Origin of the sequence: Pseudoalteromonas sp. SG43-5 (genome assembly GCF_014164345.1) — a bacterium.
Lineage (GTDB): Bacteria > Pseudomonadota > Gammaproteobacteria > Enterobacterales > Alteromonadaceae > Pseudoalteromonas > Pseudoalteromonas distincta.
In genome coordinates, this window is sequence record NZ_JACJFA010000001.1 from 1 (window position 1) to 57,671 (window position 57,671).

The 57,671-nt window shown below is 39.9% G+C and carries 49 protein-coding genes and 1 pseudogene; 16 read left to right on the plus strand and 34 right to left on the minus strand.

The genetic code is table 11. From position 1 onward, the window contains the following. Positions 1-754: 754 nt before the first annotated feature. On the minus strand, positions 755-1,612 hold the full coding sequence (locus H5161_RS00005; protein ID WP_182768467.1) for a tetratricopeptide repeat protein: 858 nt from the start codon (positions 1,610-1,612) through the stop codon (positions 755-757). 111 nt (positions 1,613-1,723) lie between these two features. Between H5161_RS00005 and H5161_RS00010 the strand changes: the two genes are divergently transcribed. Then, positions 1,724-3,034, plus strand: a complete 1,311-nt coding sequence (locus H5161_RS00010) for a M20 family metallopeptidase (protein WP_182768468.1) — start codon at positions 1,724-1,726, stop codon at positions 3,032-3,034. 76 nt (positions 3,035-3,110) lie between these two features. Here H5161_RS00010 and H5161_RS00015 read toward each other — a convergent pair whose 3' ends face one another. The 4 genes from H5161_RS00015 to pomA all read right to left on the minus strand — a co-directional run bounded on the left by H5161_RS00015 (position 3,111) and on the right by pomA (position 7,506). Continuing rightward, entirely contained in the window at positions 3,111-5,051 is a 1,941-nt protein-coding gene (locus H5161_RS00015; RefSeq protein WP_182711881.1) for a DNA topoisomerase III, read from the minus strand. Between the two features lie 45 nt (positions 5,052-5,096). Next, a complete protein-coding gene (locus tag H5161_RS00020; protein WP_182696310.1) occupies positions 5,097-5,603 on the minus strand; it encodes a hypothetical protein in 507 nt (168 codons plus the stop codon). 212 nt (positions 5,604-5,815) lie between these two features. Further along, positions 5,816-6,736, minus strand: coding sequence for a flagellar motor protein MotB (locus H5161_RS00025; RefSeq protein ID WP_024597196.1), 921 nt, complete (start codon positions 6,734-6,736; stop codon positions 5,816-5,818). A 2-nt stretch (positions 6,737-6,738) separates the two neighbouring features. Next, a complete protein-coding gene (pomA, locus tag H5161_RS00030) occupies positions 6,739-7,506 on the minus strand; it encodes a flagellar motor protein PomA (protein WP_024597197.1) in 768 nt (255 codons plus the stop codon). A 321-nt stretch (positions 7,507-7,827) separates the two neighbouring features. On the opposite strand from pomA, the gene H5161_RS00035 reads away from it, so the two are divergent. From H5161_RS00035 to H5161_RS00050, 4 genes are all read left to right on the plus strand, one after another. Next, a complete protein-coding gene (locus tag H5161_RS00035; protein ID WP_002961738.1) occupies positions 7,828-8,070 on the plus strand; it encodes an exodeoxyribonuclease VII small subunit in 243 nt (80 codons plus the stop codon). 2 nt (positions 8,071-8,072) lie between these two features. Further along, positions 8,073-8,960, plus strand: coding sequence for a (2E,6E)-farnesyl diphosphate synthase (ispA, locus tag H5161_RS00040; protein WP_182694442.1), 888 nt, complete (start codon positions 8,073-8,075; stop codon positions 8,958-8,960). A gap of 105 nt (positions 8,961-9,065) precedes the next feature. Beyond that, complete coding sequence (dxs, locus tag H5161_RS00045) at positions 9,066-10,928, plus strand: 1-deoxy-D-xylulose-5-phosphate synthase (protein WP_182768469.1); 1,863 nt, start codon at positions 9,066-9,068, stop codon at positions 10,926-10,928. Between the two features lie 200 nt (positions 10,929-11,128). After that, the gene (locus H5161_RS00050) at positions 11,129-13,240 is read left to right on the plus strand and encodes a hypothetical protein (protein WP_154903652.1); all 2,112 of its coding nucleotides are present in this window, start codon (positions 11,129-11,131) and stop codon (positions 13,238-13,240) included. A 41-nt stretch (positions 13,241-13,281) separates the two neighbouring features. On the opposite strand, the gene H5161_RS00055 is transcribed toward H5161_RS00050, so the two are convergent. The 14 genes from H5161_RS00055 to H5161_RS00120 form a co-directional block, all read right to left on the minus strand. Further along, on the minus strand, positions 13,282-16,368 hold the full coding sequence (locus tag H5161_RS00055) for a ligand-binding sensor domain-containing diguanylate cyclase (protein ID WP_002961745.1): 3,087 nt from the start codon (positions 16,366-16,368) through the stop codon (positions 13,282-13,284). 37 nt (positions 16,369-16,405) lie between these two features. Further along, positions 16,406-16,891, minus strand: coding sequence for a phosphatidylglycerophosphatase A (locus H5161_RS00060; RefSeq protein WP_182768470.1), 486 nt, complete (start codon positions 16,889-16,891; stop codon positions 16,406-16,408). Next, the gene (gene thiL / locus H5161_RS00065; protein ID WP_024596289.1) at positions 16,888-17,862 is read right to left on the minus strand and encodes a thiamine-phosphate kinase; all 975 of its coding nucleotides are present in this window, start codon (positions 17,860-17,862) and stop codon (positions 16,888-16,890) included. The genes H5161_RS00060 and thiL overlap by 4 nt, the downstream gene beginning before the upstream one ends. A 46-nt stretch (positions 17,863-17,908) precedes the next feature. Further along, complete coding sequence (gene nusB, locus H5161_RS00070) at positions 17,909-18,319, minus strand: transcription antitermination factor NusB (RefSeq protein ID WP_002961751.1); 411 nt, start codon at positions 18,317-18,319, stop codon at positions 17,909-17,911. A gap of 15 nt (positions 18,320-18,334) precedes the next feature. After that, positions 18,335-18,799 (minus strand): 6,7-dimethyl-8-ribityllumazine synthase, encoded by a 465-nt coding sequence (gene ribE / locus H5161_RS00075; protein ID WP_002961753.1) that lies wholly within the window; start codon positions 18,797-18,799, stop codon positions 18,335-18,337. A 100-nt stretch (positions 18,800-18,899) separates the two neighbouring features. Then, positions 18,900-20,012, minus strand: a complete 1,113-nt coding sequence (gene ribBA / locus H5161_RS00080) for a bifunctional 3,4-dihydroxy-2-butanone-4-phosphate synthase/GTP cyclohydrolase II (protein ID WP_024603846.1) — start codon at positions 20,010-20,012, stop codon at positions 18,900-18,902. 29 nt (positions 20,013-20,041) lie between these two features. After that, on the minus strand, positions 20,042-20,695 hold the full coding sequence (locus H5161_RS00085; protein WP_182768471.1) for a riboflavin synthase: 654 nt from the start codon (positions 20,693-20,695) through the stop codon (positions 20,042-20,044). 16 nt (positions 20,696-20,711) lie between these two features. Beyond that, entirely contained in the window at positions 20,712-21,845 is a 1,134-nt protein-coding gene (gene ribD / locus H5161_RS00090; RefSeq protein ID WP_024596292.1) for a bifunctional diaminohydroxyphosphoribosylaminopyrimidine deaminase/5-amino-6-(5-phosphoribosylamino)uracil reductase RibD, read from the minus strand. A gap of 2 nt (positions 21,846-21,847) precedes the next feature. Continuing rightward, positions 21,848-22,297, minus strand: coding sequence for a transcriptional regulator NrdR (gene nrdR, locus H5161_RS00095; RefSeq protein WP_002961761.1), 450 nt, complete (start codon positions 22,295-22,297; stop codon positions 21,848-21,850). 368 nt (positions 22,298-22,665) lie between these two features. Continuing rightward, the gene (gene glyA / locus H5161_RS00100) at positions 22,666-23,922 is read right to left on the minus strand and encodes a serine hydroxymethyltransferase (protein ID WP_002961763.1); all 1,257 of its coding nucleotides are present in this window, start codon (positions 23,920-23,922) and stop codon (positions 22,666-22,668) included. A gap of 269 nt (positions 23,923-24,191) precedes the next feature. Beyond that, positions 24,192-25,475: a threonine synthase gene (thrC, locus tag H5161_RS00105; RefSeq protein ID WP_182720671.1), complete on the minus strand. Its 1,284-nt coding sequence runs from the start codon at positions 25,473-25,475 to the stop codon at positions 24,192-24,194. 11 nt (positions 25,476-25,486) lie between these two features. Further along, positions 25,487-26,422 (minus strand): homoserine kinase, encoded by a 936-nt coding sequence (gene thrB, locus H5161_RS00110; protein WP_024596294.1) that lies wholly within the window; start codon positions 26,420-26,422, stop codon positions 25,487-25,489. Between the two features lie 9 nt (positions 26,423-26,431). Then, complete coding sequence (gene thrA, locus H5161_RS00115) at positions 26,432-28,849, minus strand: bifunctional aspartate kinase/homoserine dehydrogenase I (protein WP_138489567.1); 2,418 nt, start codon at positions 28,847-28,849, stop codon at positions 26,432-26,434. Between the two features lie 228 nt (positions 28,850-29,077). Next, positions 29,078-29,446: a response regulator gene (locus H5161_RS00120; RefSeq protein WP_024596295.1), complete on the minus strand. Its 369-nt coding sequence runs from the start codon at positions 29,444-29,446 to the stop codon at positions 29,078-29,080. 355 nt (positions 29,447-29,801) lie between these two features. On the opposite strand from H5161_RS00120, the gene H5161_RS00125 reads away from it, so the two are divergent. Together H5161_RS00125 and rdgC are read left to right on the plus strand one after the other, a co-directional pair. Beyond that, complete coding sequence (locus H5161_RS00125) at positions 29,802-31,571, plus strand: sensor histidine kinase (RefSeq protein WP_024596296.1); 1,770 nt, start codon at positions 29,802-29,804, stop codon at positions 31,569-31,571. Between the two features lie 461 nt (positions 31,572-32,032). Then, on the plus strand, positions 32,033-32,950 hold the full coding sequence (gene rdgC, locus H5161_RS00130; protein ID WP_002962662.1) for a recombination-associated protein RdgC: 918 nt from the start codon (positions 32,033-32,035) through the stop codon (positions 32,948-32,950). Between the two features lie 356 nt (positions 32,951-33,306). Here the strand turns inward: rdgC and H5161_RS00135 are convergent, their stop codons facing one another. Continuing rightward, a complete protein-coding gene (locus H5161_RS00135; protein WP_002962663.1) occupies positions 33,307-33,543 on the minus strand; it encodes a YgjV family protein in 237 nt (78 codons plus the stop codon). A 287-nt stretch (positions 33,544-33,830) separates the two neighbouring features. Between H5161_RS00135 and H5161_RS00140 the strand changes: the two genes are divergently transcribed. Next, positions 33,831-34,487 (plus strand): Crp/Fnr family transcriptional regulator, encoded by a 657-nt coding sequence (locus H5161_RS00140; protein WP_002962665.1) that lies wholly within the window; start codon positions 33,831-33,833, stop codon positions 34,485-34,487. Between the two features lie 65 nt (positions 34,488-34,552). On the opposite strand, the gene H5161_RS00145 is transcribed toward H5161_RS00140, so the two are convergent. Both H5161_RS00145 and pepB read right to left on the minus strand, forming a co-directional pair. Further along, positions 34,553-35,119, minus strand: coding sequence for a phosphoribosyltransferase (locus H5161_RS00145; RefSeq protein WP_182768472.1), 567 nt, complete (start codon positions 35,117-35,119; stop codon positions 34,553-34,555). A gap of 183 nt (positions 35,120-35,302) precedes the next feature. Next, on the minus strand, positions 35,303-36,598 hold the full coding sequence (gene pepB, locus H5161_RS00150; RefSeq protein ID WP_002962668.1) for an aminopeptidase PepB: 1,296 nt from the start codon (positions 36,596-36,598) through the stop codon (positions 35,303-35,305). Positions 36,599-36,721: 123 nt separating this feature from the next. On the opposite strand from pepB, the gene sfsA reads away from it, so the two are divergent. From sfsA to H5161_RS00190, 8 genes are all read left to right on the plus strand, one after another. Further along, positions 36,722-37,441 carry a DNA/RNA nuclease SfsA gene (gene sfsA / locus H5161_RS00155; RefSeq protein WP_182768473.1) on the plus strand — a complete coding sequence of 240 codons (720 nt, stop codon included), beginning with the start codon at positions 36,722-36,724 and terminating at the stop codon, positions 37,439-37,441. 308 nt (positions 37,442-37,749) lie between these two features. Beyond that, the gene (gene dksA, locus H5161_RS00160; protein WP_002962671.1) at positions 37,750-38,193 is read left to right on the plus strand and encodes an RNA polymerase-binding protein DksA; all 444 of its coding nucleotides are present in this window, start codon (positions 37,750-37,752) and stop codon (positions 38,191-38,193) included. 20 nt (positions 38,194-38,213) lie between these two features. Beyond that, entirely contained in the window at positions 38,214-39,158 is a 945-nt protein-coding gene (gene gluQRS, locus H5161_RS00165) for a tRNA glutamyl-Q(34) synthetase GluQRS (RefSeq protein WP_182768474.1), read from the plus strand. Positions 39,159-39,236: 78 nt separating this feature from the next. Beyond that, a complete protein-coding gene (pcnB, locus tag H5161_RS00170) occupies positions 39,237-40,718 on the plus strand; it encodes a polynucleotide adenylyltransferase PcnB (protein WP_220493452.1) in 1,482 nt (493 codons plus the stop codon). A gap of 4 nt (positions 40,719-40,722) precedes the next feature. Next, entirely contained in the window at positions 40,723-41,208 is a 486-nt protein-coding gene (gene folK / locus H5161_RS00175; protein ID WP_182768475.1) for a 2-amino-4-hydroxy-6-hydroxymethyldihydropteridine diphosphokinase, read from the plus strand. 30 nt (positions 41,209-41,238) lie between these two features. Next, positions 41,239-42,033 carry a 3-methyl-2-oxobutanoate hydroxymethyltransferase gene (panB, locus tag H5161_RS00180; protein WP_002962679.1) on the plus strand — a complete coding sequence of 265 codons (795 nt, stop codon included), beginning with the start codon at positions 41,239-41,241 and terminating at the stop codon, positions 42,031-42,033. Continuing rightward, positions 42,033-42,881, plus strand: a complete 849-nt coding sequence (panC, locus tag H5161_RS00185; protein ID WP_024597167.1) for a pantoate--beta-alanine ligase — start codon at positions 42,033-42,035, stop codon at positions 42,879-42,881. The genes panB and panC overlap by 1 nt, the downstream gene beginning before the upstream one ends. Positions 42,882-42,914: 33 nt before the next feature. Next, positions 42,915-43,151, plus strand: a complete 237-nt coding sequence (locus H5161_RS00190; RefSeq protein WP_002962684.1) for a hypothetical protein — start codon at positions 42,915-42,917, stop codon at positions 43,149-43,151. A gap of 70 nt (positions 43,152-43,221) precedes the next feature. Here H5161_RS00190 and H5161_RS00195 read toward each other — a convergent pair whose 3' ends face one another. The 12 genes and pseudogenes from H5161_RS00195 to H5161_RS00250 all read right to left on the minus strand — a co-directional run bounded on the left by H5161_RS00195 (position 43,222) and on the right by H5161_RS00250 (position 57,323). Continuing rightward, positions 43,222-44,190 carry a PstS family phosphate ABC transporter substrate-binding protein gene (locus tag H5161_RS00195; protein ID WP_002962686.1) on the minus strand — a complete coding sequence of 323 codons (969 nt, stop codon included), beginning with the start codon at positions 44,188-44,190 and terminating at the stop codon, positions 43,222-43,224. Positions 44,191-44,305: 115 nt separating this feature from the next. Next, positions 44,306-45,613 carry a phosphate regulon sensor histidine kinase PhoR gene (phoR, locus tag H5161_RS00200; RefSeq protein WP_002962688.1) on the minus strand — a complete coding sequence of 436 codons (1,308 nt, stop codon included), beginning with the start codon at positions 45,611-45,613 and terminating at the stop codon, positions 44,306-44,308. A gap of 65 nt (positions 45,614-45,678) precedes the next feature. Next, positions 45,679-46,368, minus strand: a complete 690-nt coding sequence (gene phoB, locus H5161_RS00205) for a phosphate regulon transcriptional regulator PhoB (protein WP_006791869.1) — start codon at positions 46,366-46,368, stop codon at positions 45,679-45,681. A 1,039-nt stretch (positions 46,369-47,407) separates the two neighbouring features. Then, complete coding sequence (gene fba / locus H5161_RS00210) at positions 47,408-48,472, minus strand: class II fructose-bisphosphate aldolase (RefSeq protein WP_002961523.1); 1,065 nt, start codon at positions 48,470-48,472, stop codon at positions 47,408-47,410. 201 nt (positions 48,473-48,673) lie between these two features. Next, positions 48,674-49,849, minus strand: a complete 1,176-nt coding sequence (locus H5161_RS00215; RefSeq protein WP_039490391.1) for a phosphoglycerate kinase — start codon at positions 49,847-49,849, stop codon at positions 48,674-48,676. Positions 49,850-49,913: 64 nt separating this feature from the next. Beyond that, positions 49,914-50,930: an erythrose-4-phosphate dehydrogenase gene (gene epd / locus H5161_RS00220; protein WP_002961528.1), complete on the minus strand. Its 1,017-nt coding sequence runs from the start codon at positions 50,928-50,930 to the stop codon at positions 49,914-49,916. 178 nt (positions 50,931-51,108) lie between these two features. Next, positions 51,109-51,771 (minus strand): annotated as a pseudogene (locus H5161_RS00225) (peroxiredoxin-like family protein). Positions 51,772-51,850: 79 nt separating this feature from the next. Then, positions 51,851-52,585: an SIMPL domain-containing protein gene (locus H5161_RS00230; RefSeq protein ID WP_182692796.1), complete on the minus strand. Its 735-nt coding sequence runs from the start codon at positions 52,583-52,585 to the stop codon at positions 51,851-51,853. Between the two features lie 138 nt (positions 52,586-52,723). Continuing rightward, positions 52,724-53,347, minus strand: a complete 624-nt coding sequence (locus tag H5161_RS00235; RefSeq protein ID WP_024597163.1) for a 3'-5' exonuclease — start codon at positions 53,345-53,347, stop codon at positions 52,724-52,726. A 15-nt stretch (positions 53,348-53,362) separates the two neighbouring features. Next, positions 53,363-55,201 carry a DUF294 nucleotidyltransferase-like domain-containing protein gene (locus H5161_RS00240; RefSeq protein ID WP_024597162.1) on the minus strand — a complete coding sequence of 613 codons (1,839 nt, stop codon included), beginning with the start codon at positions 55,199-55,201 and terminating at the stop codon, positions 53,363-53,365. 123 nt (positions 55,202-55,324) lie between these two features. Continuing rightward, the gene (locus H5161_RS00245) at positions 55,325-57,049 is read right to left on the minus strand and encodes a sodium:solute symporter family protein (protein ID WP_182738096.1); all 1,725 of its coding nucleotides are present in this window, start codon (positions 57,047-57,049) and stop codon (positions 55,325-55,327) included. A gap of 10 nt (positions 57,050-57,059) precedes the next feature. Beyond that, positions 57,060-57,323, minus strand: coding sequence for a DUF4212 domain-containing protein (locus H5161_RS00250; RefSeq protein WP_002961535.1), 264 nt, complete (start codon positions 57,321-57,323; stop codon positions 57,060-57,062). Positions 57,324-57,671 lie beyond the last annotated feature (348 nt).

The window sequence follows — 57,671 nt, forward strand, 5'->3', positions numbered from 1 at the left end:
TAATTTGTTTGCCTCGCTACCTAAGTAGGTTGGCTGTTAGAACTCAATCTGTACGAGTGCCCACACAGATGATTGCTTTATATTGTTAAAGAACGTTTTGAGTCGCTTTAGCGTCTCAAGGGATGAGAATAATACACCCTTTATTTTTCGAGTCAACACTTTGTTTTAAACTTTCTTTTGGGAGATTTAAAACCGAAGTTTTATTTAACTCTGTGAGTAGTTCGTGCCTTGCTATGCTTCAGCGTTTCCCGTCTCAGTGGGGTCGCATTATAGGGAGCGGCGGATTTTACGCAAGCGTTATTTGCATAAAATAGTAATTAAAATTAAGCCCCAAGCAAGCACACACGATAAGCACAAGTTATTCACAAAACCCTGTTGATAACTCTTGTTTTTACATAGCTAAACCATACTAAAGCTATTAATTAAAACCTTAAAAATGCAAAAAGCACCTTATGTAGGTGCTTCTCAAAAGTAATAGTTATTAGAATCTAGGGTCTGTTTATCTTTCAAGGTTAAATTTGCAGCAGCCTATTTGGTATTCAGGCAAGGCAGAGCCTATGTAGTGTGGTTACTCCCCATAAATAGGCGATAACGTAGCATTAATGCCAAACAGGCGCTGCCCAAAGGGTTCTTCCTAGGGGCTATTTACTCTTTGTTACTCGGTTTTTACTTAGCCCACTAGTTTACAAATCTCGCGCCGCGATTAAACACCCCCTAGTTTGAACAAATTTTAATCCGCAAAGAGCAACAGACCCTAGTATAAAATACTATATAACTTGCGGCGATACTTAGCTGCGAGTGCGTCGCCATCAGGTAAAGAGGCAATAATGGCTAAAAAGCTTGGTTTTGCTTCGTTGAAGTTCAGATCTTTTTGTAGAACTGTAAATAGTACATCCAATGCCTCTTCTTTTCTGCCTGCTTCATTAAGTAAAATACTGAGCTCTTCTTTTAATTCTAAGTCATTTGGATACTTTTCTACTTGTTGTTGCTTTTCTTTAATCTCTGGTGAATCTTTTGCTTCAAGCGCGGCTTCGCATTTTGCTTTTATATTATTAAAGTAAGCATCTTGCTCTTGTGCATCTATTGTATTTATAAGCGCTTGCGCTTCATCTACCTTGTGAATTTGAATACATATGTCTGCTAGCACTAACTTGATACGTGCATTACCGCTGTCTATTTCATAAGCTTGCTTTGCATAATTAAATGCAGCATTTAAATCTGCCTTTAATAACGCTTGCTTTGCTTGCTCTAACAGTAAGTCTTGTTGCGCAGGTAAATGCTTTGCTAGGGCTTCGCGTATTTGCGCTTCGCTTTGAACACCTGCAAGTAAATCTACTGGTGCGGAGTCTTTTAATAATACAAGCGTAGGCAGTGTTTGCAGACCAACTTGTTGCGCAAGTTGAGAAGCGAGTGCTTGTTCTGCATCGCAATCTAAGTTTGCTACTACTATATAGCTTGCATATTCTGCTGCTACTTTATCTAAAATTGCAGCCTGTCCGATGCAGTCAGGACTTTGAGGAGAGAAAAAGTTAAGCAACACCAATTTTTGTTGTGATGTTTCACCGAGTACTTGTTGAAGGTTTTGCGCATTAATACTAACTATGTTGCTCATTGAATTGATTGCCATATTCGTCTATTTAGGTTTTTATATGGTGGTGAACATAATAATTACAAGTCATATACCTAAATCACTCGGTATACATATTCAACAATAAGGGAAAATATGAAATTAACTTACCTAAGTGCAATACTTTTATTAGCAAGCCCATTAGTACAAGCAAATGGACTCGATTTGAATTTAAGCAAAGCCATGCCAGCTATTGAAAAGTTTTACCTCGACTTACACCAATCCCCAGAGCTTTCTTATCACGAACAAAAAACAGGTAAAAAGATAGCAGATAGATTAACTCAGCTGGGTTTTAAAGTAACAAGTAATGTAGGTGGCTTTGGTGTAGTTGGTATTTATAAAAATGGTGAGGGGCCGACAGTAATGATCCGCACTGATACTGATGGCTTACCTATTATTGAGCAAACAGGAAAATCCTATGCCTCAAAAGTCAAAGTAATAGATGAGCACGGTGCAAAAGTAGGTGTAATGCACGGCTGTGGCCACGATATCCACATGAGCTCTTTTATTGGAACTGCAGAGCAGTTAATTGCTCATAAAAAACAGTGGCAAGGTACATTAATGATGGTTGCACAGCCTGCAGAAGAAGTAGGTGGGGGTGCTAAAGCGATGTTAAGCGAAGGACTATTTAGTAAATATGCAAAACCTGATCATATAATTGCTTTACATGTAAGCGCTAGCGTCCCCTCTGGTAAGGTATCAATGAAAAATGAATACACGATGGCAAGTGTAGATTCTGTCGATATTACAATTAAAGGTAAAGGTGGTCATGGTGCTTACCCTCATACAACTATAGACCCAGTGGTTATAGCTGCACGCACTGTACTTGCTTTGCAAACAATCACAAGCCGAGAGCTTTCACCGCTTGAGCCTTCTGTGATTACAGTGGGGTCTATTCATGGTGGCTCAAAACATAATGTGATTTCGGATGAAGTAAAACTACAACTCACTCTTAGAAGCTATAACCCCGATGTAAGAAGCGCTCAAATAGCAGCAATAAAACGAATCACCGCAGGTATTGCACAAAGTGCTGGCTTAAATGAATCTAACTACCCTGTAATATATGTACATGAAGATGAATCTATTCCATCTACTTATAATAACCCTGCACAAACAGACATTGTTAGAAACTCTATTGCCAGCGCAATTGGCGATACTAATGTACTTGAAACACAAGCTGTAATGGCGGGTGAAGATTTTGGCCTATACGGGCGCACCGATGAAAATATCCCTATCACCCTCTTTTGGCTAGGAGGCGTAAACCAAGCACAATATGCAGATTCAATAAAAACAGGTGAGGTACTCCCTTCTCTACACTCTAGTAAATTTGCACCAGATTATAAAGTTGCTATTCCTACTGGAATAAAAGCAATGAGTAACGCTGCTGTTGCTTTATTTAATAAGTAACCTGAGTTCTGGATAATAAATCTATCTCAAACAGAGTTCAGGTTGAGTAATATCGTTTAATAAAAAAGCTCTGTTGCTAACTAGCAACAGAGCTTTTTTTATAACTCGACTTTTTAAAGGTCGCTTTTCCACCTCGTTTAGCAAAACGTTTTTTAGGTGAGGTTTTTGGTAACTTCGCAAATGCATTGCTATCGCAGTTTGCTGCTAATTGAACAAACCCATTTAGGTCAGCAAGTAAAGGCTGTAAAAATTGCTGATAACTCATTGCCTGCTGTGCAATATCACCTAAGCTCGACTCCCACTTTGCGGTTAAATCAGGACTCGCTAAACCTTGTGGTAATACGCTAATAAGAGCAAGTCCCGTTTCGGTCGCTCTAATTGACTTACCTTCACGTTTTAAAAAACGCCGCTTAAATAGCAACTCGATTATTCCCGCACGTGTTGCCTCCGTACCTAAACCATCAGTGTCTTTTAATACTTTTTTAATTTGTGGATCTTTAACATAACGGCTAATGCCCGTCATCGCAGCCAACAATGTGGCATCGGTAAAATAAGCAGGGGGTGATGTATGCTTTTCGACTACTTCGCCTTTATCGCAAAAAAGAGGCATACCTTTTGTTAAAGGAGGTAGCGAGGCTTCATCTTTTAATTCAGATTTACCCATTAACACCTTAAAACCCAAGCTTACATCTTGCTTTGCATTTGCCTTAAAAAGCCCACCAGCAATAATTACCTCAGCTTTAGTTTCGTTATATATATAGTCGGGATAAAACTGAATTAAGTAATGACGGCTTATTAATTGATATACCTTTGCTTCGTCACCGCTCAAACTCGCTGACTTTAACTGCTTAGCCGTAGGCACAATGGCATGATGGGCAGCTACTTTTGAATCGTTAAAACATTTACTACGCTTTTTTACATCAGCCCCGTTTACTAATTCACTGCTTTGCCCCCCATTTGCACTTATTGCCTTTAAAATAGCAGATGCTTCTTGATGGTGATCTTTAGGTAAATAACGATTATCTGAGCGTGGGTAAGTAATTAGTTTATGACGTTCGTAAAGTATTTGGCAAATATCCAATACTTTTTGAGCTGGCATACCAAATGCTTTAGCGGCATCTATTTGCAGAGCAGATAAATTATAAGGTAATGGAGCACTTTGCTTTTTTTGTTTTTGGTCGAGTAAAGTAAGCTCAGCACTTTGCTTTGTAATACGTGAAGCAACATTTTCTGCAAGAGCTTTGTTAAGTATTCGCCCTTCTTCATCTTGATGTGGCTCACATGCTTTGCTTGGAACCCACTTAGCTATGAATGGTTGATTATCAGGAGTAAGCAAATGCGCCAATACATCGTAAAAAGGCTTAGATACAAAGTTCGCTATTTCGTTATCTCTATTAACAACAAGACCTAAAATAGGGGTTTGTACTCGCCCTACCGAAAGTACATTACCAAACCCTGCTTTTTGCCCTGCTAACGTATATGCACGCGTTAAATTCATACCAAATAGCCAATCAGCACGAGAGCGCGCTAAAGCAGATACACTTAACGGAATAAAATCTCGATTAGAACGCATAGTACCCAGTGATTTTTTTACTGCGGACAAATTTAAATCACTAATGAGTAAACGTTGCGTACTTTGCTTTTTAGCCTGACTTATTTTGGCTTCTTCTATTACTTGATCGACTAGTAGCTGGCCTTCACGGTCTGGATCGCCAGCGTGAATAAGTTGCGAGGCCTGTTTAATTAATTTTTTTAAAACAGTGAGCTGTTTGCGAGTTTTGGTTTTGGCTTTTAACTTCCACTGTTCAGGTATTATAGGTAAGTGTTCAAACTGCCATTTTTTAAAGCGCTCATCATAGTCATCGGGTTCTGCTTGTTCTAGCAAATGCCCAATACACCACGATACACAATCGCCATTAGCGACTTCTATATAACCATCATGTTTTTTATGTGGTTTTGGTAAGGCATCAGCAATTGCTCTGCCTAGTGATGGTTTTTCTGCAATGTAGAGTTTCATGGGAGTCGCTCACTCACTGTTTATATAAACAGTAGTTTAGCACAGCTATTTTGAAGGTGGGGAGTTTTCTATTTTTGACTTTACACTACCTTGCTTAGTGAAAAGGATAATTAAAGGTAAATAGCATACAACCACCGTGGCAATATTGATAAATGGCATTAGGGTCTGATAAATAACGGTACTGTAAGCTAAATCCCACAAATGGCGGTCAACTAATCGGAATAGTTGTAATATAGGTGCGCCAATAACAACTAGTTGCCCAATAACACATTGCCATAAATAAACTTTATCCTTTATACCCCAGTAAGCTATAAGTGCCATCCAAATAATATCTGTGATCGCCCAAACTAAATAACGATAAATATAAATGTCATCAAACGCTCGTAGGCTTGAAGCAGTTAGGTTACCAAAGAGGAAAAAAGCTGCGGTAAGTAATACAAATCGAAAGGCTAGGCGATCTTTAAATACAAAAAATATAAAAATAGCCGGACTTAGCATTAAAACCCAGCTTTTGCTTAAAATACTAACAATATATAAAAACCATTCAGGCAAAATACTCTGCCCTATTTTGTTTTTTTATCGTCATCAGTACCATCACCATTACCCGGCATGTCGCAATATTTATTGATTATTTTCACAGGCACTCCATTACATATGTTAAGGAAATGTACTGTAAGCTAAAATGACGAAATTGCCAAGATACTTAAGGCAATTAAGTACCTTAAATCAAAACAAACATAGTGAAATATAACACAAGCAATAACTTAGCGCACATCAATAGGAGCAGACTCTTTAGCCTTACCTTGCAGGATTGATATTTCTACTCGACGGTTTCTTCGGCGATCTTCATTTGAATCGTTTGGAACAAGTGGACGAGTATCAGCTCGCCCCACTACCATCATGCGGTTTTTATCAAACCCTTGCACCGTTTGCAGCTCGCTTGCTACAGCTACAGCTCGCTTTGACGATAAGTCCCAATTATTAATATATAGCTCATTCGATACCTGAAAATCGTCGGTATGGCCAGATACAGTTATTTCGCCAGGTACATCTTTTAACAGTACACCAATATCTTGAATTATGGGTTTAAACTTAGGTTGTAAAAATGCACTACCCGAAGGAAATGAACCATTCTCTCTAATACGAATAATTATTTGCTGCCCTAAAGATTCAAGCTCAATTGCACCATCTATTATTTGCTTTTCAAGCTGCTGCGCGATTTTTTTAACGAGCTCGTTAGTTTGTTCCTGATCGGCCGCTGAAGTTGCTTGCTCTGACGATTGCTCTTGAGAAGTACTACGAGATTCGCCACCACGTTTATCCCCGCGTTGTTCTTGCCTGCCGCCAGCTGAGCTTTCATCTCCAGCCTGAAACTCTAACATTTGTTGAGTCATTTCGACTGTTTGCTGCTGAATGGTTTCTATTGGGGTTGGCTCTGGTTTGCCTGGGGTAAACTCCATAGCAATAACAGAGGTACCTTTAGGGATATCTTTTACTTCAATTTTATTCTGCACTCCAAAAGCAAACTTCATAGAGCCCGCAATTTGTTTAAACTTAAGTACATCCATTTCTGAAAACGCAAGCAAGAGTACAAAAAAGCACATTAACAGTGACATTAAATCGGCAAACGTTCCCATCCATGCTGGTAGGCCTGGTGGTGGGCATTTGCACTCTTGATCAGACATAATTACTCCTCGGTATCTACTTTGCGTTTAGATTCAGCTAAGTAATTTTTCAAAATACCTTCGATAACTTTTGGATTTTGGCCATCTTGTATACCTAAAATAGCATCTAAAATTAAACGCTGATTCATAGCTTCTTCGTCTTTACGCAGTTCAAGTTTTACCTGAATAGGAATTGCCACAACATTGGCTAAAAACGCACCATATAAAGTTGTTAAAAGCGCTACCGCCATTGCCGGGCCAATTGCTTTTGGGTCATCCATGTTAGATAACATTGCAACTAAGCCAATTAGAGTACCAATCATTCCCATTGCTGGTGCAATATCGGCTAATGACTTAAATAAGCCTGCACCCATTTCATGTCGAGTAGTGGTTAAAGAGATGTCTTTTTGAAGTGTGGCGCGAACAACATCTGCGTCATGGCCATCAACAAGCATGTCGACGCCTTTGCGCATAAATGGATTTGGGATTTCAGCTTCTTCGAGTGCTAAAAAGCCCCCTTTACGAGCTGAATCAGCAAGTTCTACTGCTTTTTCAATAAGTTCTTCTGGCGTTTCAATTTTAAACATAAACGCTTTAGCAACAACTTTACCTATACCCAAAAACTGCGACATGGTGAAATTTGATAAAACAATGAAAAGTGAACCACCAAATACAATTACACTAGAAGGAGCATCGGCAAACATAGCCATTTCACCGCTACTACTCATAAACATAGACATGACAATTAAGCCAATTGCGCCTAGGATCCCGATTATGGTTGCTAAATCCACATTTCCTCCAGAAGTTTCATGCTTAATGGCCTTATCATAAACTTTTATTATTAACTGCTTATCGGCAACATATTGAATTGCTTAAGCCATTTTTATAAATAAACATAAAAAGCAGCCTTTAGCACTATTTTAGATCAAGTTATAAGGGCTACCTAATTATCAATTGATTTATTAAACTAACAGACCGCTATTAAGGCTTTATTAATACACTTGAAATATAATTTAACGTTATAAAGGTAAAAAACCAATATCATCCTTTGACCTAGTTTAGCATTCCCCCTAAAATTGACCCCTAAATTTATTATGTAAGCTGAAATAAAGATGGCGACTAAAAAACCTGAAAACTTAAGTTTCGAACAAGCACTAGAAGAATTATCTACAATCGTTAGTGACATGGAACAAGGTGACTTATCGCTTGAGCAATCGTTAAAGCAATTTGAGCGTGGAATTGCATTAGCAAGTGCTTCATCAGGTAAATTACAGCAAGCAGAACAAAAAGTATCAATTTTGATGGGGAATGGCGAAAAGTCAGTTCTTACGAATTTTGATAATGATATGGAATAGCTGTGAGCATAAATAATTATATCGAACGTGCTCAAAAAGATGTAGTAGCGACCTTACAACAGCATTTTAAACAGTCTCTCGATACTGAAGAAACAGTCAAGAACGCCACCCAGTATGGATTATTTAATGGCGGTAAAAGATTACGTCCATTTTTAGTTTATGCCACAGGTAAAATGCTCGGTGCAAACCAGCAAGACTTACATGTACTTGCAGCTGCAATTGAGTGTATCCATAGCTATTCGCTAGTTCATGATGATTTGCCCGCTATGGACGATGACGACTTACGCCGTGGCCGCCCTACTTGCCACATAGAATTTGGCGAGGCAAATGCAATTTTAGCCGGTGATGCCCTACAAACACTCGCCTTTGAGCTTATTGCGAATCACAAATTTACATGCTCGTCGCAAACACAAGTAAAAATGATTGCTACGCTTGCCAACGCATCAGGCCTTGAGGGCATGGTAGGCGGACAAGGTCTTGACATAGCAGCAACAGATAAAGTAATTACCGTACAAGAGCTTGAGCGAATACATAAGCTAAAAACCGGAGCTTTAATTAATTGTGCAATTACACTTGGTGCACTGTGCAGTGAAAAGGCAGATCAACAAACCTTAGAAAATTTAAGCATTTTTGGGTATGCTATAGGGCTGGCGTTTCAAGTACACGACGACATTTTAGATGTTGAAGGCGATACGGTTACTTTAGGTAAACCACAAGGCTCCGATATTGCCGCGAATAAAGCGACATATCCGGCGTTATTAGGTATGCTAGGCGCTAAAGAAAAGGCGCAAAATTTAATACAACAAGCCCATGAAGCGTTGGCAAATATAGATGCTGACACAACACTTCTTGCGTCGCTAGCAAATTACCTAATTGAGCGTGACCACTAATTTTTGCTCATACGTATTGCAATTAGCACTGACATTATTACTCAACATTAATTATTCGTAAAAGCTTTGAATGAATTAATGTTAGCGAAGGATATATATAAAACCATGACACTTGATAGTAGCAAGTATCCATTACTTAATTTGGTTGACGAGCCAGCCCAATTGCGTGACTTAGCGCAAGACAAACTCCCTGCATTTAGCAATGAGCTGCGCGATTATTTACTCAACTCAGTATCGCAAAGTAGCGGTCATCTAGCGTCTGGTTTAGGGACGGTTGAACTAACCGTTGCGCTACATTATGTTTATAACACTCCAGACGATCGCCTAGTTTGGGATGTGGGTCACCAAGCTTATCCACATAAAATCCTTACAGGTCGTCGCGACCAAATGCACACTATTCGCCAAAAAGACGGTTTGCACCCTTTTCCTTTTCGCGATGAAAGCCAATACGATACGTTTAGCGTAGGTCATTCAAGCACCTCTATTTCAGCTGCCTTAGGTATGTCTATTGCCGCCCAAAAAGAAGGCAAAGGTCGAAAATCTGTAGCCATTATTGGTGACGGAGCTATCACCGCAGGCATGGCATTTGAAGCGATGAATCATTTAGGCGATGTAAAATCAGACATGCTTATTATTTTAAATGATAACGAAATGTCGATTTCAGAAAATGTTGGCGCATTAACAAATCACTTTGCCCGAATTTTATCAGGTAGCTTTTATACTAACATTCGTGAAGGCAGTAAAAAGTTACTCTCAGGTGTGCCTCCGGTAAAGCAACTTGCCAGTAAAATGGAAGAGCACATTAAGGGCATGATGATCCCGGGGACCTTCTTTGAAGAATTAGGCCTAAATTACATAGGCCCAATTGATGGTCACGATGTAAACATGCTTGTAGATACATTGCGTAATATGCGTAATTTAAAAGGCCCACAGCTTTTACATATAAAAACGCAAAAAGGTAAGGGCTACAAACCGGCTGAAGCCGATCCTATTGGCTACCATGGTGTACCAAAATTCGATCCGAGCACAACTAGCCTGCCTAAATCTAAACCTAGCGCTGCTACTTTTTCAAAAGTTTTCGGCGATTGGTTATGCGACATGGCAAAGCAAGACAGCAAGTTAATGGCTATTACGCCAGCAATGCGCGAAGGCTCTGGCATGGTACGTTTTTCTAAAGAGTTTCCAGATCAATACTTTGATGTGGCCATTGCAGAGCAGCATGCTGTTACTTTAGCAGCTGGTTTTGCTTGTGAAGGTTTAAAACCTGTTGTTGCTATTTACTCGAGCTTTTTACAACGTGCGTATGACCAATTAATACATGATGTTGCACTGCAAAACTTACCTGTATTATTTGCCATTGACCGCGCTGGTATTGTTGGAGCCGATGGTGAAACTCACCAAGGTGCGTACGATTTAAGCTTTATGCGCTGTATTCCAAATATGGTAATTATGGCACCAAGCGACACCAACGAATGCCGCCAAATGCTATACACCGGTTATAAAGAAAACTGCCCTGTTGCAGTTCGTTACCCTCGAGGTAGCGCAGGTACTGCAGACATTGAAAGCACTATGCAACTGCTCGAAATAGGTAAGGCAGATACAATTAAGAAAGGCAGTAAAATTGCCATTTTATCGTTCGGTACATTACTTGAAAACGCCCAGCTTGCAGCTAACGAATTAGATGCAACGCTTGTTAATATGCGTTTTATTAAACCACTTGATACTGCACTTTTAAATGAGCTTGCTACTAGCCACGATACCATTGTTACGCTTGAAGATAACGCGATTGCTGGCGGTGCCGGCTCTGCAGTTAATGAATACTTGGCAACGCAAAAAGCTGATATTAATATCCTTAACTTAGGTATTCCTGATGAGTTTATTAAACACGGCACGCAAGATGAAATGCACGATGAAATGGGATTAGGCGAGCAAGGAATATTAAACGCTATTAAGGCGTTTATCGCTTAAGCTATTTACTTAGTTTATTAAAAAGGAGCCTCAAGGCTCCTTTTTTTGTTTTTAATTTTAACTTTTTTGCATCCAGTTTCATTTTATAGCCGTTATTGATATGAGGTTAACATGTAAATAATCAGTGCCGCTTAGTCTATGCCTTATGAGCAAGCGCGTTATTTACCTACATTTGATGGAATATTTAAAAGGTAAAAATGATGAATAAAGCTAATTTAACAACTCATTCAACACAAAAAAACACACTTAAACACACGCTTAGTTTTTCAGCTTTAACACTTGCAGTATTAATCGGCATTACAGGCTGTAGCTCAGACGATGGTGAAAACGGCGTAGATGGTATTGCAGGCACCGATGGACAAAACGGTACCGACGGTACAAATGGCAACCCTGGTTTTGCATCAGCCACATTAATTTTGGCAAACAATGGCGAGAGCAATACAGGCACTATCGATTTAATTAACCAAAACGCCTCTAAACTAAAAACCTTTAATACAACAGCTAACGAAGGCGTTGCATTTGATAGCTTAGGTAATTTATTGCAAGCAAGCGACAGCGAAAATGGCAGTATTAAAACTATTTGCCAGCTTGCAAATCGTAGTGACGGCGCAACCTATACAGCTAATACAGATCGCGAAATAACAGGTACTAACACAACACTGGTAAACCCTAAAGGAATAGCTGTAGCACAAAAGAGTGGCCTTGTTTTTATTGCTGACTTTGGCGCTATGCAAGTAACGACTTTTGGCGCTACAGCCGCGGGCGATGCAGCGCCTTTAGGCACAACTATTACAGAAGCGGCGCCGTGGGATGTTGATTATGATGAATCTAACGACCGCCTTTATGTAGCACTAACAAATGGTGATGTAGCCGTTTATGATAATTTTGTTGGTGGTGAATTTGCCGCAATGCCAAGCCGCACAATTACTCCAAGTAATAATGATGGCACGCAAATATCTGTAAATATTCACGGCATTGTTTATGACTCAAATACTAATAAACTTGTTTTGTCTGATGTAGGCAGTGCCTCAGACGCAACCGATGGTTCGTTATTTGTAATTAATAATGCTTCAACTGCAGAGGGCTTAGTAAGCGTTGCACGAAGTATTGCCGGTCCAGCAACAATGCTTGGTAACCCAGTTGATATTAGCCTTGAAGGTAGTGACTTACGTGTAGCTGAAAAATCAAATGATGCTGTTCTTGTGTTCAGCAATATATTTTCAGGTGAGAGCGGCGATATCACTCCTGATTTAGTTACCTCAACAATTAAACCTGAGTCAATTACTAAACTGGGTATACAAAATGAGATGGCTGATATTTCAGATAGTGATACCGCTAATATGGCGCTGCTAGGTGTTGCTGTAAGTAGTAATCCGGGCACTGCAGGTGAAACAACTGGGCAAATTAGTCGATTAAGTTCACAACTTAACACAGAAATTGGCAACTATAATGCAAGTCAAACTATCGAAAGTGTAACTTTTGATAAAGCGGGTAATAGCTATACAACGTTCGATAACAGTACAACCTCAATTGGCGGTATTGTTATTTCAAATAAAGTGGCAATAAACAGAGATGGGCAAACTTATAATACGAACCAAGACAGCATTATTACTGGTTCGAATACAGGCCTTATATCTCCTAAAGGTCTTGATGTGGCTTCTGATAGCGGTATGATTTTAGTTGCAGAAAATAATGCAGATACTCCAAGCATTTCAATATTTTCAACTTGCACCACAGGGGATGCAAGCCCATTAATGACGCTTACGTTTGCAAACGATGCTCGCCCTTGGGATGTTGATTACGATGCAAACACTGATCGAGCTTTTGTAGCACTAACAAATGGAACCGTTGCTGTATTTGACGAAGTTAAAAGCAAACTAATGGCTGGTAGTACTAATATTGCAGTTGAGGATAGGCTTATAACGCCAGCAAATGCAGGTACAGCAGTAGCAGCACCAAGCAACATGCACGGCATCGACTACGACTCGCTAAGTGGCTCGCTAATACTCTCTGATGTTGGTAGCGCAGCAGTTGCTGACGATGGCAAAATATACGTATTGAATAACGTAGCAACTGCATCGGGCTTGGTAAACATAAGTACCACTATTAGCGGTCCAAATACCCTACTGGGTAACCCTGTTGATATTATGTATACCGGAACAGATTTATACGTAGCTGAGAAGTCAAATAATGTGGTTATGCGATTTAATAATATTTTAAGCAGTGCAGGCGGTGATATAAGCGCCGATACCAGTACGGCATTTACAGCCCCTGAGTCGATTGCAATATTACCAGCTTGGCTTAACAAATAGAGTTAACCTCACCATGCCTGACCAATAACCTTGGTCGGGCATTATCGCATCCACACTTTTATATCTGCCAAGCCATTACTTTGTAAAATACCTAATTGCTGATCAACATTAGAGTTTTGTTCAAACTCAAATGCATCGAGCTGATCATCAAACGTAATATTAGCCACACCATCACCACCGCGCTTTTTAACTTGATGCAGTGCTATATCTGCTAAGTTAATAGAGGTTTCCCAGCTAATTACTTGTCCGCCTAGTAAAGGTAATGGATAAAATGACCAACCAATTGATGCCGTGATATTAGTTGTTTTTCCATTTGGTAATTGGAACGAATTAGCAGCTATTACTTTACAAAGTTCTGAGGCATAGCTATCTATTTTATTGCATTTAAAGTCACGTAATAATAATAAAAACTCATCACCACTCCAACGTGCCACATAGTCAGAGCCCTGCGTACGCGAATTTAACAATGCAGCCATTTGCTGTAAGCAGCTATCACCTGCAATTGGGCCATACGCATCGTTAATACGGCTGAAGTTATCAAAGTTAATAATTACCAGCACCAGTGACTTACCTTGTGCCTGCAGCGACTGTGAATTACGTTGAAAGTGCTCAATATCTTTAGGGAGTTGATCAAACAAAAAGCGGCGGCTACGTAGCCCTGTTAGCTCATCTGAGTGACTCACTAATTTAAGCTGTGAATTCACTTGGCCTAATTTATCATTAGCTTGGCGAAGCTCTAAGGTACGCTCAGTGATTAAGCCCTCTAATGCTTCTTGTTTTCTGCGTTCTTGTGCTCTAAACACCCAAAAAATGAGATAAAAAAGCAAAATAAAACCACTGGTAATTAAAAGCCTAAAGTAAATTGTTTCGTCAAAGCGCTCAGGCACTACAAAACCGTATTCTACATCTTGCGCTTTAGCCCAGTCTTCACCTTGGCGCTTAGCTTCTAATTGAAACAAAAACGAGCCAGGAGGCAAGTTAGTATAAATAGCTTCACGTCGCGTATTTGCATAGCGCCAGTCACTATCTAAGCCACTTAGTTTATATCTAAATTCAATGCTGTTTGGTGCATAGTAATCAATAGCTGTGTAAGTTAGCGTTATATCACGCTCGTCTGTTTCTAATGATGGTTTTTTACCAAGCGCAGCGGTAGTTAAATGACGAAGTGGCGTTGTTATTGTCTCTATTGTTGGCTTTAATGCAAGCACACCAAATAGCTCTACATTTTTAGGTATTTCAACAACACCTTGTAAGCTTGGGTACCAAATAGAATTTCCGGTGTCTGCTACCGCATCATGCCCAAGTCCACTACAACATTGATTCGCTTTACCATCAAGTTGACGGTCAAAAGATGAAATTACTTCTTCAACTTTTAAGCTTTTTATTTCTGTTTTAAATTGCTCTACAGGCATTCTGTAAACACCTTTCATGGTGCTTACCCAAACATGCTTTAACTTTTCATCATATTCTAGGCTAAATATAGAACCATACGGTAAACCATTAGCTGCATCGAGCTGACGCCATTGCCCTTGCGTACTTCTGTAAAAAAGCCCATCGTTAAGAGAGCCTATTAAAATACCCACGCCATCTATATGTAGCACGCTAGTTACGTATGCGCTTTCAAGTGTTGTTTGGTCGCCAATTTTTTCAATGCCACGGTCTGTAAAGTAATATGCGCCCTTACTAGTACCAATCACACCAAAGTTTGTTTTATCTAATACGTAGGTAATAAACTTACTACCTAAAAAAGCGTTATAGGCAAAAGGCGTTAAACCAGCATAATTTAATCGATATAAACCGCGTCCGGTACCAATCCAAAAGCCGCCTTTACTAGAGCGACTTATTGCAAATACCGGATTATCGCGAAGTGCTCGACCAGGGACGGTGTAAAGTGTCTTGTTTTCAAAAACAAATAAGCCGCGCCCTGTGGCTATATATAATCGCTCACCATCAAATTGTAGATCGTGTACTGATGCGTATCCATATTTACTACTTGGGACTAAATTAATAAAACTTTTATCTAAATCGAAATAACCAATGCCGCTTTTATTCGCAACCCACAGTTTACCATCAGGTGCTTGGCTAATAGCCATAACAGATTCGGTCATATTTGAAACTGCTGAATGCCTTTCGACTCGCCCTTCATGAGCAAGCCACAAGCCTTCACTAAAGCTTGCTAACCAAACGTTATTTTTATCATCTCTAAAAATATCAGCAAACCATATACTTTGATCGAGTTGGCTAGGCTCTACCCATTGCCACTCACCGGTTTTATCTCTGAATAATAAGCGTCCATAGGTCGAAACCCACAAGCCACCATCGGTATCACTCATAAACTTATAAACGGCTGAGTTATTTGCATTAGGTAGAGGAAAAGGTCTTAGCTCGTCATCTAAATCTAAAAAGTATGCACCTAGCTCAGAAGCTATATACAAATTACCATTTAAAAATGATAAATCGTGCACTATGGTTTGCGCTAGGCGCTCTGGTAAAGATATTTTTGCGGTAAGCTCTAAACGTAGTTTAGAAAAATCTGATGAGTTTTTTGTAAGGCGTAATAAATGACGATCATTAACCAGCCAAATGCCTTCAGGAGAGAGTGCCATTTGGCTAACAGAGCCAACTATTTGTGTGATCACAGTAGCATTAACAATAGGTAGAGGACCATTTACTTCAGTGCGTAAATCAACTTGCCCTCTATCTACATAGTATAAGCCGTTGGCCGCAATCCATATGCTACCTTTAGAGTCCTCAAGAATATCCCTTACTGGACCTTTAATATTAAATTCTTGTGCTGCAAATGTGGCTGGGTTAATAACTACCAAGCCACTTTTAGTGCCTACCCATAACAAACCACTAGAATCGACTAAAAGCTTATTAACACCATTACTAGGCAAGAATGGACTATTTTGCGTGTTGTAATTTGTAAATGTTGTACCATCAAAACGGCTTAAACCAAATTGCGTACCAAGCCACATATAGCCTTGCTGATCTTGTACAACACTTTTAAGTGATTGCGACGGTAGGCCATCTTTTATATTCCATTGCTTAACTACGTAATCAGTAATTGAAGCCCAACTTGGCGTCGCGCACAACATAAGTACACAAACCAGTAAAAATCGCATCATATTGCTGCCACCTAGTTAAACAAATCAAATATAAAAATTAAAAGGGCAGTAAACCCACTTTTATTAACGCTTGTAAACATATAAGCGAAAAAATACCCGCAAGTATATCGTCGGCCATTATACCTAAACCGCCATGTACTCGTTTGTCTAGCATACGGATTGGGCCGGGTTTTGCTATATCAAAAAAGCGAAATAACAAAAAACCTACGAGTAATGTTTGCCAGTTAAGTGCTGCGCCAATCATAGTGATGTAATAACCCGCCACTTCATCCCATACAATAGCAGGATGATCGTGCACGCCTAAATCATCAGCCGTTTTACCGCACGCCCATATACCAAATATACTGATCACAACGGCAAATACAATTTGCAGCCATGACGGATAATACATGGTCATAAAAATGAATGGCAAGGCAGCAAATGTACCAAATGTACCGGGCGCTTTAGGGGCAAGCCCAGTCCCAAAGCCCAGACCAAAAAACTGATGTGGACGCTTTAAATTAAACTTGCGGTTATTGTTCAAACCAGCTCCTTTGCAAAGTGCTCAAAACCCTGCGGTTCAAAATCAAACTTTTCACCGTTGTGTAAAAGCTCAATTTGGCCATCGCCACTTTTAACTTGGCCAATGCATGTTGCATCTACACCATACTGGCGTAGCTTTATTTCTAACATACTCTTATTGCTATCAGGGACCGTAAAAATTAATTCGTAATCATCACCGTAACTGAGAATAAATGGCAGCTGCTGATTAAAATCAAGGCTTGCTTGCATCGCATCTGAAGTTGGAATACTTTCAATATTCACCACTGCACTTACTTGTGACATATCGAGTATATGACTTAAATCAGCGATTAAGCCGTCCGACACATCAATAGCCGATGATGCTAGGCCTCGTAATACCTGCCCTGCAGCAACACGTGGGGTTGGAAAATCAAAGCGTTTATTTACGTACTTTAAATGCTCTGGCTCAATACTTATACCTTGCTTGCGAGACTCAATTGCAAGTCCAGCGTCACCTAGCGGACCCGTAACATAAATCCAATCACCCACTTTTGCGCCACTACGACGAAGTGCAGTACCTTCGGGCACAGTCCCTTTCGCACAAATAGTAATAGTTAATGGCCCCTGAGTAGTATCGCCACCTATAATCTGCACATTAAAATATTCAGCAATTTCATGCATGCCATCAGTAAACTCTTCAATCCACTGTGGGTCAATACTTGGCAAAGTTAACGCAACTGAAACCCAAGTTGGCTCAGCGCCCATGGCCGCTAAATCACTTAAATTAACAGCAAGCGCTCTGTGACCTAATGCACGAGGGGAAATATCATCAAAAAAGTGTACGCCAGCAACAAGAGTGTCTGTTGTAACGGCAAGTTGGCAGTTTTGTGGAACGGTTACTAAAGCGCAATCATCCCCTATACCTAGGTTTACATCACGACGGGTGATACCGCGACCTTTAAAGTAGCGGTTAATTAATTCAAATTCCTTCATACACAAAAAAGCCGGCCTATGCCGGCTCCCCTCTTTAACGGTTTACTTACTTGCGTAAATGCTTAACAGCTTTATCAAGTACACCGTTTACAAATTTATGGCTGTCTTCAGCGCCAAAAATTTTGGCCAGCTCAATACCTTCGTTAATAGCAACTTTATAAGGTACGTCTTCACGGAACTTAAGCTCATAGCTGCTTAAACGTAAAATTGCACGCTCAACCATATCTAAGTCATCAAACGGACGTGTTAAATGTGGTGATACAGCTTCGTCTAGTTGCTTGTAATTTACAGCAACACCCGTCGCTAGATCTTTAAAGTATTCAACATCAATTTTAGTAACGTCTGTTTCGATCAACATTTGTTGTTCGATATCGGCAATTAAATTGCCACTTATTTGCCAAGAATAAACGGCTTGGAGTGCTAAGATACGTGCTTTACGTCTTGCTGCTGGTTTCACAAAAATTCCTTAAACTTAAATTTTATCTAACACATTAACCATTTCAAGCGCGCCTAAAGCAGCTTCGCCGCCTTTATTGCCCATTTTGGTGCCAGCACGCTCAATTGCTTGTTCAATGCTTTCTGTGGTTAATACGCCAAATGCAACCGGGATATCATACTCAAGTGATACTTGCGCAAGACCTTTGTTTGATTCGCCAGCAACTAGGTCAAAGTGTGGTGTACCACCTCTGATCACTACGCCTAATGCGATGATTGCATCATACTCTTTTTTTGCCGCAACGCGTTTAGCCGCTAAAGGTAATTCTACCGCGCCTGGCACATAAATAACGGTAATGTCGTCATCTGATACGCCACCTGTGCGTTTTAGCTCATCAACAGCACCTGCAAGGAGGCTGCTACCAATAAAGTCATTAAAACGAGAAATGACAATGGCAAATTTTTTGCCTGGAGCGTACTTATTACCTTCAATAATTTTCATTTGATAACCCTAAAAATAAGTTCAAGCGGTTGCGATTGCGCAAAAATTGCTGCGCATCATACCATAAAAATAAAATAATAGCCTAGTTTAAGCGTGATGCTTATTGTGGCTCAACGTAATCAACAACTTCTAAATGAAAGCCCGAAAGTGCATGGTACTTTTTAGGGCGACTCATTAATCGCATTTGTTTAATTCCAAGATCGGCAAGTATTTGCGAACCTACGCCAACAGTACGAGATGTACCTTTGAATTTACGTGGCGTAACGCTTTCGCCGGCATCAGCTGCTGCAAATGCTTTCACAGTTGCCTCTAACTCTTCAGTGCTTTCTTGCTTACCTAAAATAACTAAAGCACCTTCATTTTTAGCGATATAAGCCATTGCTTCAGAAAGGCCCCAGCTACGGTCAGCACTTCTGTCTGAAAGTAGAATATCGTTAAAGGTACTTTGCAAATGTACACGTACATTTGTCGGCTCTTGATCTTTTATATCGCCTTTGAGCAATACGTAATGTAATTGGCCGTCAATTGTGTCTTTGTAAGTAACTAAATCAAATTCACCATGAACAGTTGGTAACTTACATTTTGCTACTTGCTCAATTGTTGTTTCGTTTAAGTTGCGGTATTCTATTAAATCAGCAATGGTGCCAATTTTAATATCGTGCTCTTTCGCAAAAACTTCTAAATCAGGGCGGCGTGCCATAGTGCCATCAGCATTAAGTATTTCAACAATAACAGATGATGCTTCAAGCCCAGCTAAACGCGCTAAATCACAGCCAGCTTCAGTGTGTCCTGCGCGAGTTAATACGCCACCAGGTTGCGCCATAATAGGAAAAATATGTCCAGGCTGAACAATATCACTTGGGACTGCGCCTTTAGCTATAGCCGCTTGCACTGTACGCGCTCTATCTGCTGCTGAAATACCGGTTGTAACACCTTTTGATGCTTCTATCGACATTGTAAAGTTAGTCGAAAATGCTGCACCATTGTTTTTAACCATTAACGGTAAATCAAGTTGCTCGCAACGCTCTTGCGTCATGGTTAAACAAATTAAACCACGGCCATGGGTAGCCATGAAATTAATCGCTTCTGCGCTAATATGCTCAGCAGCTATTATTAAATCGCCTTCGTTTTCTCTATCTTCATCATCCATTAAAATAACCATTTTACCGGCTTTAATATCGTCGATGATTTCTTGCGCGCTGTGTAAATTCATAAATTTGCTCGTGTAAGTTGTCAGTTTCGTTATTTAATAAAACCCGCTTTAGCGAGTAAGCTCATCGAAATATCAGAGCCCGTTGGTTGCTCTGCACCCCTTATAAGGCGCTCTAAATAACGTGCAATTTGATCGACTTCTAAATTAACTTGGGTACCTACTTTAAAATGAGCAATTGTGGTTTGCTCACTCGTGTGTGGGACAATTGTTAATTTGAATTTATTACCCTCTACAGCGTTTACTGTCAGGCTTATACCATCAATACATACCGAACCTTTGTAAGGAATGTATTTCATTAAATTTTCGTCAGTTGTAAGCCAATATTCTGTTGCTCTGGCGTTTGCTGTAATACTTGTAATTGTTGCGATACCATCAACATGGCCAGACACTAAATGACCGCCTAAACGAGAAACAGGTTGCATGGCTTTTTCAAGATTCACCGTTTGTCCTAAAGCATAGTGAGCAAAACCGGTCAAACTAATCGTCTCATTAGATAAATCCGCACTAAAACCATCAATATGTTTACCAACTACAGTTAAGCAAACACCATTAGTTGCAATGCTGTCACCTAACTTTACGTCTGTCATATCAAGATCAGTACTTTGGATACGAATGGCTAAGTCGCCTTGTTTTTTTTGTAATAAAGCAATTTTGCCTGTGGCTTCTATTATCCCAGTAAACATAGCACTACTCTTTTTATTAAGTGATTTTAATGAGTTTTGACGCGGTGATACGTAAATCGTCACCAATGCGCGCACATTCATTAAATGTTAAATCAACGGTGTTTTGCATACTCGTCAATTCAGGAAAATTAACTAAACTTTTTGCATCATGGCCCATTAGTTTAGGCGCTAAATAAAAAACAAACTCGTCAACTAAATTAAGCTCTGTCATTTTACCAGCAAGTGTTGCGCCAGCTTCAAGCCAAACATTATTAAACTGCAGTTGCCCAAGTTTTTCTAAAACGGCTTGTAAATCAACTTTACCGTTACTTTCACTGACTTCAATATGCTTTACAAAATGCGGCCATTGCAATGATTTATCAACCTTAGTCGTAAATATTATTACATCACTTTGGATTTCAAATAAAGCAAGGTCAGGTGTTAAACGGTTTTGAGAGTCAATTATAACACGCACGGGCTGGCGAAGCGGCAAATCAGTAGGCAGTGTGCAAGGCAGCTCACTTAGTCGCACATTAAGTTTAGCATCGTCTACTAGCACTGTATCGGCACCGGTTAAAATAGCGCAGCTTTTCGCTCGGTATAATTGTACGTCTTGTCGAGCAGCAGGACTTGTGATCCACTTACTTTGCCCATTTTTAAGCGCCGTTTTACCATCAATACTCGCTGCCATTTTGCAAATCACATAAGGTAAGCCTTGTTCCATACGCTTAAAAAAGCCAACGTTAAGTGCGCGAGCTTGTGATTCGAGTAACCCGTAAGCAACGTCAATACCCGCGTCGCTCAGTATTTTAAGGCCTTTGCCAGCAACTTGTGGATTTGTATCAACCATAGCAGCAATTACTTTTACCACACCGGCAGCTTTTAAGCCTTCGGCGCACGGTGGCGTACGGCCATAATGACTACACGGTTCAAGCGTTACATAAGCCGTTGCACCTTGTGCATTTTTTCCAGCGACAGCCAGTGCATTTACTTCTGCATGGCCTTGACCTGCTAATTGATGAAAACCCTCACCAATTATTTGATTATTTTTAACTAAAACACAGCCAACATTAGGGTTAGGTGTGGTAGTAAACCGGCCTTTTTTGGCAAGTTCTATGGCGCGTGCCATATACATTTCATCATGTTCAGTAAAAGGAACTTGGCTTTGCATTGTTACTCCCCTAAGCGGGCAATTTCTTCGCCAAATTCGCGTATATCTTCAAACGAGCGATAAACAGAGGCAAATCTCACATACGCTACTTTATCGAGCTTTTTGAGGGCTTCCATAATGCATTCACCAACCAAATGGCTTGAAATTTCTCGCTCGCCTGTAGCACGCAACTGCGATTTTATTATATTCACAACTTCGTCTACTTGCTCTGTGCTCACTGGGCGTTTTTCGAGTGCGCGATTTAAGCCATTTAATAATTTATCTTCGTTAAATGGTTCGCGGCTGCCGTCTTGTTTAATAACACGAGGCATAACCAGTTCAGCGCCTTCAAATGTAGTAAAGCGCTCATGGCAGTCGTTGCACTCACGGCGCCTGCGAACTTGATGGCCTCCACCAACAAGGCGTGAGTCAATAACTTTAGTATCTTTTGCGGTACAAAATGGACAATGCATAGCTCGGTACTTCCGTTTTAAAACAAAAAAGACCGCTAAATAGCGGTCTTTTATCTTAGCAAAAAAATAGGGCCTGTTGACCTTTCAGGATTAAATTTGTTCTATCTATGGGTGATTTAATCGCGGCGCGAGGTTTGTAACCTAGTGGGCTAAGTAAAAACCGAGCAACAAAGAGTAAATCGCCCCTAGGACGAACCCGAGGGCAGTGCATGTTTGCCATTTATGCTGCGTTATCGCCTATTTGTGTGGAGTAACCACACTACATAGACTCTGCCTTGCCTAAAAACCAAACATGCTACTGCAAATTAAACCTCGAAAGATAAACAGGCCCCTAGCCTATGTGATCTAAATTACTGCTGCTTATGCAATTAAGCGTAAACAGGTAATTTTGCACAAATTGCTTTTACTTTTTCTTTAACTTGCGCCTGTACAGATTCATCAGTGATGTTATCTAGTACGTCACAAATCCAGCCAGCAAGCTCTTTTGATTCTTCTTCTTTGAAACCACGACGAGTGATTGCAGGAGAACCAATACGCAAACCAGATGTTACAAACGGAGAACGTGGATCGTTTGGCACTGAGTTTTTATTAACTGTGATGTTAGCGTTACCAAGGGCTGCGTCTGCATCTTTACCAGTAATATCTTTATCGATTAAATCGAGTAGGAATAAGTGGTTTTCAGTTTTGTCAGATACGATTTTGTAGCCGCGCTCTTGCATTACAGCAACCATTGCTTTTGCGTTTTTAACAACTTGTGTTTGGTATACTTTAAATTCTGGTTGAAGCGCTTCTTTAAATGCCACTGCTTTTGCTGCAATAACATGACATAAAGGACCACCTTGGCCACCAGGGAAAACTGCGCTGTTAAGCTTTTTATAGATTGCTTCATCGCCACATGCAGAGATAATTAAACCACCACGAGGACCAGCAAGTGTTTTATGCGTAGTTGTAGTTACAACATGTGCATGAGGAACTGGGCTTGGGTAAACGCCTGCCGCAATTAAACCTGCAACGTGAGCCATATCAACAAACAGGTAAGCACCTACTTTGTCAGCAATTTCACGGAATTTAGCCCAATCAACAATACCTGAGTACGCTGAGAAACCACCAATAATCATTTTTGGTTTATGCTCAAGTGCTAGTGCTTCAACCTGTGCGTAATCAATTTCGCCCGTTGTTTCATCTAGTCCGTATTGAATTGCATTGTAAAGCTTACCAGAGAAGCTTACGTGTGATCCGTGAGTTAAGTGACCACCATGAGCTAAGCTCATACCAAGTACAGTGTCGCCTGCTTCTAATAGCGCTAGAAAAACAGCAGCATTAGCTTGCGAACCAGCATGTGGTTGTACGTTTGCGTAGTCAGAACCAAATAACTCGTTAGCACGGTCAATTGCTAATTGCTCAACAACATCAACGTGCTCACAACCGCCATAATAACGTTTGCCAGGGTAACCTTCTGCGTATTTATTTGTAAGCTGTGAACCCTGCGCTTCTAGTACGCGTGGGCTACAGTAGTTTTCTGAAGCGATTAGTTCAATGTGCTCTTCTTGGCGAGCAGTTTCTTTGTTTATCGCGTCAAATAACTCTGGATCAAAATCCGAAATATTCATGCTACGTTCTAACATTGGGGTCTCCTAGGGCAACGTGTATGGTGTTTTTTAGAGGCTTTATTGTACGCTTTAAACGACTCTTTGCCTACGCTCTTAAGTTGAGGATATTTAAACAGGGATTGAAACTATTTCACAGACTTTTTAAGATGATATTTTCTTATAAAACCATAACGATTTTAAATGAATGCTATTTCCTACATTTAATTAGTAAATGCAACTCACTAGATTTAAAAGCCTAAAGTTATAAAAAAAGGCGGCTTAACCGCCTTTTTGAATTAATTAACTTAGCCAAGTTTAGCAAGTATTTCTGTACGTAATGCGTCGTAATCGGCCTTTATATCGCTTGCTAGGCATGGTTTTGCTAGTGCGTCGCTAAGTGGTTTTGGCATACCTAATTCAATATTTAAAATACCCTCTACGCTTTCTTTAAACTTAGCAGGGTGAGCTGTGGCTAAAAAGATGCCCGCTGCACCAGGCGCTCGATTTTCAACAAGACCTTGGTACGCAATAGCAGTGTGAGGCTCTGCAACATAACCCGTTTGTTGAATTTTTTTCATCACCGATTGCGTGTCTTCCTCGTTTACGCTAGTTGAATAAAAATTATCGTAGCTAAACCAGTTATTATCTAACATTGTTTGCACACGCGGCCAGTTGTTTGGCTTACTTACATCCATTGCATTTGAAAGCGACTCAAGTGTTGCGTTTGGCGTCCAGGTTTTATCAAGCATAAAGCGCGGCACAGTATCATTTTGGTTGGTGGTTGCACTTAATTTACCTACAGGTAAGCCAATAACCGCACCAATCATTGCAGCACATACATTACCAAAGTTGCCACTTGGCACTGATATATGCGCTGTTGCGCGTTTTTCTTTTGGTAGTTGTGCAATGGCCTCAAAGTAATAACAAACCTGAGCAACTAAACGGCTAATATTAATTGAATTAGCAGAATTAAGCCCAAGTGTTGATTTAACTTCTTCATCTAAAAAGGCATTTTTAACCAACTCTTGGCAATCATCAAAACTGCCATCAACTGCGTAACAATGAATATTGTTACCTAACGTAGTAAATAGCTTTTGCTGAGCAAGTGAAATTTTGCCTTTAGGATATAAGATGACAACATCGATATTCGGCTTGTTATAAAAAGCATGTGCAACGGCTGCACCAGTATCGCCCGAAGTTGCGGTTAAAATAGTTACTTTTTCATCTTTATTAAATTGCGCTAAACACTCAGCCATAAAGCGACCACCAAAGTCTTTAAACGCAAGCGTAGGACCATGAAACAACTCTAAGCAGTATGTATTCTCTTCAACTTCCACCAGCTTAACTGGAAAGTTAAATGCATTTTTAACCATTTGTGCCACAGTGTCGCTAGGCAGCTCATCACCAATTAGGTGAGATAATATTTTGCCACTGCGTGTAACAAAGTCCATATCAAGCAAAGCATGAACATCGGACAGTGGGGCAAGGGATTCAGGGAAAAACACACCTTGATTACGACCCAAACCTGTTTTTACGGCTTCAACGAACGACACTTTTTGTGAGCTATCTTTTAAATTATGTAATTGCATGACTACCTATCCTATAAAACTGTTAATTGACGCGTGCCGTCGTTATCTAATTTACAAATGTGGCAAAAGCCTTGCTCGTTAATGTAATTTGCCTCTAACCACTGCGCGCATTGCTTTGCAGCTTCAAGTGTTTTACATACACTAAACAAGGTAGGTCCTGCGCCCGAAATACTCACTATTTCAGCGCCCAACGCTGGTAAGCTTGCTTTGGCTTCACTAAAACCTTTAATAAGCGGTGCGCGGTAAGGTTCTGCTATTTCATCTTTCATTATGCTCAGTGCATCGTCAAAACGATTAGTCAACAGTAAGCTACTAAATGCCGATAAACGCTGTGCAAACTCAACACTTGCATGCATGCTCAACTCTTTTGGTAAAACCGAGCGCGCTTTTGCAGTGTTGAGTGAAAAACCAGGGAACGCAGCAACGTAGTACCAATTTTCATCAACAGGCAGTGCAATCGATTTATCAGGGATTAAATCACCTGTTAATTGCAAACCACCTAAATAGCATGGCGTGATGTTGTCGTAATGACGACCACCGCTCACTACAGCTTCAAAGTCAGCCATAAGCTCAATAAGCTCAACCTGACTTAAGTTAGTTTGTGCAAACTTATCAAGGGCAGCAAAGGTAGCCACGACCGAGCATGCACTAGAACCAAGTCCAGATCCAATTGGTAAATTCTTTTTAAGCTCGAGCTTTACGCTTGGCATATCAGGCGCAACATGCGCTCTAAAATGTACTAAACACTGGTACGCTAAGTTTTCATTCGCATCACTTGGTAACTTGTGAGCGTAGTCGCCAGTGCAAATAAATTCGTCACTTGGTGCTGCACTTACAACGGCTACATCGCCTAATAAACTACCATCAATTGGCGCAAGCGCTGCGCCAAGTGCATCAAAACCTACTGCAAAATTACCAATAGACGCCGGAGCATATACTTCAATCATAACGAGCTCCTAGCGCGATAGCGTTTTTAAAATATCAGCAAATACACCCGCTGCTGTTACTTCAGAGCCGGCACCATAACCACGAATTACAAATGGACGTGGCTGGTAGTATTGGCTTAAAATAGCAAGCGCGTTTTCGCCATCGCGAATTACATTAAGCGCATGTTTTTCATCAACAGCCTCAATACCTACTTTACAGTGACCTTCTTTAATTGTACCTACATAACGAAGTACCTTTCCTTCGCTCGCAGCACTTTGAATGCGGTCATTAAAATCAGCATCTAGGCTTGGTAGTTTTGCCATAAACTCATCAACGCTATCACCTTGTGCAAAACCTTGTGGTAATACTGACTCAACTTCAATATCGCTTAGCTCCAACTTCATACCGGCTTCGCGAGCAATGATCAGTAACTTACGTGCTACATCGGTACCCGATAAATCATCACGAGGATCTGGCTCAGTAAAACCGCTTTCTTTGGCTTTAATAGTTGCCTCAGAAAGTGATAAACCATCTTGAAGTGCGCCAAACATATACGAAAGTGAGCCTGATAAAATACCGCTAAACTCTAGTAACTCATCACCGGCACCAAATAATGACTGCAAGTTATCGATTACTGGTAAACCTGCACCAACGTTAGTTTCGTATAAAAATTTACGATTATTCTTTTGCGTAGCAGCTATTAAATCTTGGTAATACGTGTATGAGCTTGTTGTCGCTTTTTTATTAGCTGCAACCACATGAAAACCTGCATTTAAAAAGTCTACATACTGCGCAGCAAGTGCATCTGAAGATGTACAATCTACTAATACCGGATTCACTAAGTGGTTTTGCTTAACAAATTGCTCTACTAATTTTAAATCAAATGCTTGCTCAGATGAGGCCAATTTTTGCTGCCAATCACTAAAAGCGATGCCTTCGTTATCAAGGTGTAATTGACGAGAGTTAGCAACACCATACAAGTTAAGTTTAATATTACGCTTTTCAAGCCAAGCTTGCTGACGTTCAAGCTGATTAATAAGCTCTTGCCCTACTAAGCCACAACCTAGTAAAAACACATCAATTGACGGCACATGCGTGAAAAAGTTTTCATGGCATATTTTTACAGCGTCATTACATAACTCACCATCAATTACCGCAGAAATAGCACTTTCTGTAGAATCCTGTGCAATTGCCACAATATTTACTTGCGCTTGTGCAAGCGATGCAAAAAACTTAGCCGCTAAGCCTCGGTGTGCGCGCATGTTGTCGCCCACTAAAGTAACAATGGCTAAATTACGTTGTACTTGTACAGGCTCAATAAGCCCTGCTTGTAATTCAAGCTCAAATGCAGTTTGTAGCGCATCGAGTGCAAGTGCTAGGTCTGTTTCGTGCACACAAAAACTAATACTAAATTCACATGATGATTGCGTGATCAATACAATTGATACGTTATCGTGAGCAAGCGCGTTAAATACCTTAGACGCCATGCCTACTTTACCTTTCATGCCTGGGCCTGAAACAGTTAACATTGCAAGGTCTTGTAAGCTAGAAAGCGCTTTTACGGGCTCATCAGATGAATAATCGTTACCAATTAATGAGCCTTGTGCGTCTGGGTTATGCGTATTTTTAATTTCACATGGCACGCCTGCTTTAGCACACGGTAAAATTGTTTTTGGGTGAAGTACTTTTGCACCAAAGTAAGAAAGCTCCATCGCCTCTTTATAAGATAAAAAATCTACTTTAGTGGCTTTTTTAATATAGCGAGGATCAGCGCTATATACGCCATCAACGTCAGTCCAAATTTGGCAAATCTCAGCTTCTAAACATGCCGCAGCAATAGCTGCTGAGTAATCTGAACCATTACGGCCAAGCGTCGTAAGCTCACCTTTATCATTACTCGCCGTAAAACCAGGCATAATATAAATAGTTGCAGGGTTTTCTTTAAGCACAGCTTGAAAGCGAGCTTTACTTGCCACTAAATCAGCTTCTGCATCAATGTAGCCACCAGTTGAAGCAATACAGCTTGTTGCTTCTAAGTACCTTGCATCTTGTGAGCTCAATAAAGCCTGCATTAAAGAAACGCTAACGCGCTCTCCAAAGCTAATTACAAATGCGCGAACTTGATCAGGGCAACACTGTATAAGCGACACGCCATCTAATTTATTTTTAAGCTCGCCTAGGTCTGGCCAGCTTGTAACGACTACGCCACTTTTTTCAACGTCAGCTTTTAAGCCTTCACAACGACTCGCTAATGCTTGCCATTGCTGCGAAAAATCTAAGCCTTGCTCTGCAGCACTTGCAAGTGCAACTAGCGAATCGGTCATTCCACCTGGAGCAGAAAGCACCAATAACATTTCATCTTTTAATTGTGCTTTAACTAACTGAGCTACCTGTTGTAAGCATGCATAATCGGCAAGTGAAGACCCACCAAATTTTAAAACTCGCATTGTTTATGTTCCTCATCCCATAAAACGAAAAAAGGCCTGTGTTCTAAGTGAACACAGGCCTTTAAATTTGTTGCACCGACCTATGCCACTATCCAGTAAGAATGATGGTTGTAATAATAATGGTCAGTACGCGATTAATTGTTTTCATATGTTAAGACTGCCTTAACAAAGGCTATGCTGTCAACCCTAAATTAAAAGATAAAACAGCCTTTTTTAACATGAAAAAACCTAATGAATGCCAAATTTATGCAATATTTCATTCAAGCTTGATTTATTAATAGGTTTATCAATAAAATCAATTGCGCCAAGTTGGGCGACTCGTTGCTTCATTTTTTCCTGTATATCAGCAGAAATAACCAACACAAAGCACTCTATTTTTTCTGTTTTTATAGTTTCAAGTACTTGTATACCATCAACCTCTGGCATGGTGAGGTCTAGGCACAGTAAATCAAAGTTTTGTGCTCTTAAAAGATCAAGGGCGTTTGCTCCATTTATAGCTTGTTGTATATCTGCGTCTATACACTCATTTAAACACCGCACGACTTGTTTACGAGCAACAGCAGAATCATCACAGACTAATATCGAAAATTTCATCATGTTTACTACTACACAACCATCAAAGTTATTAAAAGACCATCTTTCTTTGCACTCAGGACACTTTAACACGCATCTAAATACTTAGCGCATTAATAATTCAATGCAATGATAAATATAGAATTAACTCATTTAAATATGATTAACGAAACTAAATTCTAATCAAACTTACAAAACTTAACGTCTAACAAATTTACTAATTCATAGCTGAGTTTAATTACATTAATACTACATACCGACTTAATTAGATTTATCTTATTAAATTTTAACTTTTTTATTTATTTTTAGAGGTTTATTGACTAACTTTTAAATTACAATAGTAACGTTACAAAAATAACAAAGGATGAACAAGTCACTCATGTTACAAAAAAGCCTTTCTAAGAAGCTGCTAACAAGCGTTTTATCCGTTTATTTTTTGCTTACCTTCGTAGTGACTTGCGGACAGGTGCTTGCTGAATATCTCAATACTAAAGACTATATACGTGATGAATTAAGTACATTACAAAAAACCTTTAGTCGTAGCTTAACACGTGCAATTTGGGAGCTTAATACCAAGCAAACAATTACAACAGCAGAAGGTTTACTCGCCATTCCCATGATTGAAGGGATTATTGTTCGAGACGACAGCGGCGAAATTATTTCACAGTTAGGGCGCTCGCTCGACATACATAAGCTATATAACCAACAGTTAGTACAAGAAGAAGCTATTTTAGAAGACGCGAAATCCGGTCTGTTTGGTTACACCTTTCCACTTATTTTTGAATTTTCTGGCCGTGCTACCCAAGTGGGCGACGTTACCTTGTTCTCTAGCCGAGAAGTTGTTTTAAGCCGAATTATGGTATCAATCTACTTTTTGATTGGTAATGCGATGATTAAAACTACCTTTTTAATCATTTTATTTTTAATGGCATTTAGAAAGCTTCTTACAGATCCCTTAGCTGAGCTTACTGAGCAACTAGAAAACCTAGAATTAGATGAGCTAGAAGGACAACACATAGAAATAGAAACAGAGGAGCATAACGAACTAAAAGTAATGGAGCAGTCGTTTAACAAACTAATAGATAAAGTGGTTCAGTACAGAAAAGAGCTTGAGCACACCCAAAAAGAACTTATTATTAGTAACGAAAAGCTCGATCATCACAACATACAACTTGAGCAAGACGTAGCCCGTAAAACATCAAACTTAAGCCAAGCAATGATGGAATTACAACAGCAAAAATACGAACTTGAGAAGCAAAAAATTGTGCTCACTGAAGAAATAGACTTACGCCGCAGCACAGAGCAAGAGCTAATTACAAAACAAACTGAATCTCAGCGTTATATAGAGGAATTAAGCCTTGCACAGGAACGTTTATTGGGCACAGAGAAGATGGCCGCACTAGGCGGGCTTGTGGCGGGTATTACGCATGATATTAACACCCCTATTGGGATAGGTGTAACGGCAATATCGTTTTTGCAAGAACGCTTAAATAAACTCGAAAGTGCTTATAGTGAAAAAACACTTTCACCAAAAGCACTAGAAGAATTTATTAACGAAGCAAAACAAAGTACAAGCTTGTTAACCACTAACTTAGATAGAGCCTCAGAGCTTATTGCTAGCTTTAAGCAAATAGCGGTCGATCAGGCCAGTGAAGCTGTAAGAACTATTAACTTTAAAGATTACACTAACGAAGTAATACGCTCACTCCATCCAAAACTAAAAAAGACATCCCATACAATAAAATTAGAATGCCCTGATGATTTAGTTTTAAATTTACCGGCAGGCGCCATCAGCCAAATTTTTACTAACTTAATTATGAATTCACTCATTCATGGCTTTGAAGGTAAAAGCAACGGTGTGATGGATATCAAAATAAGCGCAGATGACACTAACTTAACGATTGATTACAAAGATGACGGTAACGGAGTTACCAGTGAGCAATTGAAAAAATTGTTTGACCCATTCTTTACGACTAAACGCGATGAGGGCGGAAGCGGATTAGGTACCCATATAATGTTTAACTTAGTTAAACAAACTCTTAGTGGATCTATTGATGCAACGAGTGAACCTGGTAAAGGTCTGCGTTACTATATTCAATTTCCAAAGAACATGGCTAAGCCAATGCCTATTTTTGATAAATATGAATAAAAAAGTATATGCATTAAATTATTAGGGCGTGTTGTTCTTTGGTGGTTGAATTTACAGCAATATGTTTGGTTTTTAGGCAAGGCAGAGCCTATGTAGTGTGGTTATTCCCCATAAGTAGGCGATAACGCAGCATAAATACCAAACATGCGCTGCCCTTTGAGCTCGATCTAGGGACGATTAACTCTTTGTTGCCTACATGGATGTAGGTAAGTGGCGTGAGCAGGACGCGGAAGCTTTGCTCGGTTTTTACTTATTCTTACATGGGTGTAAGCCAGTAGGGTAACGCAGGAGCAGTTACTTAGCCCACTAGGTTACAAACCTCGCGCTGCGATTTAACCTTCCTTGGATTGAACAAATTTCAATCCATAAAGTTCAACACGCCCTAGTAACAAATCAGTCATTTCGAGATGCTGTTTTTATTGCTATGATTGGACAAATTTTTCAAATGGATCAATTCCCCTATGTGGTTTAGTAACCTTATTTGTTACCGCTTTAAGCAAGACGTTTCATACACCCAAGAAGATTTTGATAAAGCATTAGAGCAAGATTTATTTCGCCCATGTACTGGTCAAGAGCTTGCAACATTTGGTTGGACGAAAGCGTTTGGAAAGCATGGCGAAACACTATCGCATTTTTCTCAAAAAAGTATTTTAGTTTGCGCAAAACGTGAAGAAAAAGTACTCCCTGCTTCTGTTATCAACGAACTAGTTGCTGAGAAAATTGATCAGATAGAAGCCGAAGAAAACCGCCCTGTTAAAAAGAAAGAAAAAGACGAATTAAAAGAAAACATTCTTCATACTCTTCTACCCCAGGCATTTAAAAAGTCGAGCTTACAATTTGCCTTTATTGACCAAGAAAATGGCTGGGTGGTTGTAAATAGTGGCAGCTTTAATAAAGCTGAAGAGCTACTGGCACTACTTCGTAAATCGTTAGGAACGCTCCCAGTTGTACCTGCGTTTGCTAACTACGACCTAGATGTATTCTTAACTGATTGGTTAACTAACTTTAGTACACCAGAAGGCTTTGCTATTGGCTCTGACGCTGAGCTTGAAGAAGCTGACGACAGCGGTGCACAAGTAAAACTAAAAGGCCATGATCTGGCATGTGATGAGGTTAAATCGCACTTAGAAAGTGGTAAACGCGTAACTAAACTGGCACTTGATTGGCAAGAACGCCTTAAGTTTATGCTGCAAAACGATGGCTCTATCAAGCGTTTAAGTTACTCTGAAACTCTAAAAGAAGAGAACGCAGATATTCCTAAAGAAGATATGGCTTTAAAACTTGATGCTGACTTTATTTTAGCTTCTGAGGAAATAAAGCAATTACTTGAAGAACTAACCGCTGGCTTAGGTGACGTTGAAGATTTAGAAAAAGCGTAAATACCACAACCTACATAAATATTTAAGCGCTTTGAAGCATTAAATAGATTCATATATAAGCAGGTTGGTATAACAGATAAAAAATCCGATAGCAGTTTACTGCTATCGGATTTTTTAATGGAATTTTTAGAAGCACTTATTTATATATTTGTTATCCGCGAACAGAATTTAGCTAACGTTCGGCGTATTAAAACCTAAGGTAATCATCTTTTAAGTAAGAGCTTACAGCAAGGTTCAAAGAAAAGTTATGTAGAGTGATATGAGATTATCTGTATTCACTTCAAGCCGGAATGCACAAAAAACTGAAGTTTTGATTTTAATTGAAATCATTAACTTATTTGTGCAGATAACTTATTTTAGCTTTTAGCGTCTTCAACTTTAGGTTGGCGATATATTTTTATAATGTGGTATAAATTTACAAGCGACAATAAGCCGTTGGTAAAAATAACAGGTACTGCGCCAATGGCAACACCGTATGCAGTAAATACAATACAACCAAACATGTTGTACCAACGCAGTTTTACTACATCTGTCATTGTTAACGATGCAACCAATAAAGCTGATGCAATATAGCCTAAATATTCCCAACTCAATTGTTCTCTCCTAGCCTTTAGGTTAGCATTACATGTACTGCTAACTTATGGCACTTATAAGTATTGCAAAGTTACAACAAAATAAAAAAGCTAACTTGCTTAAAAACCTGAAAAAGTTTGCCGGAAAATACCAGCAAATTCTTAAATCATTACACGGGAAATGAAGGTAAAATAATACTATTAGCAAAGCTAATAATATTAGTAGCAAGTTAGCGTAAATTCTTAGTGTCTTAATGCTAACGTCATTAAGATGTAATAAATAGGACAAATGTCCGAAGAGCACATTGATGTTTCAATACCATTTTTCTAGTTACCTTGTTGATCAGCTTTTAACCTTTGCCGGTAGTAGCTATCAACAATCAAAAAAAGAAGTTCTGATCCATCAAGATCAGCCTTTAAGCAAGCTTGTGCTTGTACGCAGTGGCACTGTGTCGTTTAGTTACGACGTAGGTAATGGACGACGCCTGCTGTTAGGACAATTGGATTGTAACAACACCCTTATTGGTGAAATAGAAGCGCTAAATAATAATCCGTGTATTTATACGGTAACGTGCTTTAGCGATGTAACTTATAATCTTATTGAATTAAGACATTGGCGTGCTCTGCTGCTTGAAAAACCAGAACTGAGTTTATACACCGCACAAACTATTGCGGCTAAATTTCAGGAAAACCAAAAAATCAATTTAGATAAGCTACTACTACCATTGAGCTACAACATAGCCAAAGATTGCTTACTAAGAGCCGAGAACAACAACCCTACGCTACTTAGAGCCTATCCAACTGTAAATGCTGAAGCCGAACGCTTTGCTACCACTGAGCGAGCTTACAGACGTGTTGTTACAGAACTTGTCGAAAAAGGCTTGGTACTTAGAAGTAACGATGGCTTACAAGCAGTCGATATACCAAAGCTAAGTGAATACGTAGATAGCTTTGCTCAACTTTAAGTTATTTAAAATTTACCCATAAAAAAAGGCCTTAACGGCCTTTTTCTATTTATACAAATTACTGATTACTTCTCTAGCAAAATGTCATGAATTTTCACAAGATCAGATTTACCTGCAATAATTTCATCCGGTGTTAAACCCGATAGTTCATGCGGGAACACTAACCACTCTTCAGACTCATGAATATAATAATCTGGAACAGTGTTTACTTTTGAGTTTTTTGGCTTGTAGTACGGACATGCAATACGAATATCACGTGGCAAGTTTAAGCGCATAAGCTCTGAAAGCTTTTCTTTTAATGCAACAATACTACGACCAGAGTCAAATACATCATCAACAATTAATAATGAGTCGCCTGCATTTGCGTTCTCAACAATGTAATGCAAACCGTGGACTTTAATTTCTTTAGATTGTTTACCAATACCGTAATAAGACGATGTACGTACTGCAATGTGGTCAGTCTCAATGCCTTTATAATCGTAATATTCTTGAACAGCAATACCGATCGGTGCACCACCTCGCCAAATACCAATAATAAAATCAGGACGAAAGCCATCTTGGTATACTTGTGCCGCTACGCGGAACGAATCTTCAAGCAGCTGTTGAGCTGTGATGTAGCACTTATCTGACATAATTAGAAACCCCAGTGGTGGATATAAGATTTGAGCGCAGCTTAGAGTTAAGCAAAAATTAAACTCAAACAGGTATTGGCGACGGATTTTACCGCAAATGAAATAAAATTGCTTGCCTGTAAATTAAAAAATAGGCACCCAAAGGTACCTATTTTTAGTGTAAAAAGCATAATTTAGTAAATATTATGCTTTTTCTTGTAGGGTACGAGCAACCGTACGCATACCTTGAGTTGTTGCGCCCGCTGCCCATTGGCTTGTACTGCCCATGTTAAAAGCAGCCGCTAAATCTATGTGCACCCAACCTTTGCCATCGTTTGGCACAAAGCGTGATAAAAAGCCTGCAGCATTCGATGCACCGCCGTAACCGCCACCCTTTTGTGCACGGCTATTTGCCGTATCAGCATAAGGAGATGGGCAGTTTTGTTGATGCCATTTTTCAAGAGGCAGTGGCCAAGCAGCTTCCATTTCTTGAGATGCAAAACTTTCAACTTCACGTGCAAGTTCTTTATCAAGTGCAAATAATGCATTGTACTCTTGGCCAACAGCAACAAGCGCTGCTCCAGTTAGTGTTGCTGCATCAATGATAAGTGGAGCGCCAGTCTCTCCTGCTGCCATTAAGCCATCAGCAAGTACTAAGCGACCTTCAGCATCCGTGTTTACAATTTCAACTGTTGTGCCATTTTTGTAAGTAAGAATGTCACCTAATTTGTATGCATGACCCGAAATTAAGTTCTCAGCACAACATAAAAACAGCTTAATACGTTTTTCAATACCACGGTTAATAGCCAATGCTAAACCTGCTGTTACTGTTGCAGCGCCGCCCATGTCGCACTTCATACCAAGCATACCTTCGCTTGATTTAATTGAGTAACCACCTGAGTCAAACGTAATACCTTTACCTACAAGCGCAGCACTTACTGGTGCATTTTCGTCGCCTGTTGGGTTGTAATCAAGCTCAAGCAATACTGGTGGGCGAACACTACCGCGACCAACTGCATGAATACCAATCCACTGTTGTTCTAGTAACGCATCACCTTTAATAATTTGGTAACTTACATGTTCAGGCGCTAATGATTGAATAAACTCAGCTGCTTTTTCAGCTAGGCTTTCTGGGTATATGTCATCGGCAGTACCGTTAACCATTTCACGTGCCCAAATTGCTGACGTTTTTAAGTGAGCAAGTTCTTTAATATCTGATTGTGCGTTATCAACAAACTCAACACCGTTTAATGATTTTGGTGTTACAAAGCCTTGGTAAAAAGCCCACTGGCTTTCTGTACACCAAGTATCACCTGCTAATTCAACATTTTTAACGCCTTGGCTTGCAATAGTACGGCCTGCTTTTTGAACATTTTTTAATGTGTCTTGCTCAGATAAATGAACAGTTGCACCGCGCTCGTTAAAAGACAATGACGCATTATCGCCCCAATGACTCGCTGCTGCTTGTTCGCTTAGTTGAACAACAAATTTTTCACTCATGTTAGAATTCCCTTGCACTTAAATGTGCCACCGAGTTTACTATAGAGCGCTTAAGTTCCCAACAGCTTGAGATAAATAACATAAATCACACTGCTGAGCAGTGTTTACGCTTTGGAAGTTATTATGAAGTACACGCCAGCGCTGCAACCAGCCATATTATTAAAGCGCTACAAACGCTTTTTAGCTGACTTACAATTAAGTGATGGCAGCGAATTTACCGCCCACTGTGCAAATACAGGTAAAATGACGGGATGCGCTGAGCCAGGCTTTACTGCTTTTTATTCAACGAGCGATAACGCAAAACGAAAATACCCGCATTCATTAGAGCTTACGCAAAATAACTTATCGCAGCTTATTTGTGTAAATACAGCGGTGGCTAATAAAGTAGTTGAAGAAGCAATAAACAATAATGTGATAAGCGAGCTACTCGACTACAGTCAATTGCAAAGCGAAGTTAAGTACGGCAGCGAAAACAGTCGTATCGACTTTTTACTCACAGACGAAAATAAGCCCAATTGTTATGTAGAAGTTAAATCAGTCACATTATTAAGCGAAGATACACCACAAAGCGGGCAAGGCTACTTTCCTGATGCGCAAACAGTGCGTGGACAAAAGCATATTCGCGAACTAATAGAAATGATCGAACAAGGCCACCGAGCAGTATTACTGTTCGCTGTTTTGCATGAAGGAATAAATACCGTAAGTGCAGCTGCGCATATTGATAAAAAATACGCCACGTTATTAAACCAAGCAATAATAGCCGGTGTTGAAGTATTAGCATACAAAGCCAAAATTTCAGCTAATGGAGTCTTACTTCATAAAAGAATAGTATTTATAGAATAGTGTAATAAACCAAGAGATTGAACTAAGCGTAATTTACAAAGCACTCTAATTATAGAAAGTGGTAAAAAGTGAATTATAAAAATTAACTTGCTTTTGAAGCTTTTGCCCATATAACAAGGCAAGTTTTAGAAAGCGAATATGTGAATTAATTAAAAGTGTAAATAAACTATTAATACACTTTTTTACTCAGTAAGCATGGTTGAAGCTAATTCGATTAATTAAAAATAAATTTGCCTAGGGTATAAGATTCTGTTATTTATACCGCCGGCTAATGCTGAGGCATTAAATTAAGGATTTAGGAGAGAGTTATGCCAGACCAAAAGAAACATGGTTTATTGGCTCAAGCCGGTTTAGAACCATACCAAGAAAAACCAGGCGAAGAGTACATGAATGATGCACAACGTGCTCATTTTAGAGCAATTTTAGAGACTTGGCGTAACGATTTACGTAACGAAGTTGATCGTACTAAATCGCACATGCAAGACGAAGCTGCTAACTTTCCTGACCCAGTTGACCGCGCTGCACAAGAAGAAGAATTCTCTTTAGAACTTCGTACTCGTGACCGCGAACGTAAATTAATCAAAAAAATTGAAAAAACAATTAATTTGATTAAAGAAGATGATTTTGGCTTTTGTGAGTCTTGTGGCATCGAAATTGGCATACGTCGCTTAGAAGCACGTCCTACTGCCGATTTATGCGTAGACTGTAAAACACTTGCAGAAATCAAAGAAAAGCAATCTGGACGCGGCTAATTAAAACTTATTAGTTAGTTATGTCTCCTACAGCCGTTACCGCGCCTATGCGTAAATATCGCGGTCGTTTTGCGCCGTCTCCTTCTGGGCCATTACATTTTGGCTCACTTGTAGCGGCTGTGGGTAGCTACCTAGATGCAAAAGCTAATCAAGGAAAATGGTTAGTTCGTATAGAAGACATTGACACTACGCGCGTGGTTAAAAACGCCGACTCCGATATTCTAAATACCTTACAAGCCTACGCCCTTTATTGGGATGAACCTGTTGTATACCAAACACAGCGCCTGTCTTTATATCAAGATATTACCCACTCACTTTTAGAGCAAAACCTTGTTTATGGTTGCACCTGTACTCGCAAGCTAATAAAAGCCATTGGCGGTATTTATCAGGGGCATTGCAAAGCACTTAATCATCATACTCAATCCGGCGCGCTTCGTTTAGTTCAGCAACATCCAACGACTCAATTTAGTGATTTAATTCAAGGTGATATATCGGTAAATAGTGCATTATCCCACGAAGATTACTTAATTAAACGCAGTGACGGTTTATTTGCATATCAACTTGTTGTGGTCGTCGATGATATCGATCAAAGTATAAATCGAATTGTAAGAGGCGCAGATTTAATTGAACCAACAGCTCGGCAAATTAGTTTGTTTAAACAACTCGACAGCCCTGTACCTGAATTTGCTCATTTACCTTTAGCGGTTGCCAAACCCGGTTTTAAACTATCTAAACAAAATTATGCCCCCGCCATTTGTAAGCAAAATCCAAAGCCTGCTTTAATTAGCGCTTTTGAATTTTTAGGGCTACCTGTTATAGCTGATTTAAGCGACTTAAATATAGAACAATTAATCGATTGGGGAATTAAAAACTTTAGCTTAAAACAGGTCCCCCAAGTATCCGAAATACAAATTTCTCAACATCCACATAGCCAGAAAGTCCAATTTACACATTTAAGTAAATAAAATAGCTAAAAACGGCTTAATTTCAACACATCAACTTAATTTTTAAACCCTGCTGGTATATGATAGCCGCCTAAATATATGCTAATTACGTCAAACAGCTTGTACTGGGTTATAACCGCCCTATTTGCTGTAACTTTTGATTGCGATGCAGAGTCAATCACACCTTCTAGGAGACAGACTATTATTTCCAAGCTTTTTCAATTTTGCCGACAAATAATCGGCCCGAATACCAGTGCCGAAAGCGCTTCTGTAAGCAGTGAACCTATTGTTGTCACTCGTGGTGAGCATGGTATTTCTCGCAAACAATTTAGCCCAAATGCAATCAAAGTATTATACCGCTTAAAAGACGGTGGCTACGATGCCTACCTTGTTGGTGGTTGTATTCGCGATATATTGTTAGGCCAACAGCCAAAAGATTTTGACGTAGTTACTAATGCAACTCCAGATCAGGTAAAAAAACTATTTAGAAACTGTCGCCTGATAGGTCGTCGCTTTCGTCTAGCACACATTGTATTTGGCCGTGAAATTATCGAAGTGGCAACAATGCGTGGCCACCACGAAGCGCAAGAAGACAAAAATCAAATAAGCCAATCAAGCAATGAGGGCCAACTACTACGTGATAACGTATTTGGCAGTATTGAAGAAGATGCAGAGCGCCGCGACTTTTCAATCAACGCACTTTATTACTCAATTAAAGATTTTAGTATTCACGATTACGCCAACGGCTTAGCGGCAATTAAAGCTAAACAAATCGAGCTTATTGGCGACCCTGAAACGCGTTACCGCGAAGACCCTGTTCGTATGTTACGTGCAGTACGTTTTGCCACTAAGCTTGATATGAGCATTGCGCCTAAAAGTGAAAAGCCAATTAGCGAGCTTGCAAGCTTGCTTGATAACATTCCGCCAGCTCGTTTATTTGAAGAAATTCTTAAACTGTTTTTAAACGGCAAGGCCGAAGCTAACTTTTTAATGCTGCGTAAATACGGCTTATTCCGCTCACTTTTTCCTGAACTTGATAAAATTTTAGATAAAAACCCAAGTGGCTTAGAGCACACGCTTATTCAGCAAATGTTTCAAAATACCGACAAGCGTATTAATGCCGATAAAAAAGTAACACCGGCGTTTATTTTTGCTGCCCTACTTTGGTTCCCACTGCTTGAGCGCACTAAAAAAATTCAAAGCCAAGAGCAATTATCTGAATACGATGCTTTCGCACAAGCAATGAATAAAGTACTAAGCGATAATTCACAGCATATAGCTGTTCCTAAGCGCTTTACTTTAGGTGCTCGCGATATTTGGCATATTCAGCACCGCTTAGATAAACGTGCTGGCCAACGTGCATACAGGCTAACGCAACAGCCTCGCTTTAAAGCCGCTTACGACTTTTTACTCTTACGCGTAGATGCAGGCGAAACTCAGCATACAGAGCTTGCTCAGTGGTGGACACAATACTTAAGTAAAGATACAAACGGCCAAAAAGAGATGGTTAAAAGCTTAGGCCATCAAGGTGGTCCTAAGCCGCGAAAGCGCCGTCGTCCTACTAAAAAGCCAACTGAGTAATAACATGCATTGTGTTTATTTGGGTTTAGGTGCCAACCTAAACTCACCAAAAGAGCAGCTTGATAACGCGATAATTGCGCTTAAAAAGCTGCCTAATTGTGAATTTGTAAACGTATCGCATTACTATGCAAGTAAGCCTATGGGCCCACAAGATCAACCAGACTATATCAATGCCGTAGCCTGTATTAAAACGTCCCTTGCTCCAGAGCAATTACTTGATTTAACACAAAGTATTGAGCTTGAGCATGGTCGAGTAAGAAAAGCTGAGCGTTGGGGTCCACGCACACTTGATATCGATACCCTATTATTTGATGATCAAATTATAAATACGGCGCGCTTAACCGTGCCTCATTATGGTTTGAGTGATCGCGAGTTTGTGGTTTACCCACTATTAGAGCTTGCACCTGAACTTATTTTACCTAGCGGCATTGCATTAAAAACCATTGCAAATAACTTACCGCTCAACGACTTACAACAATTACCTCTGTAATTAACCTAGGCTTTTGCCTGCGAGGATATTATGTCTAAAATAACCGTTTCTACTTTAAATAAAATGAAAGCAGAAAATAACAAAATTACTGCATTAACAGCCTACGACGCTAGTTTTGCAAAGTTATTTCATGATAACGGCGTTGAAGTTATTTTAGTGGGCGACTCATTGGGCATGGTACTACAAGGCGGCGATGACACCCTTGGCGTAACAAATCAAGATATTGCATATCATACCCGCTGTGTACGCGCTGGTAGCCGCGAATTATTTGTAATTGCTGACTTACCTTTTATGACCTACTCAAGCGTTAGTGATACCTGTAAAAATGCAGCTGAGCTTATGCGCGCTGGCGCAAACATGATTAAACTTGAAGGCGGAGAGTGGCTTTACGAGAGCATTAAAGCACTCACTCAACAAGGTATCCCAGTTTGCGGGCATTTAGGCCTTACACCACAGTCAGTTCATGTATTTGGTGGCTTTAAAATACAAGGTCGCGAAGAAGATAAAGCACAAAAAATGATTGATGATGCGAAAGCACTTGAAGCTGCTGGCGCGCAATTATTAGTACTTGAGTGTATTCCAAGTGCCCTGGCAAAACGCATTACAGACGCTTTAAGTATCCCAACTATTGGTATTGGTGCAGGCAGCTTAACTGACGGCCAAATACTGGTAATGCATGACCTGGTTGGTATTTCGGCAGGTTACATTCCTAAATTTTCTAAAAACTTTTTGCTCGAAACAGGCAATATGCCTGCAGCCGTTCAAAAGTATTGTACAGATGTTAAAAGTGGCGCATTTCCAAGCGCTGAACATGAGTTTAAATAATGCAATCAATAACTGAAATCAGATCGTTACGTAGTCAAATTAAAGCATGGCGCCAAGCAGGTCTTAGCGTGGCGCTTGTGCCAACAATGGGCAACTTGCACCGTGGGCATTTTTCGCTAGTAGAAAAAGCAAAAAACTTGGCCGACAAAGTCGTTGTAAGTATTTTTGTAAACCCAATGCAATTTGGTGCTAACGAAGATTTAGATAACTATCCTCGTACGCTAAACGAAGACAAACAAGGCCTTGCTGAACTAGGCACTGATATTGTATTTACCCCAAGTGTAGAAACAATCTACCCTAACGGACTGGGTGCACAAAGCTTTGTAGATGTACCTGACATTTCATTAGGCTATTGCGGTGGCTCACGTCCAGGTCACTTTAGAGGTGTTGCAACAATCGTAACTAAGTTATTTAACTTAGTGCAACCAGATTACGCCTGCTTTGGTGAAAAAGATTTTCAGCAACTACAAGTAATCAAAACTATGGCACGCGACTTATCAATTCCGGTTGAAGTCATTGGTGTACCTACAATGCGAGAAGTTTCTGGCCTTGCTATGAGCTCACGTAATGGTTACTTATCTGATGATCAAAAAGCGACTGCAACCGTATTATTTAAAGCCCTTAATACGTGCGCTGAGCAACTTAAAAGTGGCGAGAAAGACTTTGTAAAACTTGAAAGCTTAGCTAAACAAAGTTTAGAGAAAGCAGGCCTAAAACCAGACTATTTTGAGATTGCTCAACGAGATACATTAAAAACTGCTACAATCGAAGATACTCAATTTGTTATTTTAGCCGCAGCCTATTTTGGTGGTGTTAGATTGATCGACAATATCCAAGTCGAAATTTAATATTATTGCGACTCCATTTTAAGGATAAGAAGCATGCACTCTTTAATAAAAACAAGCGTAGTCGCCCTTACTTTTGCACTATTAGCAGGTTGTCAAAACCAAGTTGAAAACCCTGAAATGAATCAGTGTGCTCAACAAAACTACCAGTGTGAAAGTAGTTGTGAACAGCAAACAACTGCTGAGGGCTTAAAGCAACAAGTATGCTCTGGAAAATGTGTTGAGAGCTATAATCAATGTAAAGCACAAGCCGAAAAATTAGGTAATATTTAATTCCTAAAAGTTTTTAGTTTTAGGCACAAAAAAACCGCTCAATGAGCGGTTTTTTATTGCTTATAGTTTATTAATTTAAACCAAGCTTCTTAAGTTCTGTTTCTACTAGCTTTGCAGAAAGAGGTACATAACCATCTTTTTCTACAATTTGCTGACCATCTTTTGAAAGTACCATTTTTAAGAATTGCGCTTCCATTGGAGACAACGGCTTGTTTGGGTGCTTATTCACATAAAGGTATAAAAAGCGAGATAATGGATATTTACCTTGTGCAACGTTATCAAGTGTTGCATCAACAAAGTTATCGCCTTTTTTAGCTAGCGGTACTGTACGTACGCCCGATGTTTTATAACCTATACCTGAGTAACCAATTGCATTTAATGAAGATGAAATTGACTGTACTACTGATGCAGAACCCGGTTGCTCATTTACGTTATTACGGAAATCACCTTTACAAAGTGCTTTCTTTTTAAAGTAACCATACGTACCTGATACTGAGTTGCGTCCGTAAAGTTGCACATCTTTAGCTGCCCAATCACCTGTTAGACCAACATCGCTCCAACGGTTAACTTGTTCTGGTGCGCCACATTTACGAGTAGATGAAAAGATAGCATCTACTTGGTCAATACGAAGACCTTCAATTGGGTTATCTTTATGTACAAATACAGCAAGTGCATCAATAGCTACGCGAACTTCTGTTGGCTTGTAACCGTAACGTTTTTCGAACGCTTCGATTTCTTTAGATTTCATTTTACGGCTCATTGGACCTAGGTTAGCTGTACCTTCGGTAAGTGCCGGTGGAGCAGTAGAAGAACCTGCTGCTTGAATCTGAATATTTACATTTGGGTAAATACGTTTGTACTCTTCAGCCCAAAACGTCATCATGTTGGCTAAAGTGTCAGAACCTACTGATGAAAAGTTGCCTGAAACACCACTAATTTTTTGATACTCAGGAATATTTTGGTCTAGAGCAACTGCTTGTGCAGATACGAAAGTTGTAACAGCCACACCCATTGCGGCAACTAAGTTTTTAAATTTCATGTAGAGTTCTCCGGTTTGTTCGTTCCATTTTCTAACTGCTGCCCACTCTAAAGTGAGTACATGACAGTTACATTACTCTTAAATGACACTTTTATGACTTGACCTATTAGCTTAATTATTTAGTCAGCGAAACTATCTTATCTATTGAAAATTCAAAAGAAAAACACGATCCTTTGTTAACTTCACTGCGAATATTTAATTTACTATCATGGCGAGTTAACACATGTTTTGTTATAGCGAGCCCTAAGCCTGAGCCACCTGTTGTTCTACTGCGAGCTTTATCAACACGATAAAAACGCTCAGTTAATCGGTTAATATGCTCAGGCGCAATACCATCACCATTATCGGTAACACTAAAACACGCTTTATTGTTTTTGCGCTGCCAGCAAACTTCTACTTTACCGCCTGGTTTTGTGTAATGAATCGCGTTGAATACTAAATTAGAAAACGCACTACGCAGTTCATCCTCAGAGCCTTTAATATCAAGGGTTTTATCAATATCAAAAATAAGTTCGTGGCCTTTGTCTTGATTAATTGAGTTTGCTTCAGTGTGAATATAACCAAGTAATTGCGGTACATTTATAGCTTTATCGTTGTCTTGGCGCCGTGCACCTTCAATACGCGAAAGCGATAATAATTGGCTGACTAAGCTATCCATGCGCTTACATTGTTCAAGCATGGTATTTTGCGCTTTGTTCCACATTGCTGGCGGCGGCATCATGTCGCCATCCATCATCTCAAGATACCCTGTAACCACTGTAAGCGGTGTACGTAGTTCATGCGACACATTGGCTACAAAGTCTTTACGCATCTGTTCAAGCTGTTTTAAGCGCGTTACATCACGTACCACAACCATAAGTTGCGTACTTGCATATGGCATTACCCTAAACTCAAGCACCTGCTCAATACTATGACCATTATCCAGCTCAAGCGCATCGTCAAATTCGCCTTTGTGCATGTATTTAGCAAACTTAGGTTCGCGAATTAAATTATCAAGGCGCTGACCATGATCCGTAGGCCACTGCAAACCAAGCACTTTAAGGGCTAGTTGATTACACCACACAATACTTAAATCATTTTGTAATACCACAACCGCATCAGGTACCGCTTCAGCCCCATCGCGAAAGCGACGAATTAAATCTGCAAGCTCATTACGTTTTTTACGATTACGATGCTGGAGATGATAAATACCTTCGAACACTTGCTCCCATGCCCCCTCACCCTCTGGCGGATTAAAGCTACGTTGATTAAGTAGCCAATCGCTCAAACGATAAAGTTGATGGTAGTGCCAAATAAGGAGAGAAAAAGATCCTAAAAATAAAAGCAAAAATGGCGCGCCAACCAGCACACCAATTAATAGTAAGGGTAAAAAATAGATAAACAGGCGTTTAACTAACGCCTGTTTATTAACAACTCGATACATACACTCACTTTACCTTAGAGTAGTAATACATGCGTATTTTACACATTAGCTAAGCTTTAAGCTGATCACAGCTTACTTGAAAAACGATACCCAGCGCCACGTACTGTTTGCACCAAACGGTCATGTCCAAGTGGGCCAATTGCTTTACGCAGGCGACGAATGTGCACATCAACCGTGCGATCTTCTACGTAAACGTTAGTTCCCCACACATGATCAAGCAGTTGTTCACGGCTATAAACACGTTCTGGGTGAGTCATAAAAAAGTGCAGTAATCTAAATTCGGTTGGCCCCATATCAAGCTCGTTACCTTCTGAGGTAACACGATGCGAAATAGGGTCTAAACGCAGGCCATGTACTTCAATAGCTTCTTCTAATGAGGTTGGCGATACACGGCGAATAACCGCTTTAATACGTGCCATAAGCTCTTTAGGAGAAAACGGCTTAGTGACGTAATCGTCAGCACCTACTTCAAGGCCGCGTACTTTGTCTTCTTCTTCGCCGCGAGCTGTAAGCATAATAATTGGGATTTGGCGGGTGTGTTCGTTTTGCTTAAACTTTTTAGCAATTTGAATACCGCTTCCACCTGGTAACATCCAATCAAGTAAAACCATATCTGGGTAAGGTTCAACCATAGCTGCAATAGCAGAGTCGTAATCTTCTGCTTCAATTGCTTGAAATCCATTTTGCTCTAAAACAAAAACCAACATCTCCCTGATAGGAGCTTCGTCATCTACGACTAGTACTTTACGTGACATTCCAATTTATCTCTTACGCTATCGAATTAGTTTTCATTATTATGACTAAGTATGACATTTTTATGAAAGTGTAACGTGTAAATTAAAATGGTGGTAAAAAAAACACAAATTAGTGACAAAAAACCTCATTAACGTCATATTTTTAAAACCTTTTTAATATTTAACGTAATAAAAAGAGATTTACGATAAATTTATGTAATAGCTAACTTTTTGAAATTATCTTTTTTGTATCGCTATTTAAACCACTAAACAATATTAAACTAGCTGGGATCATTGTTTTACTAACCAAGACATTTTTACAGATCGATCGTTTAAAAGTAGCTTTAAAGCCCTTTTAAAATCAACAAACTCGTCTGTGTAACAAACAATACGTTCAAAAATAGATCTAAATTTTACTAAGCCCCAAATAAAGGATCAGATTTTTACCAAGCCGATCCCCCCTCAGATCAGAGTTGTACCTAGTCAAAGCAATAAGTTGTTGATTGTTTGTACAAATAAATAACGATCAAATTATCTCAGAGCCCAAAATAGCATTAAAGTGTATTTGGCTTAGTAAAGTAATGATCCGAAAAAGGCTGTGTTAGTAAATGCGTGATCCCAAAATTCCGCGTTGGTAATGCAGTGATCTGATCAAAAAACCGTAATCTGTAATATAAAAAGGGCTGACATTAAAAAAGCCAGCAACAAAGTTACTGGCTTAGGGCCTGTTGACCTTTCAGGATTAAAATTTGTTCAATCTAGGAGCGATTTAATCGCGGCGTGAGGTTTGTAACCTAGCGGGCTAAGTAAAAACCGAGCAAAGCTTCCGCGTCCTGCTCACGCCCCTTACCTACATCCATGTAGGCAACAAAGAGTAAATTGCCCCTAGGCAGAACCCTTTGGGCAGCGCATGTTTGGCATTTATTCCACGTTATCGCCTATTTATGGGGAATAACCACACTGCATAGGCTCTGCCTTGCCTAAATACCAAACATACTGCTGCAAATTCAACCTCGAAAGATAAACAGGCTCTAATAATGATCAATTATAAATTGATCTATTATCTAATTTTAGGGTCTAGCTCGCCGCTTAAGTATTTAAGGTGCATTTCATCAAGTGAAATTGGCTTAATTTTACTAGCCTGACCAGAAGTACCAAACGAGTTATAGCGTGCAACGCAAATCTCTGTCATTGCTTTAGTCGCTTCAGCTAGGTATTTACGTGGATCGAAGTTAGATGGGTTAAGCGCCATATGACGACGAATTGCACCGGTAGATGCTAAACGTAAATCGGTATCAATATTTACCTTACGAACACCAAACTTAATGCCTTCAACAATCTGCTCAACTGGCACACCATAAGTTTCTGGAATTTCGCCACCATACTGATTAATAATTTCTAACCACTCTTGTGGAACCGAAGATGAGCCATGCATCACTAAGTGCGTGTTAGGAATACGGGCATGAATCGCTTTAATGCGATCAATCGCTAAAATGTCATCTGTTGGTGGGCGAGTAAATTTATAAGCACCGTGTGAAGTACCGCAAGCAATTGCAAGCGCATCAACGTGTGTTTTATTTACAAAATCAGCCGCTTCTTCAGGGTCTGTTAGCATTTGATCCGTTGTTAATAACCCTTCTGCACCAACGCCATCTTCTTCGCCAGCTTCACCTGTTTCAAGTGAACCAAGTACACCTAGCTCGCCTTCAACCGATACGCCACAGGCATGCGCCATAGCAACTGTTTCGCGAGTTACTTCTACATTGTATTCGTAGCTTGAAGGGGTTTTACCGTCGCTCATTAACGAGCCATCCATCATTACTGATGAAAAACCAAGCTGAATTGAACGCTGACATACACCTGGCGATGTGCCGTGATCTTGGTGCATCACAACTGGGATATGTGGCCATTCTTCAACGGCTGCTAAAATCATATGACGAATAAATGGAGCACCAGCATAAGCACGTGCGCCAGCTGATCCCTGAACGATTACTGGACTGTTTGTTTTGTCAGCCGCTTCCATTATTGCGCGCATTTGCTCTTGATTGTTAACATTAAAAGCAGGTACGCCGTAACCATGCTCTGCTGCATGATCTAAAAGTTGTCGCATACTGATTAAAGCCATTGGGTATTCTCCAATTTATCGACAGTAGTTCCCTACCATCTAGTTTGAACGGATGTGTTAGTTTGGCGTTATAACAACGCCACGAAAAACCACTGCTTTGCAGTAATATTCCGTCTAAATTAACGACTAAATTAGGGTGAGAGGTATTTAGTAATTAATTGTCGGTGAGGGCTATTACCCCCTCACCTTACGTCACTAAAATTACTTAGCGCGCGACTCTAGCATTTCAACTGCTGGCAGTTTTTTGCCCTCTAAAAACTCTAAGAACGCACCACCACCAGTAGAAATATAAGATACTTTATCGGCAATGCCGTATTTATCGATTGCGGCTAAGGTATCACCACCACCGGCGATTGAAAACGCATTTGAGTTAGCAATTGCTTGTGCAATAGCACGTGTGCCATTACCAAACTGGTCAAACTCGAACACGCCAACTGGGCCATTCCATACAACAGTGCCTGCATTTGCAATAATTTTTGCAAGCTTGCTCGCTGTATCAGGGCCAATATCAAAAATCATATCATTGCTTGTTACTTCGCTTACATCTTTAAGCGTAGCTACAGCAGATTCAGAAAACTCATTACCAACCACTACGTCAGTCGGTACCGGAATTTCACCATTATTAGCAATCGCTGCTGCACATAAACGGTTCGCTTCTTCCATTAAATCAGGTTCGTAAAGCGATTTACCAACAGGGCTACCTGATGCAGCAATAAAGGTATTTGCAATACCGCCGCCGGTAACTAATTGGTCAACAATTTTAGAAAGTGAATCTAAAACGGTAAGCTTAGTAGATACTTTAGAACCACCAACAATCGCCACTAATGGACGTGCTGGATTATCAAGTGCTTTTCCTAACGCTTCAAGCTCAGCCGATAACAATGGACCTGCACATGCCACATCAGCAAATAAGCCAACGCCATGGGTAGACGCTTGTGCACGGTGAGCCGTACCAAATGCATCCATTACATATACATCACACAGTGCTGCTAGTTGCTTAGATAGCGCTTCGTCGTTTTTCTTCTCGCCTTTGTTAAAGCGCACATTTTCAAAAACAACCACTTCGTTATCAGCAATATCAACACCGTTTAGGTAATCTTTTTCTAAACGTACAGTTTGCTCTAGGGCATCGTTTAAGTAATCAGCTACAGGTGCAAGCGAAAACGCTTCATCGTATTCCCCTTCCGTAGGACGGCCAAGGTGTGACATAACCATTACTTTAGCGCCTTTCTCAAGGGCTAGTTTAATAGTAGGTAGTGCTGCACGAATACGCGCATCTGACGTCACTTTACCTGCTTTAACTGGTACATTTAAATCTTCACGAATTAATACGCGTTTGCCGTTTAAATCTAAATCTGCCATTTTTATGACCGACATGAACATCTCCTTAGTTAACGATACTGAACCTGAAAAATACGTTTAAAATTATTATATTAATAAATTACTTATTCACTGCCATCATAGCACGCGCTGTGTCGAGCATACGATTAGCAAAACCCCATTCGTTATCACACCATACTAATAACTTTATCAGTCGTTTGTGACTAACACGTGTTTGTGTGCCATCAATAATACAAGAATGTGGGTCGTGATTAAAATCAACCGATACAAGCGGCTCTTCGGTATAACTTAAAATACCTTCTAAGCGGTCTTTTGCTTGTGCTTTAAGTGCATTATTTACTGCGTTTAAATCTACATCGGTATTAACCGTTACACTTAAATCCATTGCCGTGACATTTATAGTCGGTACACGTACGGCGATGGCTTCAAAACGGCCTTTAAATTTAGGTAAAATACGGTCTATACCACGGGCGAGCTTTGTATCAACTGGAATAATTGATTGGCTTGCAGCGCGAGTACGGCGTAAATCATGATGATAACCATCAATCACTTGTTGATCGTTCATCGACGCATGAATCGTTGTAATAGCGCCCGACTCAATACCAAATGCATCATCTAATACTTTAATAACCGGCACAACACAGTTAGTTGTACACGATCCGTTAGACACAATTGTGTGCTCGCTTTTAAGCTCATCGTCGTTAATGCCATACACAATCGTAGCATCAACATCGTTATCGGCAGGATGCGAAAACAACACCTTTTTAGCGCCTGCGGTAATATGTAACTGCGCATGTTCACGCGAGTGATAAACACCCGTACATTCAAGTACAACGTCTACATCGAGCGTTTGCCAAGGTAATTCAATTGGGTTTTCTTCACAAAAAAGTGCAATGGTATCGCCTGCAACACTAATGGTGTCTTCACCAAGTTTTACAGGAAAAGAAAAACGACCGTGGGATGTGTCGTATTTTAATAAATGAGCAATAGCTTCAGGATCAGCAAGTTCGTTAATCGCAACAATTTTTATATCGTCGCTCAAACCAGACTCGTATAACGCGCGGACAATATTTCGACCAATACGACCAAAACCATTAATTGCAAGTTTGATTGCCATGAAATATAAAATCCACTCTTTTAGCGTGCAGATAAAGGCAATACGCCTTTTAGATGTCTGTATTGTAATCGACCTTGCATCTGATTATAAGAGGGAAGCATTAGAAACTTTAAATTAACGTTGAAGAGCTTAGGCATTGCAAGCTCTTCGAGGGTTCTGACTTTTTAAATTAAGTTTTTTATACTAAATTTTTCAAAGCGTTAATTATATCTTCTGGCTCAGAACGAGTACGATAATCAACATCAACATAACGCCAAGTTACTTTACCTTGTTTATCTAAAACAAAGGTGGCAGGGATCGGTAAAACACTACTATTGCCATTGTTAACCGACTCTAAATCTAGGCCTCGGTCTACTCGCATATGCTCGAGTAAAAATGTGGGTACTTGCCATGCTACGCCGTAGCTTGCTGCTACATCGGCATTTTGGTCCGACAGCACTAAAAAATCCATGTTACTTATATCGCTTTCGCTCATTGAGCCATCGGGTACTTGCGGGCTAATAGCCACCAGCTGCGCACCTAAAGCATGAATTTCAGGTAAACGTGACTGCAGTGCTTTCAGTTATAAATTACAGTACGGACACCAACTACCACGATAAAAAGTAACAACCACAGGCCCTTTAGCAAGTAACTCAGTTAACTGCACCGATTGACCATGTTGATTTGGTAACTCAAAACTTGGTGCAATTTGGTTTAAATCAAGTGCATTAGCACCTTGTTGAAACGCTTTTGCTTGTGCAATCGTTTCATCAACACCTTTCATAAAATCAGAATTACCTTTGCGCCCTGCTGCTACTTTTGCCTCAGTTTGTGCTTTTAACGTGTTGCTTTCATCGCTCATAATATGGCTACCTTCAAATTAATCAAAAACTTAAAGCCAGCTTACATTATGAAAATGTATTTGAAATGAAAATTTTAACTTAATCATTTACCTCTAAATCAAACACCACGTTTATTGATGATTTAAATGTAATAGTTTCTTGTAAATACCTGCCTTGCTCGAATGGATTTCTAGTAACTTTAGAGCCGGTCACAACTATTCTCTCAAAATCATCTACGCCATAACCATAACTTGAACGGTTAGAATTTGAATTAATACTGTAAATTTTTCCAATCTCTGCGCCAAATGCTTTGGCAAGCTTACCCCCTTTAACTATAGCGTTATCTATTGCGCCTTGTGTTGCTTCAGCTTCTAACTGCGAGGCTTTTGAAGACATAAGCTCAATATTCGTCAGTTCATTAATTTTTACACTTAGTGCAAAATCGATAAAATCATTCACTTTTTCAATATTTCTTAATGTTACTTTAAGTGTTCTTGTTGCTACATATCCTGCATTAATTGCTGTACCGCTCTCGACATTAAACATATCGTCATCATTATGAGTTAACAGGCTTGTAGCAGAAACATCAGTCTCCTTAACACCATACTTGCTTAAACCTTTAAGTAACAAATTTACTCGGTCATCAACATCACGTTTTGCATCAAGTGATTTGTCTTTAAAGCTTATTACTTCAAAAGAAATCTTAGCCATATCGGGCTTTGCTAATACCTCTGCAGTACCCTGCACTGCAATATGGCGATTAGCAGGCAAACTTGAATTAGCAAAAGTGATGAGTGGGAATAAGGTTAAGAAAATGGCAGTGATGAGTTTCATGATCGTCCTTGAAGTGATTAGTTAGATAATGATTACGTAACTGTACCTATAGTTATACGGATAACAATAAAAGTAAACTACTCTTTATTGTTGGCGGGAGTTTATCTCGCGCGGCATAAAGCCCCGCCTACAGCCAACCTACATCAACTCGCCTACTTTTAACTCTTTGCCACGGCTTATTTGATGGCACTGGGCTAGCAGTAACTCGGCAGTGGCTTGTGCATCGGTCAGTGCGTGATGGCAATGATAGCTTGGTAACTCATAACGTGTGCGGCAAGCATTAAGGGTTAAATCATCTTGTTTTATTTCAGTTGAATGATGGAGTAAGCGCTTTTGCTCAATATGCAGTGTGTCGAGTATCAGTTTAGGCCGTATAGTTATATTGGCATTTTTAAGCGCTATTTTTAAAAACCCCCAGTCGAGCATGGCATTATGAAACACTAAAATACAATCACTAAAGTGGCTGCTTAGTTGCGTTAATATACTGCACAAGCTCTGTCCTTTTGTTATAGCATCGTCGCTAATCCCATGAAAAACAGGACTTTGCTCAAGGCTTTTTACGTTTTTATTTATAAGGTGCTGCGACTCGCTCATTTTTATACATTGGTTATCTATTATCACCCACGCTACCGATACAATTTCGTGCTGTTTTGCATCAAGCCCAGTGAGCTCTAAATCAATCACTAAGTAACGTTGTTGTAAGGCATTTTTGCCTAGTAATTTACGGCGCTTTAAATACCGAGTGAGCAGCTTTTTTACCATGTTAGTAATCCATCATTATAAACTGCCGCGAGCAAACTTAAACGCAGCGGCTTGCTGCGCTTGTTTAACAAGATAAAACGCTTCTTTTAGTTGATGGCGCTCTAGTGAGTTTAATTTATTAGGATTAATACAATTACTCGGTAAGCCCTCTTCGTTTATTTGTGTACTCAAGCGCTGCTGCGTTAAGAACCGCCAGCAGTCTTTTAGGTTGTATATATCTTCTTTGCTGATCAGTTTATGTTTTAGTAGTGCGTCCAACCGCTCTTGCGTGTTGGCGCGCCTAATACCCGCTTTTAAAGCGTATAACCGCACTATGTCATTTATAATTACAACACCGCGTTTTTTTAAATCTATGTATTTATTATTTTGATCTGTTCTTTCTGTTTTAAATTTATTAAATAAACCAATTGGCACGCTGTTGCTGCTTATGTCGGTTGCCATTGCGGCATAGAATAAGTCGTTACGCGATATACGAATTAGTTGCTCGCAAAAAGCTGTGTATAAAGCGTTTGAACCTTCAATAAATCGCAGGTCAAAAAATATCTTACAGTTAAGCATTGCATTGGGTGTGGGGCTTTTTATCCATTTAAAAAAGCGCTCGCTCCAGTCGTTTACGCTCATACGGCACTCATCACTGCTTGCCATAATATTACCTGGGCAACGCCTAATGCCGCACTCAACTAAATTCTCGCATACAAACTCCCCCATACTTTTAAAGTAAGCGTGTTGCTCGGTGGTTAAGTCGTTAGGGAGTAATAAGCCGTTATCTTGATCTGAATGCAGGGTTTGTTCTTCGCGTGCTTGCGAGCCAAAGCAAATAAAACTAAAGCTGGTTGGCGCTGCGCCATGCTCTTCTTGAAATAAGTGAATCAGGCGCGATGTAAGCGCATCGGTTAAACCACTGAGTAATTTACCAATTAGCGATATGTCGTCAATGTTGTACGAAAAACTACGCAAAAGTTCGGGAATTTCTTTAGCGTAGCGTTTTAAATCAGTAACAGTGTGCGCTTTATATATGCGCCCAATAAGCTGTACGGGGTCACTTTTTTGTTGGCGCAGTAAATCGGTGCTGGTTATCATCCCTATCGGGTTATGGTTTTCGTCAAGCACGGGCAAATGGTGAATATTGTATTTAAGCATTAAGTGCAGCGCCGAAAACACCCGGTTATTTTCAAATATAAACTTAGGTTTTGCGGTCATAATACTGCTTACTGCGTCTTGTGGATCTACCTCGTCGGCAAGTACTCGGTTGCGTAAATCGCGGTCGGTCACAACCCCTACTAAGTGCGCGTGCTGCGTTATCATTATTGACGATACGCCATGCTCTTTCATTTTTTTAGCACTTTGCCTAATACTTGCATCGGGCGTAAGCGTAATTGCTGTGCGCGTCATCAGCTCTGATATTTTACGTTCCGACCAGCTATCGTTTTTACTTTTATAATGTGATGACAACAACCGGTTAGCATGAGCGCGTACAAAGTATTGCTCAAACGATTTATATTCTCTGCGTAAAAAATCAAAATGCGTTTGAGAAAGCATATACACTATGCCCTCTTTTTGTACTTCTAACCTATTTTGAATTGCCTCACCGGTTAACAGCGACGGAAAACCAAAATAGTCACCTTGCGCTAAGCGCGTAACAACATCGCCCTTGCCATCAACTAGGTCGTACAAACCAGAGCGAATTAAAAATAGTTTAGGGTTTTCACTTTGTAACCACTGAGTTTGGTTTTCGCGGGTAAGGTAAATAATATCAAGATGATTTACAAAGTATTCGCATGCGCTGCTATCAAGCATAGTAAAAGGCGCTTGCAAACAAACGTATTGGGCTATTTCTTGTTGTTCTACACTCATTGTATTCGCTCTTTAAATGGTGATGTACCAATCTAATGTACTTATTTATTAAACAAATAAAAAGCCCGACTAAAGTCGGGCTTTGGGTGCTTTATATTTTTTTACTATATCTATAAATGTTGCCTAGTGATCGTGCGCTTCAGCTGACCCTTTAGGGTTACGAATACCTTCTACCATTTCTTGAATTTCAATAGGTGTAGCTTGAGTAAATTTAAGAACAACTGCAGCTACTACAAAGTTAATAATCATACCAATTAAGCCAATACCTTCAGGCGAAATACCTAAAAACCAATGTTCAGGATTATTAAGCTCAGGGCTTACAAACTTGAAGAAGATGATATACGCAGCGGTAAAGCCAATACCCGTTACCATGCCTGCAATTGCGCCCTCTCGGTTCATTGTTTTAGAGAATATACCCATAATAATTGCTGGGAAGAAACTCGCTGCCGCCAAGCCGAATGCAAATGCCACTACCGATGCCACAAATCCAGGCGGGTTAATACCAAAGTATGCGGAGATAACAATAGCGACCATGGCTGCCAACCTCGCTGCAAGTAACTCTTGCTTGTCGGTAATATCGGGCTTGAGGGTTCGCTTGAGTAAATCGTGCGAAACGGAGGTCGAAATAACCAGTAGTAAACCTGCTGTTGTAGACAATGCAGCGGCAATACCACCGGCAGCCACAAGTGCGATTACCCATGCTGGTAAATTAGCAATTTCTGGATTTGCTAATACCATAATGTCGCGGTCTACATTTACTTCGTTAGCACTGTTCGGATCGGTGATTTTACCCGCCGTGTAGAACATTTTGCCATCGCCGTTTTTATCATCAAATGTAATTAAACCTGTGCGTTCCCAGTTTTTAATCCATCCTGGTGCTTCTGCGTAAGCTGTACCGCTACCGTCTTTACCATTAATAGTATCAATCATGTTTACGCGAGCAAAAGCTGCAACCGCAGGTGCTGTTGTGTAAACAATCGCGATGAACACAAGAGTCCATGCAGCAGAAATACGTGTGTCTTTTACGCGAGGTACAGTGAAAAAGCGTACAATTACATGTGGTAAACCAGCAGTACCTACCATTAACGCACCAGTAATAGCGAACACGTCAATCATGCTCTTAGAGCCTTCGGTATATTGCGCAAAACCAAGTTCAGCGCTTAAGCCATCTAGTTTATCAAGTACGTATACGCCGTCGCTGCCAATTAATGTGGCACCAAAACCGGTTTGTGGGAAGAAGTGACCCGTCATCATCATCGAGATAAAAATGGCTGGTACAAGGTATGCAAATACAAGTACACAATACTGCGCTACTTGTGTGTAGGTAATGCCTTTCATGCCGCCAAGTACCGCATAAAAGAATACAATCACCATGCCAATGTAAACACCGGTTTCAATTTCTACTTCTAAAAAGCGTGAAAATACCACGCCTACGCCACGCATTTGCCCTGCTATATAAGTGAAACAAATGAATATGGCACAAAAAATAGCAACTAAACGCGCGGTACGTGAATAGTAACGGTCGCCAATAAAGTCTGGCACAGTAAACTTGCCGAATTTACGTAAGTAAGGCGCTAAACACATGGCTAATAGTACATAACCACCTGTCCACCCCATTAAGTAAACACTGCCATCGTAACCTGCAAACGAAATAATACCCGCCATTGAAATAAACGACGCGGCGCTCATCCAATCGGCAGCTGTTGCCATACCATTAGCAAGAGGAGGTACGCCGCCGCCCGCTACATAAAACTCTTTGGTTGAACCCGCTCGGGCCCATATTGCTATGCCGATATAAAGCGCAAAGCTTAAACCAACAATTAAAAACGTGAGTGTTTGAACATCCATTGCTTAGCTCCTATTCGTCTACGCCGTATTTTTTATCTAACGTATTCATTTTGAAAACGTACACAAAAATCAAAGCAACAAAGGTATAAATCGCGCCTTGCTGGGCGAACCAGAAGCCAAGTTTAAACCCAAAAAAACGTACTTCATTAAGTACATCAACCAGTAATATGCCAAAGCCAAAAGACACGACAAACCACACTGCTAACAGTTTAAATAACAGCGAAATGTTTTCTGCCCAATAAGCTTTTGCTTGTTCTTCATCTTTAAAAGCCATTTTTGTTTTCCCCTTTAAGCACCGCAATATCGCGATGAGTGGTTTTTTATCTTCGCTTACCAATTTAGCAACGCTGGTTACATATTGAATTGAGACCATAGTCGTAACAGATTGTTAACGTTTACGTAAACTGTATTTGTCATTCAAGCGTGTTTTATATATTTTTATATTATTTCAATTACTTAGGCTGTTTTTGTAAGCTGGCTTTATGATTAAATTGATAAGTTGGTCATTAATGCGACATTAGTCTAATGCTCAAGGGTGTTTTATTTTTACTGTTAATATTCAGTAAGATATAAATAAAATAAAAGTTTTATTTTAAATTCAACCCTCACACTTAACCTCAGT

Coding starts and splice junctions, on each gene's coding strand:
- H5161_RS00005 (WP_182768467.1), bottom strand. CDS start 1,612: ATGAGCAACATAGTTAGTATTAATGCGCAAAACCTTCAACAAGTACTC.
- H5161_RS00010 (WP_182768468.1), top strand. CDS start 1,724: ATGAAATTAACTTACCTAAGTGCAATACTTTTATTAGCAAGCCCATTA.
- H5161_RS00015 (WP_182711881.1), bottom strand. CDS start 5,051: ATGAAACTCTACATTGCAGAAAAACCATCACTAGGCAGAGCAATTGCT.
- H5161_RS00025 (WP_024597196.1), bottom strand. CDS start 6,736: ATGTCTGATCAAGAGTGCAAATGCCCACCACCAGGCCTACCAGCATGG.
- H5161_RS00035 (WP_002961738.1), top strand. CDS start 7,828: ATGGCGACTAAAAAACCTGAAAACTTAAGTTTCGAACAAGCACTAGAA.
- dxs (WP_182768469.1), top strand. CDS start 9,066: ATGACACTTGATAGTAGCAAGTATCCATTACTTAATTTGGTTGACGAG.
- H5161_RS00050 (WP_154903652.1), top strand. CDS start 11,129: ATGAATAAAGCTAATTTAACAACTCATTCAACACAAAAAAACACACTT.
- H5161_RS00055 (WP_002961745.1), bottom strand. CDS start 16,368: ATGATGCGATTTTTACTGGTTTGTGTACTTATGTTGTGCGCGACGCCA.
- thiL (WP_024596289.1), bottom strand. CDS start 17,862: ATGAAGGAATTTGAATTAATTAACCGCTACTTTAAAGGTCGCGGTATC.
- ribE (WP_002961753.1), bottom strand. CDS start 18,799: ATGAAAATTATTGAAGGTAATAAGTACGCTCCAGGCAAAAAATTTGCC.
- ribBA (WP_024603846.1), bottom strand. CDS start 20,012: ATGAATTTACACAGCGCGCAAGAAATCATCGACGATATTAAAGCCGGT.
- H5161_RS00085 (WP_182768471.1), bottom strand. CDS start 20,695: ATGTTTACTGGGATAATAGAAGCCACAGGCAAAATTGCTTTATTACAA.
- ribD (WP_024596292.1), bottom strand. CDS start 21,845: ATGCAAAGCCAAGTTCCTTTTACTGAACATGATGAAATGTATATGGCA.
- nrdR (WP_002961761.1), bottom strand. CDS start 22,297: ATGCATTGTCCATTTTGTACCGCAAAAGATACTAAAGTTATTGACTCA.
- glyA (WP_002961763.1), bottom strand. CDS start 23,922: ATGTTAGAACGTAGCATGAATATTTCGGATTTTGATCCAGAGTTATTT.
- thrC (WP_182720671.1), bottom strand. CDS start 25,475: ATGCAATTACATAATTTAAAAGATAGCTCACAAAAAGTGTCGTTCGTT.
- thrB (WP_024596294.1), bottom strand. CDS start 26,422: ATGATTGAAGTATATGCTCCGGCGTCTATTGGTAATTTTGCAGTAGGT.
- thrA (WP_138489567.1), bottom strand. CDS start 28,849: ATGCGAGTTTTAAAATTTGGTGGGTCTTCACTTGCCGATTATGCATGC.
- H5161_RS00120 (WP_024596295.1), bottom strand. CDS start 29,446: ATGATGAAATTTTCGATATTAGTCTGTGATGATTCTGCTGTTGCTCGT.
- H5161_RS00125 (WP_024596296.1), top strand. CDS start 29,802: ATGTTACAAAAAAGCCTTTCTAAGAAGCTGCTAACAAGCGTTTTATCC.
- rdgC (WP_002962662.1), top strand. CDS start 32,033: ATGTGGTTTAGTAACCTTATTTGTTACCGCTTTAAGCAAGACGTTTCA.
- H5161_RS00140 (WP_002962665.1), top strand. CDS start 33,831: ATGTTTCAATACCATTTTTCTAGTTACCTTGTTGATCAGCTTTTAACC.
- H5161_RS00145 (WP_182768472.1), bottom strand. CDS start 35,119: ATGTCAGATAAGTGCTACATCACAGCTCAACAGCTGCTTGAAGATTCG.
- pepB (WP_002962668.1), bottom strand. CDS start 36,598: ATGAGTGAAAAATTTGTTGTTCAACTAAGCGAACAAGCAGCAGCGAGT.
- sfsA (WP_182768473.1), top strand. CDS start 36,722: ATGAAGTACACGCCAGCGCTGCAACCAGCCATATTATTAAAGCGCTAC.
- dksA (WP_002962671.1), top strand. CDS start 37,750: ATGCCAGACCAAAAGAAACATGGTTTATTGGCTCAAGCCGGTTTAGAA.
- gluQRS (WP_182768474.1), top strand. CDS start 38,214: ATGTCTCCTACAGCCGTTACCGCGCCTATGCGTAAATATCGCGGTCGT.
- pcnB (WP_220493452.1), top strand. CDS start 39,237: ATGCTAATTACGTCAAACAGCTTGTACTGGGTTATAACCGCCCTATTT.
- folK (WP_182768475.1), top strand. CDS start 40,723: ATGCATTGTGTTTATTTGGGTTTAGGTGCCAACCTAAACTCACCAAAA.
- panB (WP_002962679.1), top strand. CDS start 41,239: ATGTCTAAAATAACCGTTTCTACTTTAAATAAAATGAAAGCAGAAAAT.
- panC (WP_024597167.1), top strand. CDS start 42,033: ATGCAATCAATAACTGAAATCAGATCGTTACGTAGTCAAATTAAAGCA.
- H5161_RS00190 (WP_002962684.1), top strand. CDS start 42,915: ATGCACTCTTTAATAAAAACAAGCGTAGTCGCCCTTACTTTTGCACTA.
- H5161_RS00195 (WP_002962686.1), bottom strand. CDS start 44,190: ATGAAATTTAAAAACTTAGTTGCCGCAATGGGTGTGGCTGTTACAACT.
- phoR (WP_002962688.1), bottom strand. CDS start 45,613: ATGTATCGAGTTGTTAATAAACAGGCGTTAGTTAAACGCCTGTTTATC.
- phoB (WP_006791869.1), bottom strand. CDS start 46,368: ATGTCACGTAAAGTACTAGTCGTAGATGACGAAGCTCCTATCAGGGAG.
- fba (WP_002961523.1), bottom strand. CDS start 48,472: ATGGCTTTAATCAGTATGCGACAACTTTTAGATCATGCAGCAGAGCAT.
- H5161_RS00215 (WP_039490391.1), bottom strand. CDS start 49,849: ATGTCGGTCATAAAAATGGCAGATTTAGATTTAAACGGCAAACGCGTA.
- epd (WP_002961528.1), bottom strand. CDS start 50,930: ATGGCAATCAAACTTGCAATTAATGGTTTTGGTCGTATTGGTCGAAAT.
- H5161_RS00230 (WP_182692796.1), bottom strand. CDS start 52,585: ATGAAACTCATCACTGCCATTTTCTTAACCTTATTCCCACTCATCACT.
- H5161_RS00235 (WP_024597163.1), bottom strand. CDS start 53,347: ATGGTAAAAAAGCTGCTCACTCGGTATTTAAAGCGCCGTAAATTACTA.
- H5161_RS00240 (WP_024597162.1), bottom strand. CDS start 55,201: ATGAGTGTAGAACAACAAGAAATAGCCCAATACGTTTGTTTGCAAGCG.
- H5161_RS00245 (WP_182738096.1), bottom strand. CDS start 57,049: ATGGATGTTCAAACACTCACGTTTTTAATTGTTGGTTTAAGCTTTGCG.
- H5161_RS00250 (WP_002961535.1), bottom strand. CDS start 57,323: ATGGCTTTTAAAGATGAAGAACAAGCAAAAGCTTATTGGGCAGAAAAC.